We start from the raw sequence: 56,274 nt of genomic DNA, 5'->3' as shown, positions 1-56,274 counted from the left end.
CCTCAGGAGGAAAAGAAACCACGTTTGGTTGCCATTACTCCCGGCTCTGCTGAAAACCCCAGCGTGCCTGCCAGCGTTGTGAAGAAGCCCACTCCTGTTCAGCCCGTCGAGTCTCGTCAGGATGTGGTCGTTGCAAGCGGCACGAACACCCTGATTCCGATCAGCAGAGGCCAAATCAACCGTCTGGTTACGCCGTTCGATAACCCTCATATCCAGACGGTAAGTGAGGCTGAAATTTCTACAAGCGGAAACGTCATCTACGTCACGACTCAGGATGAGAAGCCGGTGACCATGTTTGTCACCCCTGAGGACGATGAGTCTGTCGCCATCTCCCTGACGTTGCTGCCTCAAGGCGTGCCTCCCATCCAGGCGAACCTGATCTTGGCAAAAAACGTACAAGGGCTGGCGAGCGGAATGCCAATCACCTCGTCGACGAACTACAGCGGCCAGGCGCGGAAGTGGGAGCGCTCTCAGCCCTATATGGACACTCTTCGCTCCCTGATGCGCGAGATGGCGCTAGGCAAGTTGCCGCGTGGATACAGCTTCGGTGCGCTTACCAGCGGCAACAAGATCCCCGCCTGTGCGCAGCCAAGCCTCAGCTTCGATTTCAGCAAGTCGCAGTTGATCGAGGGCCATGACTTCCGAGTCTTCGTGGCCACCGCCGAGAACGTGTCGGCCAGAACCGTTGAGTTCGATCACGGCTCCTGCACGCACCCTCACCGAGCAGCTGTAAGCGCATGGCCAGATGAGGTGCTTGAACCTGGTCAGAAAACAGAAGTGTTTGTAGTCACGCGGGTTCCGACTGAAGTACCGCAAAGCTCCACTCGTCCAAGCCTGTTGCAGTAAGGGGAACCATCAGTGAAAGCGATTCAGCAATTCCTCGAAAAACTCACGCCCAGAGGCAAGCTGATGCTTGCCATCGGTGGGACGGTTCTGGTCGTGGGTACTATCGTTGGCGTCGCCATGAACGCGGCGAGCCCCGAGCGCAAAGCGCGCGCAGCGGCAAAACCACAGGTAGAGGCCATCCTCACCGATGAAGACCCACGCGCGTTGGGCTTGGACTCCATCGCCAGCCAATTGCGACAGCTACAGGCGCAGCAAAACCGCCTTGAGCGAGTGATGGGACAGAAAGAAAAGGACGTTCAGCTCAAAAATACGCAAGAAAAAGTGAGCGGTCTGGAGCAAGAACTCCAGCTGCTTCAGCAGGAGCTGGCGCGGGTTGGACGCGAAAAGAAAGGCACTGGTGAGGGTAGTGATACCTCGTCGAGTAGTTCGACAGCCACCCAGGCGAGATCCCCTATCCCCCCTCGTGAATCAGCATTCATCAACAAAGCAACGAGCTCGCCAGCAGATCTGACTGACGTTTATTCGAACCTTCCACCTGAGCAACCGGAAGACCCCAAATCACGATCAAGCGAGAAAAAGGAAACGCCTAAGATCCGGGTGATAAAGGGCAAGGAAGACGAGGGGAAGAGCGACAAGCCTGAGGAGCTTTCTGTGACCCTGCCCGCTGGATCGATCCTGTCTGGCGTTTTGGTCACAGGTATGGACGCGCCAACTGGAAAGCAGGCACAGCGCGACCCCTTCCCGAGCCTGATCCGCATCAAGAACGAAGCAATCCTTCCTAACCGCTTCAGGGCTGACTTTCGCGAATGCTTTCTGATCGCCGGCGGCTGGGGTGACCTCAGCTCGGAAAGAGCCTATTTGCGAGCTGAGCGCCTGTCGTGCGTACGCAATGATGGTTCGGTGCTGGAGTCCAGCCTGGAGGCTTACGCAACAGGCGAGGATGGGAAGGCAGGCATCCGCGGCCGTCTAGTCAGCAAGCAGGGCCAAATCCTCGCAAGAAGCCTTATGGCTGGTTTCATGCAGGGGGTCGCAAGCGCGTTCAACGTTCAAAAGGTACCGACAATCAACGTCACTCGCGCTGGCGATAACGGCGACACCGTTGCTCCTGTTTACGAGCAGGCATTCGATAGCAACGCACTTCAGTCGGCCGGTTTCAGTGGAGCGGGCACGGCTCTTGAGCGAATCGCCGATTTCTATCTCGAAATGGCTGAAAGCATTTTCCCTGTTATTGAAATCGACGCAATGCGCGATGTTGACTTTATCGTCAACAAAGGCATGACCGTTAAGTTCAATGCAGCAACTCTAAAAGTCAATGACGTAAACAATTAAGGGAATCATGATGATTAAGCAAATTATCCTTGTATGCGCAATTACTGCATTGACTACCGGCTGCACAAATTTTCTTAACGTAGGCTCAAGTGAGTACGCCTGTAAAGGCATGCCAAATGGCGTTACTTGCATGTCCGCCAAAGATGTTTATTCGGCAACTGAAGGTGACGACTACAAAACCCAACTGAAGCAAGAGCAAGAAGGCGTTGAGGCCGACAGTGGTAAATCAACAGGCACCGGCACGACGCGCGTGCTTATCGCTGAGGGGTCGGACAACGCCCCAATGCCGATGAGAGCAAGAAATCCCCTTCCGATCCGTTCGCAGGCTGTAGTTATGCGTATTGCAGTTGATCCGTGGGAGGATGAGAAAGGCGATTTGTATGTTCCAGGCTTCATTTATACCGAGGTAGAAGCGCGTCGTTGGGAGATCGGTGCACGAACCCCCCAGGCAACACCAACCTTGCGTCCCCTCACAATCGTTCAACCGCCACAGGCTAATTCTGCCAAGTAGAACATTAAACGAAGTGCCGGCGGTTGAGCAGAAATGCGCCTTGCGAAAGCAGGCGCATTTGGTCGTTTCAAGACCTAACAAAACATACTCTAAGGTTTCGCTTGCCAACGCGAGTTAAAGGAGTTCCACGATGGGTACGACAAAGACCCGAGGGCCATCGTTCCTCAATAAAGTGAGTGGTGCGCTTCTGGGCGCTATCGCTTTGGCCATTGTCCCAGTCAATGGTGCGTATGCCGATCTTGTTAAATACGGCTATACGAACAGTGCAGGGATTAAAACCAATACAGAGCCAGGCACAGGGTTTATCAACCCCTCCACTGGCATATCGTTCATGGTAAGCGGTGGTATTGACCGAAAACTGCGCATAGCGGTGACTGCTAACGGTGCTGCCACACCTGTCTTCGCAAAGGAAAGCACCAAGGTGCTTGGGGCTAGCGACGTTATTTCTTACAACGGTGAGAACTACTATGCCGAGGAGTTTGTCAGTCCGAAGCTACCGGATGGACGCTACACCGTAAAAACAGAAATTCTGTCCAGCGCTGGGGCTGTTGTTCAAACTGAAAACGTTCCCCTCGTTATTGATACCGCTGGCCCAATAGCTGGGACATTTGCCCCGCGCCCATATACATGGGGCGATCCCGTTCTCACTGGCGAAGTTTGGAAGCTCGGCCTTGCAGCAATCGATGCTTTGACATATTCGAGCTTCGTCTTGGACGGTTTCTCTGACCCGTCGGGAATTAGCAAGGTTACCGCTAAAGTCTATAGGGAGTCTGGTGCTCTGTATAAAGAGCATAATGTTCTGTTTTCTGAGGAAAGCAAAACAGCCTCGATTCAGTACAGGACAGACTTCTTCCCTGACTCTGACTTGGATGAGGTTTTCGGGCTTGAGTTTGTTGTCACCGACAAGGCTGGCAACTCTACGGTAACCAAGCGTCAGAAGGTAATGTTTGACAACATTGCCAACGCACCAACTGAGCCGTTTGGTGTGTATGACCCAAGTGTGTCAACCACTCTCGCGCCCGGCCTAAAGGGGTTTGTTCCCTATGTCGCCGGATCTTATGTCAAAACTAACCCAATACGGCTTGCATGGAGAATCCCAAAGAGCAACTGGCACACCTACCGGCAGGGCGGTATACGCTTCACAAACAGTTTTGGAGAGAACCAGATTGTTGGCGAGGATTCGGTCTATGTTTACCTTGTCGGGTCGTTGCCATATCGAGCAGAGGACAATAACTACATCAAGTTCTCTAACTTTGGCGAGTGGGGCTCACAAGGAACTATCCGTTATGATTTAGTATTGCACCCCTCTGCACCGAAAACTCCCGTCATCAGCCGTATCGAATATTACTTTAGCGACAAAGGATGGCTGAGCTATTCGAGCAGGGTAGTCTCTCCTGAGGAATTGCCTGTCACGATCACGAAAGTTCGGTACACCGTCGAGGCACGCCCTTTTGATCAAGTGGCTACTCACATGGGCACATGTACTATTCCTGCCGGGCAGACCCAATGCGTAATCGCAGTCACCCGCCAGTTGAGCAAAGGCACCTCTGGATATCTTCATGATCAAGGCGTGCTGAAAAGTGCAGACGGCACGTTGAACGCAACGGGCCAGTGGGCTAACGTCTGGTGGAACGATCTTTATCTTCCAGTTCTGACTTATACCTATAACGCTTCGGAGATGATACTGACCCTCAACGTCAGGCAGCCGCAGCAAGGCGCGTATCAAAACTATCTTCGTCACAACACGTCATGGCTGGAAAATACTAGCGGGTCGGCACTGAGCGTTACCAAAAAACTTACATCGTCATCTGGTGAGTATTTTGAATACGAGTTCGATCTGAAAACCCTACCGGAAGGCTCCCATGATCTTGTTGGTGTTGCTAGCGAAAATCTAGGCGCAATAACGAAGCTACCTCTTTTCAAGTTCCAGAGCGATCGGACAAAACCAGTTGTTACGGTAAGCAAGGGTGCGAGTGATTCTATCGATACACTCGACAAAATCACCTTCACGGTAACTGACAATAAAGACCCTGCACCAAAGATTACATCGATTAGCTTGACTGGGGGGCCGGCTAACGAATCGATTGCACTTTCGTTTCGCAAGCTCAATGCGACTACCTACGGTCTTGAGTACCCGATCCTATTCCCATCCTTAACGGCTGGAGAAAGTTATACGCTCAGAGTCAATGCGCAGGACTCACAACAGAACAAGGGTGTTGGCTCAACCACGTTCCTCTACAGCCCTAAGATGGCTGGGATCGTTGGTCATGTAAACGGTCTCGTTAATATCCCTGCGGTGCCAAAAGAGTTCAATCGTAACGATGGCTCTGTGGTGATAAACAGCGAACAGCTAAAGCTTGCAGACGGTACGCCAGTTTCTGGTGTTTATGATCTGCTGGCAACGCTCAGGTCTGACGCAGCAACACCTCTAAAGATTGGCGGTGTTCTCGTCAATCCGGGAGCAACGGTAACAATTAGCCAACTCAACTTCACCAGTACCGGCGGTAAGATATCGCTACCTGTTGTTCCGGTAACTCAGGGAGCTACCGGAAGTAATGGTGTGATCATTTCTACCTCCGCGCCGAATGCTCCTGTGGTGTATGCCGATATCAATACCTGGATGCCCAAGGTCACGCTTGGCATCAACAATAAGAATCCTGTACAGGCAATGACTGACACCACGGTAAAGCTGTCCGCTTCAGCTAGCAGCATTTGCCCTCTAACGACATCTTCCGCGGTGGCAAGGTCTGCCGATCCCATCAAGTCGCCCATCTGCTTGCTTGAGTGGACGAGCATTCCCCGAGGCCTTCAGCAAGTAGAGGTTTCCGGTGCACCGCACCCGGTCACTCAGCTGACAGGGCGAGTCCTCGACGCAGGCCAGCAGAAGGTTGCTTATTCCCTCTATGTATTCAACAAGGGTACGGAAAAGGTACTGCTGAGCAGCGGTGAGGAAATACTGAGCGTCAAAGCTGCGACCGGCTCAACAACCTTCATCCAATCGCTGCATGAGAAAAGTGTTACTCGTGCGATTGAGACTGCATCCGTCACCATGACGCAGCGCTCGGGCCCAACGTGTTCGATCACTGGTGATGACGCAGCGGCAAAGAGTGCTGGCATGAGCGGCGGTGCCTTGAAGTGCTTGATTGAGTTCTCGGTCATCCCGAAAGACCTGAGCATCAAAGCGCTCGATCCTCTTGAGTTGACCGGCGTTTTCACCCGTTCCGGGCAGCACCCGATCCGCTGGACGGCTAGCGTCTACGACACCACCGGGAAAAAGATCACCCTCGAAGAGGGGCAATCGGTCATTCAGGTAATAGAGCCGCCTGTAACAACGAAACTGACGGTCAGCGTCAACGAAAGCTCATCGGTGGACGCAACTCCCATAGAGGACTTCCCGGTAGCGTGGGAGAAGAAAACCTATTCAGTTCTGTCGAGCCCGTCCCAGGGCTCTGTAGTCGCGACCCCTACCGGGTTCACCTACACCCCGAACACTGGATACGTTGGCCCCGATGAGTTCAGGTACCGCGTGCAAGACGTGTCTGGGATGAAGGCTGAAGCCACCGCGGTTGTGAATGTCGCGAAGTTCAATTACGCCCCTACCTGGACGGGAGTAACCATTCAGGCCCGTGAAGGGCAAGTGAGTGACCAGGTTGATCCTGAGGTGCATGACATCAATCTCTGGGACAGCCATACGTTCAAGATCCTCACGAACCCGACGCACGGGACTGTCCGTGTGTTCTATGGCCGTATGGAGTACACCCCTAATCCGGGTTTCTATGGGGAAGATTCGTTCACTTTCAGCGCCACGGATCAGGAAGGGCTCAGTGTAGAAGGAGAGGGGAAGGTCACTGTTACTCAGTTCAATTTTGCACCAACGGGTATCACCCCTTCGACAGTGAAGATGTATGCAGGAATCGGTGGAACGGCCGATCTGAAAGTGATCGATCCGAACAACTGGGGCTCGCACACCTTGCAAGTCGTCAAACAGCCAGCACATGGCCACGTGACGGTGGAGGGAATGAGCATCACCTATAAGACCGATGGCCAGGCTGAAACCTCAGTACAGATTCGTGCCATTGACCAGGATGGCCTCTATGTCGATCAAGATGTTGTCCTGAAGCTTTCGCCGGCCTGGGAGATGTTCAAAGACCGCGAAGTTCAGCCTACCTCGGTGGCCCCGAGCATCCCGGCCGTGAAGCACCAAATGACGACCCGTTTGGGTGCCTATGCGCTCCGAATTCCCGACCAGGAAGTGATTCAGGCTCTCGGCGGCGAGATCATCGCCATCGTCACGCCTGACTCGAAAGTTGGGGTGACACTGGAGCATCGTGAGCTTTCTCAAGGCACTGGTATGCGTCTGGTACCTACGAAAATGACTGCCGATCTGCTGGAGGCCCGTTTAGGTGGCCTGGATGTTGGGGTCGATGGCCAGGCGCTGGTCTATCTCAGTCGCGCCGATATGACCGGCCCTGTCTATTCCGTGCCGGTAACCGTATGGGCTCCGGAGGGCGTACTGACGGCTGATGCATGGGAGATTCTGCAAGCGTCCGGCCGTGCTCAAATCAGCTTCAGCCCGAGCAATGGGGCATGCAGCATCTTGACCAGCGAAGCTGTCGCGAAGCCGAAAAATGCACTTCAGGATCGTGCTTGCTACGTCACTTGGACGAAAACCCCCGATGAATGGCGCAACGCTAGTACCTTGGCCAACCTGATGATGGATGCCGGCGGGAGTTCTTTGGGAAACCAGACTATCGAGGCTACCGCCTATGTGTTTGACCCTAGCGGCGTGAAGCACAAGGTTGCGAGCTTCACTCGTGACCTGAAGATCCTTCCGGTTGCAGGTCAGATCCGCTTTGGCCTGAAGCCAGCACCGGCAGAGGCCTATCAGAAGGTGCAGCAACTTTCCTTGTTGCTCCGTCACACGGATGGCCCTGTGTGTGATGCAACGGCGAACGAAGGCGTTGCGAAAAAGACGGCTCAGCAATGGTCGAGCCGCCCATCGTGCCTTATCCGTTGGATGCAGATGCCAGAAGGCATGGCCCAGCAACGCAACACAGTCACGCCACTCGCGGAAGGAACAATGACCCTGCTTGGAGCGAACAACATCTCCTGGAAGGCATCCATGTTTACGCCGAGTGGTCAGGAAATCGATATTGGCTACGGAGAGCACACCGTAAACGTGATCGAGCCGCCGGCAATCGAAATCGATATGCCGGCAAGCAACCTGGTGAAAGAAGGGCTGTATTCGGTCTCACAACTCGGCGGCTATGTTGGTAGCGCATCAGTGACTGCAATCGCAGCTTCCTTGGACGTGGCGATCAATCGGGCGGATGCAGTGATCGAACGGTCTACGATTCCGAGTTACGGTCGTGCCCAGCGGTTTACGCGCTACATCGAGGGGGCCGAGGCTCCCCTGTGGAGCGTAACGCCATACTCCGTTGACGTTGGATACACCGCGTTGCCAGAGATGAGGTCGACCAAAACCGCGTCACTCCTGGCGGTCCCTCACGACAAAATTCTCCCTGTCATTCTCAACGACGAGAGAACTGTCCTGGATACGGTCAGCCTTCCAATCCGCGTGGCCATCAAAGACACCCGCTACATGGAGGATGCATATCGGCTGAGCAGCATGGGCGACTGGGATATTCGCCTGCTTTCGACAACTGCCGGAGTGAATTATGAGCCGATGACAAACTGGGAGCCCATCGACGAGAACGGGGAGGTTGAGTTTGAGATCGATCTACAATCGTTGACGAACAAAGCGGTTCGCATCATTGCTGAAGCGCGTGTTCGCTCCCCTGTGCCGGAATACGAGCTGACTCGGGAGTCGGGTTCGCCAATGGTGCTCTCCGTTCTCAACGGCGAATCTCTCGATGGTTCAATCCAGGCATTGCGGGTTATCGGCCCAGCTCCTCTTCGCAGCAGCTTCTACGCCGTCACCAACGATCGCTACCAGTCAGGAGACCTTGGTGACGTGCGCTGGGAAATGAGCAAGGACGGCGGCGTGACGTGGGAGGACGTTGAGGCCAATGCCAAGCTGCCGCAACGGCTCAGCATGGTCTTTCAGCGGGGTACATATCTGCTGAGGGCAGAGTTGACGAACCGCCATAGCGGCGCGAAATCCATGACCCCTACCGTTGAAGTTATTGCCTATGTCGTGCCCGTTGCCCGCCTTAAAGGCCCAGCAAACGTGTTTATTGGTGATAGCGGTACGTTCACGCTCACTGACCTCAAAGGTAATGCGCTCGATACGACCGGAATGGTTGTGGAATGGTCGGAGGATCGCGGTAAAACCTGGGCCGCTGGGGAGGGCTCCTACCGGCTGAGTCGCAACTCTGCTGATCGTGTGTACCTCACGGCCAGGCTGAAATACTCAGACTCACCAGAGGATAAGCGCGTCTACAAAACCCTCCGCGCAGGCGTTGCGTTTAGACCTGTCCGGCCGCCTCGTGTCCAGATCATCGGGCCGCGCCGTCCTGAGGTAGGAAAGGAAGCTACCTGGGTCGCCAACTTGATGATGCCGTACCCGAAAATGGATATGACAATGGATGGTGAGTTCATCCTGCCTGATGGCACAGTCGTCGACTCCACTGAGGTGAAGTACACCCCAACTCGGGAGGACATGGAGAAAGAAGAGAGTTACATCAGCGTCCGATCTTGGATCAATGGGTATGAGGATCGAGGCGGTTTGGGCCTAACTCAGCACCGTCTTATTTTCTGGTCGTACGACTGGCCTGAGTGGAAGATCAACACCAAATACTCAGCCAAGTATGCGCCGGCAGACTTGACCATGACGGCTCGCTCTCTTGGCTTGTTCCGAGAGTTCGAGGGCTTGACCATCGAGTGGGATATCCCACCCTACGCCGGCCTCGAAATGATCAAGGACTCCAGCCAGACCAGTCGCATCGTTCGACTGACTGAGCCGGGGATCTACACATTCGGTGCTCATATCACCGACTCGCGGGGCAACTACAGCTATGCCGAAACAGAGATGGAGTTTTTGGAGCCAATTCCGTGGGATGTGAAATTGTCCTGGAGTGGGGATAACGACGCGAATCGTGCCCCGCTGGGCGTTCTGATCCGACCATCAATCACCGGCGGGCATCCCAAGGATCAGATACTCAGCAAAACGTTCAGTCTCAACGGGGAGACGCTATCAAGCTCAGGGGATTATGGGCGAGCGACCCTTGAAGAGGAGGGCGTGTATACGGTGAAACTGGATGTCGCCAGCGCAATGGGGCACACAGCAACAGGCCAGGTTGACATCTCGGTGGCAAGGAATAAGCCCCCGGTCTGCAAGCTGGAGCTTGTGGTCGGTCGAACCTCCTGGCTGGCAAAAGCCGTTTGTACTGATGAAGATGGCCGCATGGCCAAAAACCTTTGGTTCATCAATGGTGAGCAGCAGGCTCTCAGCTCAAACAGCATCTCTGTGCCAATGTGGCGTTATCCAGATGGCGAGCCGGTAATTACGCTGGTAGGTATCGATAACTCCGGCGCGGAATCGCCTCCAGTCTCCAACAAGTAAAAGAGAAGGGCCGCATAAAGCGGCCCTTTTTAATTTCCGTCGACAAATGCGCCTGAAAGCGAAACACAGGCTTACGGAAAGCACGAAAAATGTCTCCTGAGCGCAGCCCCTGCGCATGTCAACCTCTAGGAGCAAGACCAATGCACGTCAACAAAGCAACCCTCCAAACGATGGCCATCGCAGCGGCAATGGTGGTCGCCGGTACCGCGCTCGCGGGTACCGGCGGCGATACGTTCGATAGCGTGTGGATTACCTTGACAGAGTGGATGCAAGGTACCCTCGGCCGCATTCTGATCGGTCTGATGATCCTCACCGGCATCGGCGCGGGCGTTCTCCGCCAATCGCTTATGCCGTTCGTTACTGGCGTTGGCGGCGGTGTTGGCCTCTATGCTGCGCCGGATGTTATCGAGTCGGTAATGTCGGCAACTATCCCAGCAGCAGCTGTAGTCACCAACGCTCTCCAAGCCCTGCCTGTAGGCTTCTGATCTCAGTCAGAACGCCTCTCTGAAAGGCCTCTTTTTCCGACGCTAAAACGTCCTGAAAAAGAGGCCTTTTCTTTTCCGGGCCAAATACTCTGGGTGAATCGACTCAGGAGGTAAGCCCATGTTCAAACCAACCCGAACCATTCTTGCTATGACGCTGCTTGCATTGGCTGGCACCGCAGTAGCAGCGAGCCCTGCGGACAAGAACGCAGACAAGGTAGTGATGCTTCCTGCGTCTGCAATGCTGGCGATCGAGAAGAACGGCAAATTCGCCATCATCAGCGATACCGGCCGATTCATCATCCAGGGAACGGTTTATGACGTGTGGGCGAAGAAAGAGTTAAAAACCATCGAGGATGCTCGGATCGCCGCCCACTACATCCCAGTGGATAAGACCAACCTCGGTTTCAAGGATCTCGCCCCCCTCACAGTCGGCAACGGTGAGAAAGCAATCACCATGTTCTCCGACCCTGCTTGTGGTTTCTGCAAAGAGATCATTCAACAAGCCCGCTCATCCCTTCCCGAGGGGTATCGACTCGACGTGCTGATGTTGCCGCTGCTCAGCCAAGAGAGCGCGGTGCGCACCAAAGAACTCCTCTGCGCGAAAGACAAGGTTGCTGCGTGGAAAGCTGGCGCTTCCGGCGACATGAAAACTCCTCTCGAACAGCTCCCAACCGCGCAGTGTGATCTCGATGTGATCTCGAAGCGCCGGATGACAGCTCAGTTTCTTGGAGCTCGAAATGTCCCTTTCCTCATTCGTGATGACGGTTTGACCCGAGAAGGCAAGCCTGAAGAAGGCCTGCGCGCCTGGATTGAATCGAATCGCACCCTCTAAGGAATTCAGAAATGCTCAAAGCGCTTATCCGCTCAACACCTCGGCTCTCGAAGCTGATCAACGGCCTCGCCTACGAGCCGAATCTTTACCTGTTCCAGCTGGAAGGGAACCGCCTAGGATTCGCATTCCTGTGTTCCCCGCTCTCAGGCTCAAACGGGGATGAAGGCGACCGCCTGAAAGCTGGTTTGACGGTCGACTGGCCTGAGAAGACAACGATTCAGTTCAGCCTGATTTGCACTGAAAATATCAATGAGATGAAGACGGGATTCCTTCGTCTGCGTCGGGCCTTCCGTGAATCCGGCCGCACTGACCTTCCCGTGGAAACCCAAGCCTTGCTGGAGAAAGTGACGAACGCGCGGGCCGAGTATTTCAGTGACCGAACCATGCGCCCAGTTGATTCAATCTCAGGTGTACGCATTCGTGAACAGAGCCTGGTCGTATCCGTAACAATTCCGATCGCCAATGCGTTGCCTACCCAGACAGAAGCGAACGCGGCGAAGGAGCTTTTCGACGGACTGCGAACCTCGCTGGACAGCTGCAACCTGGCAGCCGTGCCGCTCACCAACGACTCCTACCGGGAAATTTTCTCCTCCATCCTGAACCAAGGGCCATCGGCGTCGTGGCGCGAAGATCCGGACATGAAGGCGGACACAGACAAGCCCCTGAATGAGCAGATCCTCGACTACAACCGCAGCCTCGACGTGAAGAAAGACCACCTTCAGATCGGAGATGACTGCTTTGTAAAAACGCTGTCGGCCAAGCGCTTCCCTGATGTCATGTGGCAGGGCGATGCCTCTCAGTACCTCGCTGACATTCTGTCCCAGCGCGGCGGAATCCGGGGTAACTGCATCATCAACATGACCCTGTATTTCCCTCCCCAGCTGGAAACAAAGGACAAGCTGTCGAAGCGCCGCCAATGGGCCATCAACCAGAGCTTCGGCCCGATGGTGCATTTCGTACCCGTTCTACGGAAGACGAAGGAAGCCTATGACACGCTGTTTGAAGATCTCGACAAAGGGCTTCCCAACGTACAGGCGACAATGACCCTCGTGGTATTCGGCCGGAACCGGGAAGACCTCATTCAGGCAGCGTCGAATGCGAAGAGCCATTTTGCCACGCAGGGCTTCAGCCTCATGGAGGACAAGTTCTGTGTGCTGCCCGTGTTCGTGAACTCCCTGCCTATGTGTGCCGACCCGGATGCGATGAGGGAGCTGTTCCGGTTCAAGACATTGAGCCTCACCCAGGCATTACCTTTGCTGCCGATCTATGGCGATTGGAAGGGCACTGGAACCCAGGTGGCCCCGTTCATTTCCCGAAACGGTCAGCCGGTTAGCTTCAACCTCTTTGACTCTGACACCAATTACAACGCGATGATCGCGGCCCAGTCGGGCTCCGGTAAGTCGTTTGCGACCAACTATCTCATCACGTCGTATCTGAGCATTGGAGCGAAGGTGTGGGTCATCGACGTGGGCCTGTCCTACCTAAAGCTGTCTGAGGCGTACAAGGGCGACTTTGCACGCTTTGACCAGGAGTCGAATCTCTGTCTCAACCCCTTCGAGCTGATTGAAGACTACAGCGAGGAAGAGGATGTCCTGGTTGGGCTGCTCTCTGCTATGGCTGCCCCAACCGTGCCCCTGATCGACTTCCAAACCGCCGGGCTAAAAAGGCACCTCACGCAATGCTGGGAAGAGTTGGGCAAGACGATGATCGTCGACAACATCGCTGATTCTCTGCTTGGCGACCCAGACCCGCGTATTCAAGACATTGGCCATCAGCTCTTCGCATTCACCTCGAAGGGGCAGTACGGCCGTTTCTTTAACGGTAAGAACAATCTCAACTTCAAGAATCCCTTCACCGTACTCGAGCTTGAGGAACTGAAGGGTCGCCAACACCTTCAGCAAGTTGTGCTCCTTCAGCTGATCTACCAAATCCAGCAGGACATGTACCTTGGTGAGCGTGACCGCCCGAAAATTGTAATCATTGATGAAGCCTGGTCGCTGCTCTCCCAGGGCAACGTTGGTGAATTCATTGAGCACGGTTACCGGCGATTCCGGAAATATGGCGGTAGTGCCATTGTCATTACCCAGGGGGTCAACGACCTCTATCAGAACAAAGTCGGACAGGCCATTGCTGAAAACTCCGCGTTCACCCTCCTACTCGGTCAAAAGGCCGAAGCTATTGATGCTATCCAGGAAAACAAGCGTCTGCCGCTGGGAGAGGGTGGCTATCGAATCCTGAAGACTGTTAAGTCGTACAAGGGGCATTACTCCGAGATCTTCATGCTCACCCCCCGCGGGGCCGGTATCGTGCGCCTCACGGTGGACCCATATTCGATCCTCCTCTACTCGACCGCACCTGAAGATGTGCAGGCGATCCGAAACTACACGCTCACCGGCGTTCCGCAGGATGAGGCAATTCTGCGCGTGCTCCGTGACCGAGGTGTCGAGTACAGCTCTAATCCGGCGGAAGTCGCGTAATGGCGTTGTCGAACCCCTTCAGCATTGAGGCCAAGGTGCGAAGGGCAATGGCGAAGGTTGAGCGAGATCGAGCTCCAAAGCGACTCTCGGCAGCCTTTCTCGGCAAAGGCCTACTCTTTTCCGCAGTGGTTGCCGGCAGCGTTGTGCTGCTGGCATCCCGTTATTCGATCGCTATCGCTAGCCAGGACTCCCTATGCCTGCCCCCTTACAGGCTATGGATCATCGATAAAAAGCAGGATGACCTGGTGCGAGGGGAAATCTATGCCTTTCACTCCAAAGGTCTGAGTCCGATCTTTGCTGACGGCACGATCATCGTGAAGGTGCTTGAGGGAATGCCTGGCGATCGCGCCAAGGTCACGCTTGATGAAACAACCATCAATGGCGTGTCCGTAGGCAAAGGGCTTCAGGTAGCCAGCCAGCACGGGATTGATCCCCAGAAATACGTTCGGGAAGGGGAAATAGGCGCGGGCCGTTACTGGTTCTTCGGCCGCACGCCAGACTCTTTCGACTCCCGCTACTGGGGCTCAGCGTCGACAGACCAAATCATCGGGAAGGCGTATCCAATATGGTGAAAAAGCAACTAGCCATGTGCATTGGGCTGGCCTTCAGCTGCACGATGGCCATCGCCGGCGATGACCTTGGCATTCGCAAGTACGACATCAATGAATTCGATCCTGCGCTCCTCGATCAGGTCAGGGAAATCAGCCGAAATGCGAAAGCCGCGCGCGAAGAAATAAGCGGCCGAGATGACATGAGCTGGGTAAGTGAGATGGCCGAAAAGGCCATCGTTCAAGGCAGTGATGAAGAAGCCCAGCAGAACGATTCAGGGCTCGCTAGCGCAGATGGCTCAGATCGCGAGAAAAAACATCCCCTGGGCGATGGAAACCGCACTCTAATTTTCGTGTCGTGGTCGATGGGGGCTACTGCCCTAAAAGACATACTGCTGTCCTTTGACGGACTGCCTGGTGTTGGCATCGTTTTTCGAGGCATTCCTGATGGTATGTCGATGGGCGATGCTGTGACCAAAATGCACCTCCTCACGCAAGAGACGCAAAGCACTGTGAGTGTTCTGCTCGATCCTCTCGCATTCCAGCGTCATAGCGTTTCAGCCGTCCCCACCGTCGCTCTCGAAGCACCGAATGATGCTTTGATCGCTAAAGCTGCTGGGTCGTCCTCCGTTAGCTATATCGAGGGGGCGGTTAAGGATGGTAAGCGTGGGGATCTAGGCACTATTGGCTCTACACAGGAAATCATCGAGCCAGACCTCATGGAGGTTGCGAAACAGCGCATCGCAGAGCTGGACACCGACGCCATGAAGAAGCGAGCAATCGCTCGGTTTTGGGATAACCACAAAGGGCACCCATTGCCTCCGGTAACGGAGAGTGCGACACGCCTCGTCGACGCATCTGTCATCGTTCCCAATGACATTCTCGATAGCCAAGGAAGGGTTGTTCAGAAGGCGGGGAGGATCAATCCACTCGACATGATGCCTTTTGACCAGAAACTGGTCGTGATTGATCCGACGCAACCTTGGCAGGTTGCCCTGGCGAAGCGTGAATATGCAGACCATGGGGCAAATCTGACCGTCACTGTGATGGCGACTCAGATTCCCACTGCCTCTGGTTGGGATCTGTTCAACAGCGTTCAGGACAGCCTGGATGCGCCCTTGTACCTGCTGCCGCCTGACATGGCGGAGCGCTTCCAAATCTTTCGAGCCCCATCTGTCGTAACAGCCGACACCAAAAACTTTATCGTCCGCGAGGTTGCTCAAACAGCCTTCGAGGAGGCCAATCATGAGCATCAATAAGGTAATAACCGCCGCAATTCTGGTGATTGCAGGCATGTTTTCCCTGCCAGGGATAGCGGCTGAGGCGTCCTCTTCCGGAGAGGTGATGTGTGAGGACTCTGGCCTTTTTGGTCCGAAGTTGTTCACCGACATCTGCTGGGCGTGCCTCTTCCCAATTCGTGTTTCTGGTGTGCAAATAACCCCCGGCACAGCCCCCGCGAAGGCTACAAAAATGGTCTTCTGCATCTGCCAGGAAGGCTCATCCTCGATCTACAAGCCCGGAATCATCACTGCAATGTGGGAGCCGGCACGGATGGTTGAAACTGTCCGTAAGCCAGGCTGCTCGCCAACCCTAGGTGGTGTAACGCTGCCGCTTGGCAACAAGCGCAGCTATGGCCGACTTCGGCAGGACAACAGCACCCAGACAGGTCAGGCTGCCGGGTCGTTCTACCACGCGCATCTGTATGCATTCCCGCTACTTCAGATCCTCGATCTCTATACGCCTACCAAATGCAACCCGGACGGTTATCTCGACCTCGATATCATCTCTTTCACTGAGATCGACCCGACCTGGAACAACGGTACGTTGGCTTTCTTCCAGCACCCCGAGTCCGCGGCCGTGGCAAACCCAATCGCTATTGCGGCCTGTGCTGCCGAATCCGCGCTGGTTACCGCTCGAAAGGAACCTCTTGAGTCGCTTTGGTGGTGTACCGGTACATGGGGGAGCATCTACCCATTTGCCGGCGTAACCGTGGCGCAAGATGCAAACCGGACGACAGCATTGCTGGCTGCGCGAGTGATCGCTCAGCAACACCGCAGGGGCCTCGCTCGACGCACTATGGGTGATGAAAACGTGTGCAAGGCGGGTATCTACCCGACGATTCCGAAAAGCCAGTACAAAGTGACCCAGTTCTGGCCAAAGTCGCAGAACAGCAGAGCAATGTGGCTCGGAGAACCGCCGCAGACTTGGGAGGGTGGGCCTAGTCGGCATGTTCCAGGTACTGGGAACGATGCCATGTACATGTTCTGGCGATGGACAGATTGCTGCTCGAAGCTCTAATGGAGAATCCGCCCGTAAGGGCGGATTTGCGATGGTATGAATGACTTTCTAATGCTGTACCTGCCCCCGGTTTTGATTCTGGGGGTTCTCGCGGGCATCGCCCACGTTCGTTTACTTGAATTCCCTGCCTACCGAGGGTGGTGGGGGGAGTACAAGGTGAACTTCATGCTCCGCCTATGCCTCAGTGGCGAATACAAGGTGTTCGCCAACGCGATCTATCGTGGCAAGACAAGGGGAGAGTCAACACAGGTTGACCACATCATCGTGTCGCGCTACGGGATCTTTGTCCTGGAAACGAAGTGTTTCAAGGGGAAGATCATTACCTACCCAGAAGCCCCCGAGAGCTGGTTGCAGATCGTCGGCCGAAGGAAATATCGCGTGCAAAACCCGCTGATGCAGAACTACGCGCACGTGAAGGCAGTTCAGAAGGTCACCGGAGTCCACTCTCAGAAAATCCACAGCTACGCAGTGATGGCAGGGCAGGCCAGCTTCACCTATGGAATGCCTGAGCGGGTCTACAGCATTTGGGGCGTGATTCGTAAAATCCAGTCCTACAAAGCCCCGGTTTTTACTCGGGGCCATGTGGTGTCAATTTGCCGGGCGCTGAGCGAGCGCAGAATCAAGGGGGGGTATTGGGCTGCAAGGCGGCATGTCGAAAAGCTGAAGCGCCGAGGCGATGATGGATCTACAACGTGCCATGAAGATAGACCCCGAGAGGAACACCTATCGCCACCCCAACAAGAACAGCAGCAGTGACAGAGATGATCGCGACCGTATCCCAAAATACTGCCTCTGGCGGCGCTTCAAGTGATTCGTCGGTGGCCAGCTCTTCTGTCCACAGTGGGGTGGCTTCGCGTGGAGGAGGCTGATCCGTCGCTTGTCTGCGTCTTCTACTGGTTCTTGCCGGTGTTGACGTAAGATCATCAAGCATAATGACTCTCCTAAGCAAAACGCCCCGCAATGCGGGGCGTTTTCATTACTGGCGCTATCAAGCAACCGCTTCTTCGGGAAGCGAATCGAGAGGGTCTGCATTGCCATCAGGCTCAATGTGACCCGCAGCCTCGCGCTCCTCCTTCTCGGCGCTCACTTTGGCTTCTGCCTTTTCGATATCTTCTTTGAGCTCTGCAACCTTGCTGGCGTATGCCTTTGCTCGCGCGCTCTGACCGAGGCCAACGAGTGAGCGGATCAGCCGGGCCATTTGGTTGCTCTTGTTTGCACGAAATTCCTCAGCTTCCGAGCTATCGATTTTCTCATGCAGCCAGGCGGTATCGACCTGGATAATCAGATGGTCAAATGCCTGAAGCAGGCTGCTCATCCTCTTGATTTCTGGGCTGGTGATTTCGAATTCACGAGTCAGTGGGGAGCTGTACCCTGCAAGCTCTTTGATTCCCAAGCTCTTCAAAAGCGTGTCCATCCGCTCAGACTCGTCACGCACGGCTACTTCCATGCGCTCGATTTTCTTCGAGACCGCATCAACCACCGCTTTGTGATCAAAGGTCTTGAGGTTTTTCGCCAGCTTGCGGGACGTAACGTCGATGATAAAAAGGGCCGTCATGAGGCTATCGAAACGGTTGCCGGCGAAGAACTTGGCCTGCTCCGTGTTCAGTACCATTTTTCCTTTGAGGGATGGCTTGGAGTATTGGTATTTCGTAGGTTGTGGTTGAGCGGTCGCCATTAGCGGTTTCTCCGGATGTTGGTGGCCAGCCTATTGCACCAGCTTGCGGAGCCTCTGGATTTCGATTTCACGCACGAATAGCGTCGGAATTTGAGGTGCGTTTTTCTGGTTGACGACAGAGTGAAATGGCGGCGAGAATTGCGGCACTCATCGGCCAAGGTCGATTAAGAATTTGCCTCCTGGAGGCCATTGACCCTAAGTGACAGCATGCTGCTGCCACTGGTACCCAAGACGTGTATGCGTCTGGGAGCAAGCCAAGCTGAGCTTATCAGCTTAAAAACCAAGCCTACGTTCGCGTAGCGCCGATCAAAAAAGGAAGCCATTTGGCTTCCTTTTTTTGTGTCAAAAAAACCCTGACGGGGAACTCCCGTTAGGGCGTTCTCCGTTCTAAAAAAATGGAGAACTGAAAATGGCATCTACAACCCTCAAAGTTAAAGTGCTGACCGCGTTTGGCTTCCTCGTTGCTATGTTGGGAGCTGTATACGCACCGCAGTTTGCAAAGCATGTTTTGCCTTTGACACTCTGCGTGTTCCTCGCTGTGGTGATCCTGAATGCTGAGCAGATCCTGCGTGGTGTTCTGAGCTACCTACGCGGTTGTCTGAAGGCTTCGGCTCCTCAAGCAACCAAGACCTTACCCAACGCCCGTTGGTGTAGCAGCGTCGATTATGACAACTACTACATTCCCTCCTACCTGCGTCGCCAGGGAGAAGAGAAATGATCCGTGTTGACTTCGATGTTCCAAGCTATCTCCGACTGCCACAAGGGCTATGCATTGTTTCAGAGCGCCTGGCCCATAAGCTTCCCGAGCCAGAAACCAATGAAACGATGCACCAGGCGCTTGAACCGGTGGTGATCAACAAACTGTACCGGCCGGAAGGCCGCAACCAGGTTGCATCGATCGAGAACCAAGAGCAGGGCGAGATCAAAGGGGAGTTCATCCCTCGCGAATCCCAGCCCGCGCATCAAGAAACAGCTCAAGAGATCCAAGTCGCCCAAAGCGATGAAGATCAAGATGAGCGCGCACCTGAACTCAATTTCCAAGGCGTTGCTGGCAGGTCTGTTACCGGCGAATACCGCGGTTCAGGTTTCGCCCACTATCGGTTTCTCAAGAAGAACGGAAAGTCGTTCTTCTTGCGTATCGGTGAACACCTGGTTTGGGGAATCGAGCTCAACGCTCAGCTACGCAAATCTGGAGCGCAACAAGGTGACAATATCTCGCTGACATTCCTTGGCAAAACCGCCGTGAGTGTGCTCAAAGAGGTCGTTGTCGACGGTAAGAAAGAACAGGAGTGGGTTGATACCTATCGCAACTCCTGGGAAATCAAGATCGTGAAATAGCCAGCAATGCGCCCTTCGGGGCGCATCTCAACCAAACGGAGGTACCCATGTCCAAAGACTCAGAAGGCAATTACGCCCCAGAGAAACAAGATGTGCTGGTAGCCGCTGATGGCCGCTGGCATGACATTTACGCAAGCCTCGCATCTTCATTGGTGCCGGCACACAAAAAAGCAGGACGTGGGGTTCCATGTCCGGTGCATGGTGGGGAAGACGGGTTTAAGATTTTCCGCAAGACGGCTGGATCGTCGAGCGGTGGTATCTGCCGTACCTGCGGAGTCAAGGCTGATGGCATAGCCTTGCTGATGTGGGTCAACCGCTGGAGCTTTCACCATGCTTTACAGGAGGTTGGAGCATTGCTCCGGGTCAAAGACCCGTATGGACGCACCGCTGATGGATTTATCCCAAGCGTTGTAATCCGAAAGGAGCGAGCCCCAGCAAAACCAGAGGCTTCAGACGATTGGCTGCGTGAAGCTATGCGCAACCTGTGGAAGGGAACCGTTCCTCTCACAGACCCATCAGCGGAACCAGCAAGGCTCTATCTTCGCTCCCGAGGCATTCTTGCTTGGGATCGACCAGAGCTGAGCCGCTACGTTCGCTTTCACCCGGAATTGACCTACAAGGACAAAGCCGGCAAGCGTTCTAAGCATCCAGGGATAGTGTGTACGCTCATCGATCCTGAAGGCCAGGCTGTGACCATCAACCGTCACTACCTGACGATGAAGGGTGAGAAAGCCGATCTCGCGGAGCCGAAAAAAATGTTTCCAATTCCCAGCAACCGCAAGCTTCCCGGTTGTGCGGTGCCAACATCGCATCCAGGAGAAGTCTTGGATGTATCCGAAGGATTGGAAACAGCTCTGTCGGTAGAAACAGCCATGGGTATACCAGTATGGCCCTTGGTGAATTCCTACTTGTTGGAGAACTTCGTACCACCAGCCTGCACCAAAGCAGTCCGAATCTGGGCTGACAAGGACCGCAAGGAGGGTGGCCAGAAAGCGGCATTGACCTTGAAAAAACGTCTGTGGGAAATGGGGATCAAGGCACAGATAATGTTGCCCGACATGCCCATCCCTGACGGCTCCAAAGGTGTCGACTGGAATGACGTTCTTCGTGAACGTGGTTCCCTCGGCTTCCTAGGCCACGAGGTCTATCGCGCACAGCGATAGGCCTCTGGCCTTCTCAACTTCCCCCTCTTTTTCCGACCGTAAAAGCGCCTGAAAACGCGCCCCCTCCTGTTGGCCAACGCTCACAATTCGAGCATCCCCATCTTGGCCAGACGGACTCATGACGCCCCTAAAATTTCCCATCTTGTTGCTTGCTGCCGCTATAAGCAGCACTTCCCTTGCGGGAGAGACCAAGCCCGCCGAGTCAAAAACGCCCCAGGTTGCTGGTTCTTCGTTCTACCAGGACAAAGAGCGCGGCTGGTTCTGGTACGAAGATCCGCCTCCTGAACAGGAACCCGAAAAACTCGAGCCCGCGCCGGTTCCAGCGCCCCCACCTCAAGCCGAAACGGAAGTCTCCGAGCCAGCCGCGCCCGAGCTGCCACCGACCGGCAGCGTGGCGTGGATTCGCGAAATGCTTCCGAAACTGCGTGATGCAGCCATGGATAACCCCACCAAGGAGAATGTGAGTGCGTACTTCTGGGCTCAGCGAATCATGCTCGACAAGGCCGAGCGATTCTCACGTCACTCCGTCGACGTAATCCGTAATGACCCATTCCTCGACGAGGATATGCGTTATCCCGCCTCCAACGCCGCTTCTGACGCTCTAGCAACTGCGGCCGGCAAGCAGAAAGAAACCCTGTTGAAGCTCATCGCTGGCAGCTCTGCGCTGATGTTCTTCTACAACGGTAATGACTGCATTTTGTGCGAACAGGCCCTGGCAGCGGTCTCTGCTCTCGAGTTCAGGTACGGGTTTACTGTCATGCCCGTCTCGATGGATGGGGCCCCCCTTCCTGGCGGCAAATACCCAAACACACAGTACGACACTGGGCTCGCAGAGCAGCTGGGCATCATCACCTCGCCGGCGCTGGCCCTAGTCATCCCTCCGAATGACGTGAAGATCGTCAGCTTCAGCACCGTTTCAATGGAGACGGCAACCACTCGGATTCTAATGGCGGCGAATGAAGCGGGGCTGATTTCCGATCAGGAATACAACGCCACATCCCGCCTTAACACCATGGGTTTGATCGACGCCACGAAACTGGCTGACGCACCGCCCGACGCAACAAAAAACCCTAACGAATTCGTGAATCGGATGCGCGATGAAGCTCGTCGCGCCTTTCAAAAAGACAACGGAGGTGCCCAGTGAAAATCAAACCGATCGCCCTTGCTGTAGCGCTGATGGTGCCCTTCGGGGCTCACGCGAACATTCAACAGCAGGTCAATGAAATGTTCAGCGGCATGATCAACGTCACCAGTCCAGGGGCATATAAAACAGCTACACGCGGCGTTATTACCGGCGGCTCCGTTGTCCTTCGGAATCGGATATCCACTGCCAACCTCATCAGCATTACCCCGCCAAGCGCTAAGGGTGGATGCGGGGGGATCAACCTTTACAGTGGCTCGTTCTCCTTTATCAACGGCGAAGAGTTCGTAGCGCTCATGAGGAATGTGGCGTCGAACGCTGCTGGCATTGTTTCGGGCTTTGCCTTTGAGTTGGCCCTCGATGCGATGGACGCTCAGACAGGTGGCGTGATCCGCAACCTGGCCAACAAGATCCAGGCGCTCAATCAAATGTTTTCCAACAGCTGCCAGCTGGCGAGTGGGTTGGTTACGAATGCCAAAAAGGCATACGAAGAAAGCACCGACTTCAAATCCGCGATGACGGCCTTCGGGTCGAACGTCTCATCTGACTTCTTTACCGCGAAATCCACCAAAGAAGACTCGCCAGCGAACCGGATTGCTGCCTCTGGTAAGGCCGTTCAATGCGAGAACACAGGGAACGTTCTGTGGTGCGCCATGAAGAAGTCAGGCCTTCAGTCGCAAATTCTGTTCGGTAGCGATGAGAACGCGGAATTCATCATGTCCATGGTTGGCAGCTACAACGTGTCGCTCGCAAACGACGCCAGCGGGGGGAAAAACTTCGCTGCGCATCCTATGCCGAAGCTCATCACCGGCGAAGGTTTGAAGATTCTTGTTGAGGGCTCGGCCAACCTTGATGTCAAGGTCTACCAGTGCGACCAGGATGACCCGGACTGCTCAGACCCGAACATCCGAACTCTCACCAGCTTCAAGGGCCTCGAGACTCGAATCCTAGAGGATCTTCAAAACAACGGAATCCTTGAGCGTTTTGCGAACGGCACTGCAACCGCTGCTGACGGAAACCGGATTGCATACCTCGCATCAAGCCGAGTAGGGGTGAATTTGATGAAGATCACCCAGAAGGCAGGGGCTCAATCCGGTTATGACTATCTGAACCAGTTCGCCAAGAAAATTGCTGCTGATGCTTCGATGAGCCTGATTTATCAGCTGCTTGGGCATACAGAGAAAGGCCTGACCAGCCTGAATATGGCGGATGCAGGGAAGGTGATTGAGGACCTGCGGGCTACCAAGGGTGAGCTCATGGATGAATACCGCTCGTACATCGAGGAAGCAATGCAAGGCAAAGATGCCGATGGCCAAGCCGAGAAAATGCTCCAGATGGCCCCTGTGTTTGATAATGGAACCCTGCCACAGGGAACCATCAACGATAACGCAGGCGCGTAACGGAGATATCCATGGACTTCACTATCTACACGACAGGCAGCGCCGAGTTCCTTGAGATCATGCTCAATGCCTGCGCAATGATCACAGGCAGCGGTGACGCAGAAGACCTTGCCCGTATTGGCGCGCTGATAGGCCTATTTCTGTTGGCGTTCCAAGCTGTTTTCAATAACCAGGCCATTACCTTCGGAAAGGCGGGCCTTGTGCTCGTCCTTTACATGATGTTCTACGGCCCTACAGCCACCACTGTTATCGAGGATACGGTGTCGTCGCAGGTGCGGGTGGTGGACAACGTGCCTCTTGGCCCTGCCTTTGTCGGCTCAGTCATCTCAACGGTGGCCTACGGCATTACAAAAACCGCGGAGCAGGCATTTTCTACTCCAAGCATGACCGACTACGGGCTGTTCTCGAGTCTGAGCACATTGTCGAAAGTGCGCGACGCTCTTCGGAACCCGATGGCACTGGACGGCTTCCAAAACTACCGAAAAGCGGACGGGTGGGATCTGCCCCGATCGGTGAACGAGTACATGACATTCTGTTCACTGAACCCCGTGGCGCTGAGAACGGATAAGACCTTGACCGACCTGTACCGATCGCCTGGCTGGGCGGAGGTGCTGTCAAACCAGAACTCATCGATGTTCATCTACGTCTATGACGGTACCGCCGGCACCATGAAAAGCTGTGCAGAGGCGCGGTCGTTTCTCAACGCCCATTTGCAGAACGTCTATACAGACGTGCTAGAGGACATTCTCCAGAAAGGGTTCAGCGAAGAGGCCAAGACCAACCGCATGACCAGCGGTATCCAGGTTCAAGCCGCTACTGACCAAGCTATTCAGAGCCTCGCACTGAGTAGCAAGTCGGCTCAGGACTACGTTTTGACTTCGCTAATTGCGCCGATTTTCAACGATTCCCGTGTCGATGCCATGAACCATTGGCAAGAGCAAAGAGCCGCAATGGCTCTTCGCGAATCGCTCAACCAGCAAGAAATTCAATGGGCGGGGAAGGGCGACAGCTTCAAACACTACATGAGACCGATGATCGCCTTCTTCGAGGGCATGCTCTATGCGATGACGCCGTTCATGGCCTTTGCTTTGCTCCTGGGTGGGCCAGGCCTTTCTATCCTCGGCAAGTATCTCGTGTTGCCGCTGGCGGTGGGTTTGTGGATGCCGCTGTTGAGTATCGTGAATGCTTTTACCCTCTGGTATGCAGGCTCCCAGATGGAAGCCGTATTCAACGGCTACGACCCCACAGGTTCTGGTTTCGCAATGCTCCAACTCATGGACATAGACAAAGCCATCGGCAAGGCACTGGGTATTGGCGGTCTGCTTGCGGCGTCCGTGCCTCCATTGGCACTGTTCATCGTTTCCGGCTCTGCCATGGTTGCCAACAGCGTCATGAGCCAAATGACGGCAGGCGACAAATTCAAGTCCGAAGACGTGAATCCTCGGGCCCAGGATAGCGCACCTGTTCTCAGTCAAAATGCCTCGTTTACTTCCGACCAGGTAAGCTCCGGGGTGAGCAGAACGGGATCGCCGCAGCTTGCTGAGACGATAACCGGCGACCAAGCTGCGAGTGCAGTCCTTCAGAGCGCCCAAACCGCCTCGCAAACGGCCACGAGCCAGTACCAGAGCAACCTCTCAGCGGCAGGCCAGCAACTAGCCTCGACGAGTACGGGGCGCGAAGCGATGACGCAAATGGGCGAAAGCATCAAAGCTAGCGATGCTCTCAAGCAAAGCTCTTCCTATAACCAGGCAGTTGAGAATCTTCGAAGCAGTGGTTTCTCTGAGTCGTCGATAAACATGGCAACCGCAGCCTCAGCGCTTGGTGGGCAAGCCGGCCTGAAAGGCATCATGGCCAACCTCAAAACCAGTGATGGCAAGTCGCTTTCCGAAATGAGCGGCACAGAGCGTCGAACTGCCGAAAAATCTCTCTCGCAGTTAAGTTCTTCCGTGGAGAGCGCTAACACCCGTGACCTGACATTTGCCACCGGTGATGCCTTCCGTGACTCGTCGATGGCCCAAAGTAGTGTTAGCAACACTGATCAGATAAATCAAAGCCGCACTGAAGCTCTACAGGCACAGAATACGTACAGCCAAGCGGCTTCTCAGCAAGACACCATCAGGGCAAGTCAAGGCCTCAATCTTCGCGATGCAGCGATCAAGTCGCTATCGAGAGGCGGGGTATCTCGAGCAGAGTCTGGCTTAGAACTTCAGCGCATGGCTGGTGCAACTGATGAAGGGAAAAAGCTCTTCGCTGAAGCATTTAATAGCCAAAGCATCAAAGATATGTCGTCGAATACGGACGAGCAGAGGGCGATGGCGGCAATCCGGGCGATTAACCAGCAAGGCAGGCTCGGCGAATTGGTCATGAGCCAATTCAATCCATTCGACTTCAACGTAGCTCAGGGTAATGCGGGAGAGTTTGCAAACATAGCAGACAAAGCCGGCGCAGCAACGGCCGGGAACTCAGGTTTGCAAGGCGAGTTCAATTCAAGATGGCAGGGTAACAGTGACGCATATGCAGGTGCTCAGGACATGAACATTTCTGCTAAGGAAGCGGCTGAAGACCAAGGTGCTGAGCTTGTCGGAAACCGTCATGCGGAGAACAGCCTAGCCCCACAACTCGCGCATGCTCGCAACAGTGAGGATGTTAGAGGGGCGGCAGATTCAGAGGCCGCGCAGCAACTATCGACCTTCGGTAAGAACTACGATGATAAGGGCTTGATGATCAAGGCCGCATCGGCGGTTCAGAGCATCCAGTCGGGCGGCAAAACGCTTACGAACTTCCTGGCTGGCAACGAGAACACACAATTCAGCAATGACGTTTCTGAAGGGCAGCAACTGGGGCTGACAGATAGCCAAGCCGCACTTCGAGCAGCTAGCCGGGCAGGCATGCCAACGGACTCTGATATTTATCAGTGGTCCTCCTACCACACCTACTCGGAAGCCATGATCGCGTCTGGCGGGGATGAAGACTATGCGAAGGGCGTCCATGCTTCATTGACGTACCAGGCAGCAGGAAGTGATGGAACATCTGCTGACCGGCCGGTTGTGGAAACTGTCGCTGCGGGCAATCGTCACAATCCCCTGCCCAAAAACTTTAGACCTGCGGCAATTGAAAATGCTGAACAACCCAAACAGGCCAGCGGACCGAGGAGACCGTCAATCGAATGAGTAAAAAAGGGGCTTTATAGCCCCTTTTTAGTTGAAGCCGACAAAGACAAATCGGTAGATCGCCATGACAGCGAAAAAGAGGGCGATTCCACCAATGATAGTCAGCTCCAAAGAAATCGCTCGAAGCCCAAGAATGGCATCACGACGCAAGCGAGCAAGCCCGCTTTTCCGAGGCATCCCATTCCACTCCTCGCTTAAACAGAAGGGGCAGATGCTTTTGAGAGGCTTCTCACCCCCGACCTGCACACCATCGACATAAATCGATCGCTCCATAACCACACGTGGAACCATCATTTTCTTGCAGCATTGGCACTCAGCCTTGTCGTTTCGCATCTCGTTCACCCCTCGAAAGTTCTTACCCTAAGAATCTCACAGCGCGCTGTAAACCCAAGCGAATCTACGTAATGGCAGGAACTGGCTAGGGCAGGCCTCTCCCTGGATGGGTAGACACCTCACCTTCGCGACTGCGGGCGAGCCTGGCGCACAACGAAACCTTTCTCTCTATCGACTGCCCAATTCATCCCTTGAAGAGTTCGGCCAGCCAACCCTTCACCGCGATGGCAATTCGCTCCCGCAACAGGAACATCAAAACAGACAGGCCAAGGCTCACGCCCAACGCCTCGGCACCCAAGCGGGCGAACACGACGATGTTGATCAGAAGCAACACCATGATGCCAAAAAACTCAGCATTCGCTTTTGCTCCAGTGAGAACCTGCTGCTCAGTCAGCATCCACTTGGGCGACAGGCAAAACGGACAAACCGAAGACTCCGGGTCCCGGCCACCAACGGGGACGCCGCTGATGTAGAAGGGGGCGCTAGTGACCACCTTCGGGACCATCATTTTCTTGCAGCACTGGCACTCAACTTTGTCGTTTCGCATCTCGTTCACCAATGAACTCTTCCGCCACTAAACCGCATGTGCGGTTGTCGTCGGAATTTCGCGGGTCGTTGACTTGGGCTTGACCGCTTGCGCGGACAGCGGCTTGAGTCTCGCCGTCACGCCCGTCCCAGGCGTGTCTTGCAGTATCCAGGCGTCGAGCAGTACGACCCTGGCGCTGTTCTGATCCCTCGGCAGCACGCAGCCACAGGCACAGCGGTGCATGCGCTCACTGAGCAGTTTGGGCACGATGGCCCAGCAGGCTGAACAGCGCTGCGAGGGTTTTAATCGGCGCGTATCGGACAGATGCAAAACGGAACCAGCTTCGTGCGCTTTGTAGGTGAGCATCTGATGCGCCATGCTGAAGCCGGCCGAGAGAATTTCCCGGTTCAGTCCAGCCTTTTGCCGCACGCGACGGCCCGGTTTCTCAACCGTGCCCTTAGCGCTGCGGCTCATGTTCTGGGGTTGCAGTTCTTCCGTGGCGATCAGGGCGCAGCGCTGCACCAGGGAAGTCGTTTGTTTATGCAGGAAGTCGCGCCGTCCATCTGCAATGCGCTGGTGCAGACGGATGATTTCCTGGCTTAGCAGCCGATAGCGGTGCGAACCCCGCTTCCTTCTGGCGCGTTGTCGTTGCAGGTTGGCCAACTGGGGCAGCGCCTCGCGCAGCCAGCGGGGGTTTTCGATCTGGCTGCCATCATCAAAGTTGGCCCAGTGACTGACGCCCAGGTCGATACCAATTGCATCGTCGCCTGTTCGCTCACGCCGACAGGCGGACTCGGGCACCCGTAGGGTGATCGAGGCATACCACTGATCTTGGCCGGTGGCGTGATTGCGGCGGCGGCTGAGGGTCAGGTCATTCGGCGTGAAATCGGCGAAACGGTGGCGGCCCCGCAGACGAATCATCATCGCGCCCTTGCCGCTGCCCAGCCGCAACGTGCCGCCGCGCTGGCCGAGCTGCTGGAGCTTCCAGCCGGCTGGATCGGGGTAGGAGAAGCCCGAGTAGCGGGCGCTGGATTTGAAGCGGGGAAATCCCGGTGACTGGCCAGCTTTGACCCGGCGAAAGAACGCCTGAAAGGCTCGATCCAGTCGGCGCAGGGTCTCTTGCAGGGCATGACTACCCAGCTCGACCAGCTCCGGCCGAAACTGTTTTATGACGGGTAACGTGTTCTGTTGGTCGTAGTAGCTGATACTGATACCAGCTTTGCGGTACGCCTCGATGCGCTCCTGAAGCGCAGCGTTGTACAGTTCGGCGTGCAGGCGCACCCAGCCGTCCAGCCGTTCTTGCTGGCTGACATTGGGGTAAAGCCTAAAGGTCACTTTTCGCCTTTGCATGCTTCCGACCCTACAGCATCTCACCCATAACCCAAGTCGTCCGCTTGGCATGCCGCCTGGCTACGGCCTGGCAGAGGATGTTCAGTGGTTGCACCAGATGCATCGGCCGGGCTTGAGCGCGTAACGAGCATTGATCTCCTTGCACTTGCTGCACGGGGTGAGAGTGATGTCTCCGGTCTTCATTGCGTTGCTGAGCTGGTAGCCATTGGAAGGGGAGATCATATCGCTGGCCTCGACGCCAACCGCTTTACACAGCTCCACATACTCACGATGAGCCGCAACCACCGCGCGAGCATTCGTCCGCCGAAGAGGATTGTCGGCGAGCAGCCTGTACACAGTGAGGTAGAGCAGGCTGTGAAGAGGGCTTTCAGCCAGTGTCTTATTCGGTGCCTGTATTCGCCCGCTTTGGGACTGGACAAGGGGGGTATCCCGTAGCAAAGAGCGCTTCATCCGTACTACCTCGTCTGCATTCAATCCTGTCCATTGCGCGACCAGCTTTGGCTGTAGCTTCTGCTGAAGCAACTCGGTCGCAACCACATCGAGGGGCATCGTAGACGGATAGTCTTTAACCCGGCCTATGCCACTCACGCCAGGCTTCAGGAAGTACCGAAGGTCGCCAAGCAATACGGTGGTCACGTCTCTCAGTTGATCATCTGGCGATGATAGGTTCATCCTCAGCTTCCTGAGGTTGCACCTGGTGCCAATCGAGAACCCGCCGCGGCTCACCAGCATCATGCGAGAGTCGAAAGATCCTGCCTCGAACACCCGATACCCAACATCGTCGAGGCCTACAGCCAGAATAGGGCTTGTTTCGTTGACGCGGGAGAAATGACAAAACTCCATGAACATGACCATCTTGTTGCCAATCTCCCTGAATTCCTCATCGTCCAGGTAGCCCCTGCCGACTTTCAGGGTGTTGTAGTGAACACGGTAGAGAGAAACGGGAAGGGCATCTACAGCGTTCAACTGACGCTGGTTCGCGCTCAAAGACGAAAGCCAAACCATATCGCTTTGAGTCAAGCGCTGCTCGGCGAGAATGACATTGAAATCCCGCAAGCCAGATGTCAGCCAGCGCAGACCCATTTGTATCATCGATGCGTTGATCTTAACTCGCATGTCCCTGCCCTTACTTTAAACGCTGTAGTGAACGCCAAATGCTGAGCACATTACTCGCATACTCGCGTGCGTCAAGTTCACGCTTTGGGTTTCGTGTATGGTACCCACCAATAGCAAGTTGCATATCGACAGGATATTGAGCAATCGACTCGCAAAGTATCTCAGCACCAACGCGGATGTTCACCTCGGGGTCAAGAAGAAACTCCGGGCGCGCTACTCTATTTCCGTTCCAACGATAGTTTATTTGCATAATCCCTATGTCGGTGAGGATGTCTTCGGCAATATATTTGCCGAGTACAGCCTTGGCATCCATGTAGGTATTAGGGTACAGAGCGCCACTAGGTTCATTGCGAAGCGCAAACGGGTGAGGTGCAATCATGCCTTTTCCGGCAGATGTTTTAGATTCCTTTAGAGCTAGTGAATATAGAAGCAGAGGGTCCGGCTTGCATACGGAGGCCATTGACGCTCGCTCCCACATCGTTCCTTTTAATGAAAAACCATTAGCTTTAGCGCTCACTGAAGTACCTATGGCAATGCATGCAGATACTGCAATAAAAGAGCTGATACGGATATTAAACATTTGCCCCCCTTATCCAGCTGGCAACTGGACGAGAGACTGGCTCATTACTGATTTGTTCTTTTTTGTCATCAGCAACAATATTGTCTTGCTGAATATCTGCTTGCTTACTTTTAGCATCTTCGGTCGCACTAATCATGCTTAGATATAGCGCTGCCATTGCAACAAGTCTTTTGCCACGATAATCGGGGTCAATAGTTTCAAGATGCGCGTGCAATTCTTGTGTCGCTGGCGTGACTCGGCATTGTAGTCTCATCGTTTTATCCACATTCCCTCCTCAGCGCGTCCTTGCGCACCCGTTTACATTAAGAGCGTGCGATATGCCAGAAACCTTCGGCATTGCTTTTTACGCTGTTCACGGGCTTGACTACCAATGCATCGGGAAATTCTTTTCTGGCAAATGGCTCATACAATGAGGCTCCCCCACCGCCGAGGATCACACAGTCGATAGCACGGCCCTTCAGGAATCGAAGTCCTTGTTTAATCTCAGTGAAAACTGATGGGATAACACGTTCGGCAGCACGCTCTAGATATTCTGCAAGTTCAACCTTGCGGCCATAAATCAGGATGTATGACTTACCCGACTGGAGCGCATGTTCAATTTTTTCTACGCCAGGAATACCGCCATGATCCTTCGCAATTTCTTCATTGCACGCTTCAAGTACAACAGACATAGCCTTGAGGCTGCTGCTGCTGGAATTGACTACCAGTTCGCGATGGTCAAATACGACCCAATCAACACTGAAAAATCCCGGATCGATAATGATCGAAACTGACTCCTCAATAACTTCCGATGCATCTGAGTTGCAGTAGATCTCTGTCAGAGTCCCGATCGGCTGAGCAACAACCTCTACTCGCTTAACGGTAACCTCTCGCTTTGGCGTAATGCGATGTGTCCCAGTCATACGCTTTACTAGGGCTTCCACATAGGCCTTATCGCGAGCCTGCGAGACAGGAAGACCAGTTACTAAGCAGTCAATTACGTCTTTATCACCCGCTGCATGCAGCAGAGCACCCTTAAACAGGGCCTCATAGGCGTGCGAAGACGTGTAGTCCTCGTGCAGTTCTCGTCCATCCTGAACACGGCCGGGCGCGGCAAATGCCACCCAGGGCGCTCCATCAACCTCCACGATTACTTCACCAGCGCGTAACCCAGAATCCCCAGGCAGAACGCTCAAGGGAGCGGCCTGCGAGGGGCGAATAATCGACTCCGGATGCCCATCCCCACTGCCAAAAACGCCAATCACGTTGCTGTAACCAATATCCAGACCTAAGGCGTTACCCATTCGAATGCCGCTCCCAGCAAAAAATGACAAAAGAAGTGCGTCAGATGACGACGCGAATGACCCCGCAGCACATGAAACCCCACATCCAAAGAATCCCAAGCGCTATATCTGCATCACCCGGTCACAAGATGACGACGCACCGTAATAATCAGCCTTCCTGAAAGCTTTGGGCTTCGTTTTCAGGACGTTTTAGCGTCTGAAAACGATCCACGCCTTCTCTGTCGACCCGCAAAATGCTCCCATCCACAAAGGAGCAACATATGAACTCACCCTCTGAAGCCCCCAAACACCCAGCAGTAGCGGAGCTTGATCGCGTCTATTCCAGCCTTGTCGGCCGAGCGGAGGAGCTGCGCGACTCTTTCTTCCAGACAGCCCTTTCACTGCACGCAGGTAAGCCAGGGCACATACCGATCGTGATCCGTATCCGGCAATCCAGCCCGAATGCCGTCACCATCGAATGGGCGAAAGTCATTTTGCCGAGGCTCAAGGAAGGCGAAGCCAAGAAACCGCGGGTCATCCGGACAATCAACAAGGGTCAGGGAAGCAAGTACCCGGTCTCGTCGTTCTCATTCGTCAAGGAGCCCTTGAAGAACATCGTTCGGGCCTACGAAATCCAGCTCGCCGAGATCCGGGAAACGTGCTCGGTCATTCAGCGAGTCCGCCGTCAGCTTGTCCCTGCGGTGAAGAAAGCTGGCGTGGTTGACGGCTCGATTTCTGCGTTCATCACTCATGATTACCCCGCAACGTCCGATTAAGCGAGTCGCCTGGGAACTGTGCCGAAAAATGGTGGAGCCCAACAAAATCAAGGGCTCCGACCTACAACACCTCTTCACGACACCCCTTCACGACACCCTTCGACGATGATGACACCTCTTCACAGTACCGTTTGCTGCAAACTGACCCGGCTGAATAGCCGCGACGCCTTAGCGGGCGGGCGTTTCAGGCCCGCAACACCCCCTCACGACACCCCTTCACGACACCCCTTCGGCGATGACGACACCCCTTCACGGCAACCATCTGACGTGGATATCGCTACACGCCCCGTTGCGCGGGCCTTTCAGAGCGGCGCGCATGAAACTAGCCCCAATGCGATTTTCTCTCTATGTGAGGTGAACCGTCAGACTCCCATAAGCAAGCGAGGTGGTGTGAGGGTGGTTTTCCTGAACCTGTGTCGCGAAGCGGGTGAAGGGGGTGTAACGGAAGTGAGCAAGCACCTGCGGGCAGGGAGAGGGCGGGCAGCGGATTCGGAGCGCACTAAATCCTTGGGATTGATTGCGATGGTGGGAGCATTGGCACAGCGCAAATTTGCGGGCTGGAGTAAGCAGCCAGGATTGAGAGGGAGTAAATCTCATGCTCGGGAGCGAACAACTGGAACTACTGCTTGGATCAATCGGCGCATTGAGTGCCGGGTTAGCAACCGCCTGGCTGACCTACTACGGATCGAGGTATGTACTCAGCGATGCGAAAACCGACTGCGCGAAACTGCGGGCGGCGATGAAAGCCTTGGCTGGCAAATCTGCGAGCGTAAGGGGAGGGCCTAGCGAATGATCTTCGCGAACCTGCCATACCTCGGAGCATGGACATCAGCAATCCACGGGATGATTTTCACTGGCATGTGCATTACCGGCATCGCTTGCTGCGTAAGCTTGTCGATCAAGTCAGCATTGGTTGTCACCAGCGTGATATCGAACATAAAGAGCCGGCGAAACACGGCAATGAACAGGCGGTGACATTTGGAGTTTAGAAAAAGAGATGGCGGCAGGTTATTCCCGCCGGTGCTACCAAACGGCGATTTCATAGGCGTTGCCCATGGGAGCCAACTCCGGCAGGTTCTTTTTTCAGTGCGGGATGACGGCCTGTACGGGGAGGGTGTATTTCTCCTATGGCACGAAATATCCGGCGTATCCATCACTGACGCCAGAGGATTTCAGATTCGGAGCGGAAAATATGCCAGCGGCGGAATTGGATTTTACGCAGGGGCATCTGCTCTGCTCGATTTGACTGGGGAAATCGTTACCCGGATAGATGGATACACTGTCGACTACTGCTTGATGAACAGAATCAGTTACGAATCGAAAAGGAAGAGCTAGCTCGATGCTGCGGTCGTGCGCTTTTAAACGTGTCGCGAAGCGGATGAATACATTCTGGCAAGGCGAACCACAATCTAGGGATAAGGAGATTTTATGTACGGCATTAATGAGTTGATCGGGGCCAGCGGTAGTTTTTCTCTAGATGGATACAGCCTACCTGGGGACAAGGAATGGTCTGAGGAAATGTTAGAGGTTCTGCATGCAGACATTCCAGGGAGTCATGATCTCCTAATTGCAATCGTGCTGACTCAAGAGTGTGCAGAATTGCGCGAGCGAAGCTCTATGGCAATGACTGTAGTGCTTAGTGACTACGAGTCAACGCTCGGGCAGACCGATGCGTTGCGAGCAAGAACATTTTTCGCCGCAGCCATCACAGAGCTGAAGATGGTTCTGGATGAGCTTAAAGAACAGCCGCAAGCAGAGCAGGAAAAAGTGTTGTCGCGTTTGAGTGACTATTTCGGGGCAGGCGTCCAAAAGTTGGACACCTCGTTTGAAGGGATGGAGCAAGTATATTTGCTGAGCAACCCGAATACAGGGCGATATTGGTTGTCGCTGAAGCGTCATGCTTAATCACGTGTCGCGAAGCGGAGGATTGGCTGGTGAGTGAGTGCGCAATTGCAGACATGGATAAGCGCGCTCGCGCACTAGGCAGAATCAAGAAATGTTTTGCGCTCGCCAAATCCAGCAATCCGCATGAGGCCGAAGCAGCAATGCGGCAAGCGCGCAAACTTATGGACAAGTTCAAGCTGGAGGTAGGCGATGTGCATGCTACCCAGGCGGAAGAATTCGCCCTGCGGATCGGTAAAGCCAAAAGCGTTCCGCCACAATGGATTCGCATGTTGTCGATGACGGTTTCTAAGGCGTTTGGCTGTGTGAGTTTCTACAGCTATGGTGCTGATGGTCAGTCGCTGATTTTTATTGGAGAAATCGGTAGCGCTGAAATGTCGGCCTATGCGTATGAGGTGCTTATCCGGCAACTGAAAGACTCCAAGAGAAAATACCTCTCAGGAGTCAGCACTCAGGGCGCAGTGCAAAGGCGCAGAGCCGGAGTGCTGTATGCAGAAGCGTGGATCATCGGCGTACACAAACGAGTAGAGGAATTCGCCGGCGTTACGGAAGAAGGGGAGCGAGCAATCCGCGCTTATACCCAAAGACATTATCCTGGTGTTCCGATCACAAAGATGAAACGCCGAAAACTGGATATGGATGCGTACCGAGCGTACATTCAGGGTAAAAGGGATGGTGAAAGCGTCTCTCTGCACAAACCTATGGGCCGTGACGAGCACATGCTGTTGGAATGAGGTCCCGCCCAGGAATAAGTCCCGCTCGAGCGGGATTTTTTTCGTCCGAGGTTTGTCCCCTGAAAGTGGGGGTAAGCCTGTGGATAAAGTCCTGACGTGGCGGACTGGGAACGCTCCCCCGGCGATGCTCAAATTTCAACCAGTAGTGCGAAATCCGACATCACACTTGACGTTCGCAATCGAGACAGAGATATTTCCCTCGGCACACGGGTAGGTGCCTGCCGTCCACACTGGCAAAGCGAAAGCACTACCGACAAACCAACGGAACCCTTACGGGTGCTCCGAAGTGGACACAGAGCATCAGCCTTTGGAGGCTGCCGTATGCAAAACCCAATCACACTCCGCGATATCGAAAACCTCAAAAAGCTCGCCAAGCAGGCAAAGGTCCGTCACCCAGGACTGAGCCATACGCAGCGTCTCAACCTGATGGCGCAGCATCATCTTCAGGCACGTAGCTACCACGAAGTTCGCAGGTGGGTCGCCCGCTCGCTGGAGCAGCACTACGAGCGGAAGGACGGTGGCGTGGTCTACTGCAAGCTCTGCCGCTTTTCTTTCGTCCCCGGTATAGCCGAGGACTCGACTACTCACGAGAAGCGTCACCTCAATTTTGAGGAAGCTCTTTTCTCCCTCGGTGCGTTACCAGCTGCACATGCCACCCGAGAGCAAAGGAAACGCGAGGCGCATAACCTCATCCATTCCGCGCCGTCCCCCGGCGAGGAACTGGCTGGAGTCGAGCAACTGGTCAACGCCTGGTATGACCGTTCGCTGGAATCCGCGATCGGCAATGGCGACTGGAAGAAACACCCTAGCCTTGCCGAGTATGCCGCGATGATCGTTCCAACCGTTGAGGCCTGGTTGCGGCAGAGCAGGGCGTTGTACCTGTCCAAATACGGCTGCAATCGAGGCGTGATTCCAGAGGGTCAGACAACGTGGGTTCAGCCTGAGAGCTGATAGGGTTGGGTCTTTTGGGGAAGCTGCGACAATCGGCACGTTGATTGATCCCATCTTCCCCAGGACTTCCCACATGAGCCGAGATACCTACGAAGCCAACATCGCCTTCATCGACCAGACGGTAAAGCGCCTGGAGCGCAATGAAGTCAGCATCGACGAGTTGGAAACCCTTGCTCGCGAATTTGCGGATGCCCGTAAGTTCTGCGCCGACCGGCTTACCCGTATCGAGGGCGTTGTTCAAGCAACCTTGGGCGCTGAAGAAGGACAGGCCGGTGAGCGCACCTGATCCGATTGAGCAGCACCTCACTCTCAGCGCATACCTTACCCAGATCCAGAAGGCCATCCGTGCTGCGGTGCCAGACAGCTGCTGGGTTGTTGCGGAACTCAGCGACTTCAAGCGCCGCCCGAACGGCCACTGCTACATGGACATCTTGGAGTCGCGTGAGGGAGCCGAGGTCGCGAAGGCGCGGTGCACCATGTTTGCGAACGTCGCCGGCAAGGTACTTGGTGAGTGGCAGCAGGCAACCGGAGGCCTGCCCCAAGCAGGAATGAACGTCCTGCTGAAAGTGAGGGCGGATTTTTCCCCTCAGTTTGGCTTCTCCCTGATGGTCACCGGCATCGACCCGAGCTACACGCTGGGTGACATGCAGGCCAAGATGCAGAAGATCATTGCCTCCCTGAAGGAGCGGCAGTGGTTCGACCTACAGCGGGGGCTTCCCTCTCCAGGGGGCTTCTGGCGCGTTGCGGTTGTGGCTCCGCACGAGGCCGCTGGACTGGCCGATTTTCGGCGTGATGCAGAGCAGTTGGCTGCGGCCGAGGTATGCGGCTTCGAGTATTTCTCAGCGACGTTCCAGGGTCGTGATGCATCAGATAGCATCCGCTCTGCGTTGCGGACTGTTCATGAACAACATCAACAGCAGCCATTCGACGCCGTATGCATCATCCGCGGGGGGGGAGCGAAAAGCGATCTGGCCTGGCTCAACGACGCGAACCTTGCGGCTTGGGTCTGCCGGTTGCCTGTCCCGGTATTCACCGGCATTGGGCACGAGGTCGACGAGTGCGTGCTTGACCTCGTGGCGCACCGCCGGTTCGACACACCATCGAAGGTCATCGGGTTCATCAAGACAGCGCTCATGTCTGAGGCCTCAACTGCTCGGGCTCAGGTCGAGCGGGCCAACGGCATGATCTTGCGCCTGGTGTCTGGCCAAGCCCCGCATCTGGATCGCGCTTGGGGCACCTTCAGCCGGCGGGTGACGGAAATGCTCCATGGGGAGCACCGGCAACTGTTGCAACAGCAAAGCAGCCTCGACAAAGGCCGGGACCGCCTCATCAGCCAACAGCGCATGGCCCTCCAGCTCGCGCAGGATCGATTTTCAAGGCTCGGGGCTGGTCTGTGTGTAGCTGAGCGCCAAAGGGGGCTGTTTGCCGCCTCGAGGGTGGCTTCCCTGAGTAGGGCGCTGATCACCAAGGAGTTTTCGCGCCTGGAGCTTGCATGCACGGTCTACGACAAGACAAACCTGCTTGCACTGCTCGGGAGAGGCTTTGCCTTAGTCCGTGGCCCTGGTGGGGAGATTATCAGCAGTGCCCAGCAGGCTCGCGATGTCAGCAAGCTCGATCTGGCCTTCGCCGATGGCCATGTCATTGCGGTAGTGGCAAAAGCGCAATGACGCAGCAGAAATATTCCATCTGAATTGCCGAAGAAGGCTGCGAGTGGCGAACCGCAGAGCACTACCCCGAAAGGTCGAGGAAAACAGACTTGAAAAACCCCACGGCGGTCCAAACGAACAAGCTGGTGCGAAGCAAGCTCAGCCCAAAAACTCCCAGTCAGGCCCAAGTCGATGCTATGGCTGAGAGCATTCTCAGTTACGGAATCATGGAGCCCCTTTTGGTTACCCGTCTTGGTGACCGCTATGAGATTACCCCTGGCGGTGGCCAGGTTCGCTGGCTGGCAGCTAAGCAACTGGGTATGGATATAGTCCCTATCCGTGTCGTGGAGCTCGATGATCATTCCAAGGCCGCGGCAGCCCTTATTTGCAACACTGTCCGAGAGAATATTGCGCCAGAAGAGGTCATCAACAGCCTTGAAAGGTTGGTTTCCGAGTTCGGGATAAATGCGGCCGATATTGTGACTGAGCGACTACCTGAGCTTCAGGAGATATCTGCTGAGCACCCAGAGTTTCAAGACCGGATCAAATCCTTACTTGATAGCTGTGAAATCGAAAACTGATCAAGGAAAGCGGATATGGCCAGCCGACGCCAGCCCTTCACCCCATGCAAGCTGTACATCGATGGCGCTGACGACCTAAGCGCTGGCGACTACATCCTCACTTCCGGTGGGTCGGCCTACCTAGTGCAGGCTACTCGGCCCAGCCCGAGCAAACCTGAGCGTCTGTATCTGGACTGCCTGCGCTGGCCGTCCGACCAGATTCCCGAGGACGCCAGGTGCTACCGGCTCAACTGGTACCGGCGTTGAGACAGTGTGACGTTCGGCCGGCCTGGCATACACTGGGTAGCTGAGCCCCGCCGCCGGCGCTAGCGCTGGTGGTGGTCGACGATGTGCATTCCATCGAGAAGAAAGCGTGACCGACCCGGTTCTTTACATCCCACTGCTGGCTTCACAGGCCGATTCCTTGGTTGATCCGAGTGGTTCTGCTCGTGTCCTACTTGGGCAGTGGGACGTGGCCCAAGTGGCTTCGGTGGCTGTCATCCAGAATTTACCGGCCCTGGACGGAAAGCCGAAAAGCGAAACACTCGTTGAGAAGGCCTTGGCCGAGTTGATTTCAGTCGGAACAGAACTGAGCCAAACGCATCCACCTGGTACGTTTTCCAGCCTGATTGCCGGCCGATTTAAGCGTGAGTTGTTTGAGAGAGGGCTGGCGCTCATGCCTCGGCTGCGGCTTCGCTTTCTGGATGAAGAGGCGCTGGATGCCAAGCAGTTCCTGATCGGTGGGCATTGGGACTTCAATTTCTGCGCTGCGCACACCCAGAAGCTCAATCCGCTCAAGCATTCGTTCGAGACCCCATCGGGGAAGATAATTTCTCTGTCAAACCAGCAGAGCCGGACGTTTCGCGTTATCCACGCCGAACCAGACGAAAGCATTCATATCCAGGGCCTGGCTGGTACCGGCAAAACCCACATGATCGAACGCTTGGTGGACTCGCTTTCATCATGTCGACCACTCGTGCTGGCGTTCACCGCGGTGCAGCTCCAGGCCTTGATGCAGCGAATCGGAGCCGCGAACGTGAGAGGAATGACGTTCGGAGATCTCGCCAACTATGTGCTTGAGCGAAGTGTCGGCTATTACAGGCCGGGCAAGCGGGCATCCGCTCGGCACCAGGTTGCCCCGGAAGACATCGCGTCCCGGTTAGGCTTCGGGTCGATCAGTAGGCTCAGCCCAGCCCAAGTGGCCACGGCCTGCGCAAGAATGGTTGCCTCTTTCTGCAACAGCACTGACCTTGCTTTATCAGAGCAGCACATCCCCAAAGGGCTTACCCTCGATACCGTAGATCGCTTGGTGCTGGTGGGGTATGCGCAAAGGCTGTGGGATCAGACCATAGAACCAACCGATCAGCGCCTTCAGCTCCCGCTTCGCGGGTATCACCGAATCAAGCACATGACCCTTCTTCATGAGGCGGTCATAGGCCTGGAGTTCACCCACATCATTGTCGACGAAGCGCACGACCTGAGCTGGCCACTCTCGGTATTTCTGGACCGCTGTACCCAACCCGTGATTACCCTGGGTGACGCATGCCAGCGCCTGGATGGGAGCTACTACCAACGGGCCAGCACACTACGCAAGCACGAGATCACCCACTCAATCCGCGCCGGCCGGCAGATCGAGGGAGTCATAAACCCCCTCATCGACAAACACCCGATACTGAAATTGGCGTCGCTCGAGGGCAACAACGGCATCGAGACAAAGGTTGTCTACTACGACAAGCCAGAGGTTCCCGCCGGGGCCGTGACGATACTGGTTGATTCCGAGTGGGGATTATTCGAGTGGTTTCAGCGCTTGGGGAGCGCTGGCGCGAGCTTCAGCTTGCTACCTGGAGCAATCAACACTTTCCGCCGGTTCATTCTCGATTGCATTGGCCTGTTCCATGATCAGGTACGGCCAACCCACAGCGCGCTCTTCAGGTACACCAACTGGGATGATCTTCGGGCTGATATGGGCAGCAAAAATAGTAGCTTTCAGCGCATCGATCGGATGCTCAGCAAGGGCTATAGCTCATCAGAGTTCGAGGCATCGTTGCTCAACCTCGATACATCTGGGACAGCCGCGCTCCAGCTCGGACGGGTCATGGATGCCCGCAATTCCGAGATCGACGCCGTGATGCTTGCGCCAGACTTGCTCAGTCAAGTTGGGCCTGGTGATCGCGTTGCCGCGAGCAAGGCTTTTGCAGCCCTTTACACCGGGGGATCGAGAGCTCGTCACAAGCTCATCGTTCCTGGTTATCTCCGGGACTGGGCGTCTGATATGTCCACGGCAGCGAAAGCTCAGCCAACGCCCTCTGCCTGAAGGTCTCGCCGGCGGACCAGTGTGCAGATTGGCCAGGGGCGTACATGCGCGCACGTCGCCCAAAACCGAGGGAAACGTTTTCTGACCGCTTTACGACCTGAATACAGCCTTGCTGGCGCTGACGGCGTGGAATAATCGGTCGAAATCACCGATCAAGGTTCCCCTCCAATGAATGATCTGTCGAAAGCCCTACTGGGGATGGCGATACTGCCACTCCCGTTGCTGGGCTCACTTGCTTTGTTACCTGGTGTAGACGCGCCCAGCCAGGGAGCATGGATAGTCACCGGCACCCTCGCTGCTGCTGGCGCTCTCGGGGCTTGGCTTCTTGAGTGGACCGAGCGAAAAGTGGTGGCGAATCGCGTCGTTATCGACCTGAAGCCGAATCAAGTGATCGTCGATGGGGTGTCGATCGACTGCGCGTTTTCCTCCATGACTCATTTCTTCAGGAGCCGCGATGCCCTTGCCGAGGCTGTTCGTCTCGCGGTCAACGAGGCCATGCTCAAACAGGAGAAATTCCTTGTCGCCCGAAAATCGGCCCTCATCAGGATCTGGCCGGGGAGCTTTCAGGTGACCGACTTCGAGCTGGAGGCTCTTTCCGCGGCCGTGACAGCGGAGTTCATTTCACCGGCGTTTGAGCTGATGGGGCAACCGATGGCTGCCCAGGATCACAGCAATCTTTCGAGTGCTTCGACAGCGAATCGCTGAGCACACAACGCCTTCCGGACAGAGGAATCGAACAATGGCCATCAATGAAGAAATTCAAGCGGTACTCAGCAACCCCGGAACCAGTGACTGGCTGAAGTGCAGTTTGGAGAAGGCGATCCACCGCGATTGCGTGGATGCGGCCAATGATGCCGAGCTGCTGCATGACCTGCTGAATCGACGGTGCGATGCAGTTCTAAACGCATCAGCCGGCCAGGCCATCCCTCGCTGAGAGGGATGGTCAACTACAACAGAATGCCGGGTACTCGCTGGCGATCCATCGAGCCGGCTTTCGAGGCGGGTACCAACTCCTGGCAGTGCCATCCATCAGCGAGCTGGATACAACCCGGCGCGATCCTCGCTGCCGACCTCGCCTCGGCAGGCACGGCCTGGTATTGGATGGGCGCGCTCGTGCAAGCGCTGGTGAGAATTGCGAGCAGTGCGAGTGGCAGAGCCTGGCGCGGCATGGGATGTGTCCTCTGGGTTGAGTTCGAGCCGAATCATGCCGCTCGGCACGAAAATCCCAAGCCGACCAATGCGTAGCCGAGCGGAACGATCAGAACAGATCGATCTGGCCCAATGAGTTACCGCCCAGGCGGGTTATCAGCGCAGCGCGGTCATGCAGGATGGGCTGAAGATCGCTTCTGAAAATCTGGTTGGACATCCGCATCATCCGATCCCAGTCGCCATGGTCGCCCTTGTAGATCGCGATGGTTCCCAACCCCATCAGGTAATGCAGCCCCGCAGTCGGAGACTGGTCGAAGGTCACGCGGGACAGGGCGTTATCCAGCTCGAAGTTCACGAACAACTCTGCACCTTCGCGATCGATCTCGAATCCGCTGCTGGTCACCACGTCCATCACCACCATGCCACTGCGTGTTGTGGTCAGGAACTCAGCATCGGCAGCAGCATGGGAAATACTGCGCAGGCCGTTGAACATTCCCTGGTACTGATCATCACAGAACGGCACCTCGACCTCGGGGTATCGCAAATCTGCCTCGGTGTACTTTGGCAGCGCCGCGATATCTGGGATCTCGTAGCGAACACCTTGCTCGTAGACCTCCAGGAACACTCTCATTGCAGTAAACGGCTTCTGGTACCCATACCGGCCCCAAAGCGCCTCAACCGCCAGCAGTTGCTGGATATCCAAGAGCGTGAAGCGCGGCTTGATACCGGCTTGCTGGGCGGCGTCAAATTCGTCGAGCTGGATCGTGAGCATGATTCCCAGCAGCTCTTTAGTGAATGCCGGCGAGTAGGAATTCGGAGCGATTTTTATCGTCCCCGTTTCCTTATCAATCGTGCGTGCCAGCCAGCATCGAGCGCTCGGATCGAAGTGGCGGGCCTTGATGTAGTTCCGCAAGTCGTTCAGAGGCTTGAGCCAGTCGTACTCGCCGCCTTCCTTGGCGATCATGCTCTCGGCCGACGAGTCTCGAGAGACGCGGGTACATGACCAGCAGCCTGTCCGATGGCCACACGCAGGGCGCTCGGATTGTTTCCCAGCCAGGTAGACGTTCACCATGCAGTCCCCGCCATTCATGTCGCGGTAGACCTCAACCAGCTGATGAAAGCTGTCGTAGCACTCAATCCGGCCGGCGATCACCTGGCCGATGTAGCTGAACACGTCCATGGTGGTCATTTCAGCGATAGGGCTGAGTACCCAGTCGTGCCCGCCGGCGGCGGCGGCGAGATTCACCGCCTCAAATGCGCTCTCGCCACGCTCGGACATTTTCCGCTCGCGCTGCACCGATTCATCGAACCGGGTACCGATCAGCGAAACGATATCGTCGTCAGTACACTTGCGGCCGAGGCGAGCCGCGACATCCCGGAGAATTGCCTTCTTCACTCGTTTCAGGGGATCTGCTTTGGTCATTTGCTGGCATTTGGCGTTGGAGCCAACGCTGGCGATGATGCGCCCGCCGACCAAGCTCACCAGGTAGTCATTGCTCAAGCCCGGCTTCGCTACCCACACCTTCATCTCGATACCGGCGGCCTTCGCGTAGGCCTGCATCTGCTGCATCTGGCTCTGGTTGTAGCAATGGATCACCGGGTTTTCCATCCGGGTGTCGGAGTGCATGACGTTCAAGGTTGGCACCGCAAAACCTTCGGTGGCCAACTCGCGAATTGCAGTGAGCGCGATGTTCAGCGTAACGCTTGAGTACTTGCCGCCACTCCACGCCACAACAGGCTGCTTGCCGGCCCGCACGACGCGCTTCACAGCGTCGACCGCACCGGCAATCTTCTCGGTCAGGGTCTTCTCAGGCCCACGAACAACATTGGCAGGCATCTCCTGGACGCCAGCGGAAGAGAACAGATCGACATCGAACAGCTGCATGACAAGCTCCGTGCTTGAATCCGGCTCCTCACTGGAGCTGATGGATTCAAGGTACGGCAGGCATCGGAAATCCCAAGGAACTGAGGCCGGGCTCGGTTCAGGAGAAATCCGCGGAGGAGTTTTTTAAATCGATCCGCAGCCTTCGGTTACGAATGCTCCAGCTGGCAACTGCCAAGCCTTGCCCTCTGGCGTGAAGATCGGCAGTACGTACTCGCGCTGGCGCGCCTGGGCAAGTGCGTCCAGATCAGTGATATCGAATGCTTCCGCTGTGGCCGACAGATCCACCACGTTGATTTTCTGCCGGCTGATAGTGCAGCCGAACTCGTCCTCGTAACCGGCTATCGGGGTGACCCGCTCAGGGAAGTATTTTCTGATGGTGGCCCATACCTTCGGGGAGTTGTAGATGCACGTCATGCAGCTGAAGCGACCCCAGCCCAAGCGGTAGGGGACAGGTGCCTCCACTCGGTGGCGAGCAAGCAGCTCCCACACCTGTTCTTCGCTGTAGTGCAGCACCGGTCGCCAAGCATCTACGTGCCGGCCGAGGCGACCCTTGCGCCGGTCGACGGCGTGAGGTTCCAGCTGATTGTATTTGCTGCGGTTGCTCGACTCAGCACGGCGCTCACCAGTGACGAACAAGGTCTTGGTACCGAGAAAGCGCTCCTGGTTGGTGATGGCCCGGCGGCCCACGTCGATCTTGGCCGCGGAACTACACCAGCGCGTTGTCAGGCTGGCGCTTTGCTGAGGAAACCGGCGGCGGGTCGCCGGTGAAGTCCGACTGGTATCCCGATCCAAGCAAATAATTCCGCCTGGAGTTTCGACCATGTGAGGTTTGGAGTAGGCGTCCATCTTGAGCATTTCGCCCTCAATGCCGCCCTGCAACCAGGAGAAATAGACCGGCAAATTGAATGCCTCGGCGAATTTCTCAATGAAACTGTCATTAAAAGCCCAGTCCATGAGGGTGCTCCCCTCTGCACCATCCACCCGGTGGTGCCAGAGCTCGACACGACGCAGATCCACCCCCTGCTCGATCAGGGCCAGCAGGCAAGCGATGCTGTCCTTGCCTGATACACAGACTACAACGTGGTCGTAGCTGTCCAGATCCACTGTCGGCGCATCGAAATAGGTGCCATCGGCCAGTACCGTAGGCTCAGGCTCGAACCCAAGCAGGGTGAGCTGCTGGCCCAGTGCCGGGATAACTACCTGGTCGTCGAACTGGTGTGCGCGGGAGATTGACGGGTGCATTGGCTGTCCTCTGAGCACCTACCTGGTGCCTACAGACTCAGCCTACGGCGGCAACCGAGAATCCCAAGTGATGGGTGGCGGAGGTGGGCGGCTCCTCCTTGCGACAGGAGGAAGCCGAGGAGAAATCATCTACAGGAAACAGAGCACGATCGGCTGCTACTTGTCAGCGCTTCTCCTGGATGGGATGGCTCTTTCGTGGCCGGGCTCACCAATCCGACCGACTCAGACGGTACGTGCCTGGAAGGCAGTTCTCGGCATGGCTCAACTTCGCTTCGGCTTCGGCCTGATCGTCCGCGCGGTCGATGGCGATCCAGTCGCCGTTCAGCTGGCGCTCCTCCACGAACCACACAGGGTCATCTTGTTGCTGCATCAAATCGCTGGGTACGTTCGCCATCGTGGTCTCCATTCCGTCTTATTCGTCGATCCAGCCCTTTTCTTTCATCCGCTCAGTCTGGCGCTCCAACCAATCCAGCTGCTCGTAATAGTCGCGCTCTGAGCCTTCGGCATACTGCTTCGGATTGATCGCGCGGTGCTCGGCAACCCGAGCCAGGTGTTGACGGCCGCGCTCGCGGCGATCGCTCCACATGGCCGCACCGACCTCGAGCAGATGCGGATCGTTCTCGCGGTGCTGATGGTAGTAGGTGGCCATCTCGACAAAAATCGCGAAATGCTGTTGGTCGAAGTTGGCCAGGGCGTCGCCCCGGAACTGCCCGAGCTGGCCGTTGTAGCAGCTCAGGGCAAAATCTTGGAGCGCGCCGGCGGCGCTATAGGATTGGTGGAGCAGGATTTCTCGGTGTTTCAGAAAAGGGGACTCACTGGCCATATTGGCACTCCTCCGTGTCGGTACCGCAAAAGCCCGCTGGAAGCGGGCTGGCAATGGATGGCTCGACTGCCGGTTATATCGCGCCAGTCTGCTTCACGAGAAAGTAGGCCTTGGTACCACTTTTCAAATCTCTGAGGTCTAGGCCAAGAGCGCCACTTTCGTCCACCAGATCGCCGCCGAGAACGATGTCGCTGATCGAGCCGTCACCCTCTGTGCAGGAAAGAGAACCTTCCCCGTTACCGAAGTTACGATAAATCCTGCTTTCATCGAGCTTCCGTATCACCTGGATCGTAATTCGGCATTCGCGCTTGACCAAGTTGTCGATGAGCTTCTTGTTGGCCTGTTGGAAGGTGCCTGCGGCATGGTTCAGCCCATCGAAGTCCTGGACGTTAGCCGTGGTGAGCAACCCCGGAGAAACGACGATGACAGGGATCACTGACATGGAAGGGATTAACGTCAGCTGCTTATCCGAGGCCTGGGCAAAGGAAAAGGTTGAACCGAGCACAGCGGCGAGTACGAACGCAAAATTTTTCACAGTACAGTTTTCCTTAGAGATGCTGATCAGGCGGGCGATTCATTGACTCTACTCGTCTTCTGAATACCAGAGGCGGACGCCAACGGCGTTCGTAGATACCGCGCCTCCTAGGCCGGCCCAACCCATGCTGGACGAAGTATCTACCAGCGTTTCGACGTTAAAGGGCTTAACAGATCGTTCCTTGAGCCACGCATTCATTTCCAGCATGGATTGGGCCAGGGCTGAATCCCCTGAACCACCAGCACGGAAATCCTTCCGTTTAATTTGCATACTGGTCCCCGTGCTGGTGGTCTGCTGGCTCACTGTTTTCGTCCGATTCCCACTCGATTACGTCCCAGTCATAGCTCAATTCGCAAAGGTCGCCGGCAGTTCGCCAGCTGCAATCGTCCTCGACCACACGAACCAGACGATGCTGCTGGATGTCTCCACTGCTGCAATGCCTGAGTTTGCACTGCACAGGCACACCTGGCGTAGGCATGAGGTCTTTCGTCTTGATCCAGGCCAATGTTTTCGCCTCCGTATTTTCGTCACACAGATCAGTCGTCAGCCTGATTGTCGGCAGTGAGAGCGTTCAGCACGGTATCGTCGTCGTCGAAGTAGCCGTCTTCCGCCAGCCCCAGATTTCCATCGAGGATGACGCATACGGCCAGAGCTGCTTCCGCAGGATCTGCGCCGTATTCACGAATCACGCGCTCAATCTGTTTGCGCAGAAGGGAAGCGGACTCGACGTGGCCAACGCCACGCTCAGCTGCTGGATCTGCAAGCTCTAGGGGGTACGGTGCCTCAGCCATAGGGTCGGCAGTGACAGTGGCACCGGACTGGGTGCGAAATTTCATTTCCATGGATGTGCTCCCTATTTCTGGAACTTGATATAGCCGGCGGCGGGCAGACGATCACGCCTGAGCGCCCGTGCTAGATGGCTACCAATTCGTAGTAATTCAGCTTGTGCATACGCAGAGCTTCCTCTGCTGCCTTCTGGGCTTCTCGCGCCTCGAGCTTGTCGGCAAGCATTGTCACCTTCTTCACTTTCGATTTTGCGCGAGTTGCTGCGCCTTGCAGTCGAGCTGCTTCTTTCTTCCACTCAGCATCGGTCATTGCGGGCATCCTGGGGTATCCGAGGTCTTATTGCTAAGCATCTCAAGGATCGCCTGAATCCCAAGGCTATGACTGATACCGAGCACGTGGCTGCCTACTTTGAGTTGTCGTCGGTTTGAACAGCGTGCGCAGCGGCGGCTGGGTCTACGAGCTGGATCTGCACCTGGCAGTTGGAAAGAATCGCATCTGCTGCCTCAGCGGACAGTCCCAGCAAATCCTGGGTGTCGGTCGTCACTACGACTTCTTGGTTTGCCATGATCTTTTTCTCCTCGTTTTAGCCAGGGACTAGCCCTGTTCTGCTACTCCGCCGACAACTGGTCGCCAGCAGTCCTGATTCAGATTGCTAGACCGCAACGCCCTGGTAGGGCTGATTTGACGTAATCCGCCGTTATGCGCAGTCGCCGGGGTCTTGCTCGGTCACGGCGACCCACTCCAGGCCCCCGCCCGTGATCCGCGCCGCAGCCATCTTCGCGCCGCGCTCGGTCTTGTAGGCGCGCGGCAGCTCCATATAGGACGGGCTGCCGTTGCGCAGCCGGTTGCAGTCCAGGGTAAACGGCAGGTCGCGGCGGCCGTTGCGCTCGATGCGCAGCACGGCGCTGCCGGCCTGGGCGGTGTACAGGGTTTCGGTCGCGGTCATAGTGGGGCGGACTCCTTAGCAGTCTGTACACAGAAACAGCCGCTCTTCCCTACTGCGCGGGTCGCGGGCGTGCTGGCCGCAATTCATATTGCAGACCTTCGACGCCGGGTCGAAGGTCGCCAGCTCGGCCGGGTCGGCACGCGGCCACTCAATAGGCATTTCAGACGGTGCCTGCACTGGCTTTGGCTTGCGGGCTTTCGTACTCATAACCGGGCGGGCTCCTCTGCAAAGTCTTCCGCCACTTTAGCTTCGCTTTTGATTTTCAGGATGACATCTGCGAGCTGCTGACTTGAGCCTGTATCGTTGTGTGGCCATGGGCCAAAAGGCTGCGATGAAAGCCGGTTGAAAACGATCAAACCAGGGCAGCGGTATTCAAATGGGCCAGTGGATTGGAACCGGACAAAGGCAACCGGGCTTGTGCATCCCGGCATATCGGTTATCTCCCCGATTTCCTTCATGAGCGCAACATCCGCCCATCCTGCTTGATCGGTGTTGAAAAACGTTAGATGGTCGTATGCAGATTTGCCCCCTACGAAACATGCCAGGGCGACCAGCGTGAGCTGACCCATCGGCCAAAAGCCTTTGGAGTTAGCAGCTCTTTTCCACAGTGAGGGGATGTAGAAGAGTAGCGCCACTGAGGCGGCGAAAAGTAGGTATACGGTTAGCCGCGCACTATCGATGCCGAGAGTTTCCCCTGGAGCGCCATCTGGGCCAAAGAATAGGTAAAGCAATGGTGCGCAGTAGGCCATGCCCACCGCATAGGAAACCAGCACGAGAGCCATTTGCTGTAGCCGCTGACTTGGGCCGGAGGAAACCAAGGCCTGCGTAGCGCGAGCGACGTTACCAATGACCACGATCAGCAGAACAACGGAGCATAGGAGGATGTAAAGCATTATGACTGGTGCCTTTTGCGGGGTTCGGTGGATCTACCGCCGCAATGTGTCGGACCTGCGTCAATGATCGTGATTGGTTGTTTGGTCATGTGGATTTCCTTGAGATTAACGATCTTGAATCAGTGGACGCCGTGCAACCCATCCCGAAGGCTCATCGTTGAAGGAGGTCAGCTTGCTGTATTCATGCAGGCACACAGGAGTGTCCTCAAAGCAGAACCGTTTTTGGTAAGCAGCCTCGTAGGTCACTCCAAGACAGATGGCATACGTGAACATTAACGGCAGGACGCCGGCATAGGTGCCGTCAGGTAGACGTTTTGCCCCGACGAAACGTGCATTAGGGCCACGCATCCATTCGGTGAACTCGTCCTGCTGGCCGGGGCCTTGCGGGTTCAGCGTTTCGTGTACCGACTCCACAGTATCTTCCTCGACGTTCGGTTGGGCTTAGTGCGCGACGTGGATCGCGCAGTGGCCTACGGCAAAACCTGGTCGATGAGATCCCAGGCGTCGCAGCAGGAACTTTTGCCGCGAATATGCTCAAGAACATCTTCCAGTTCGGATTCGCGAGCTGTCTTACTGGATTTTGTTGCAGCCAACTCATCAAGCAGATCGTTCACACCTGAACCGCCGAACGGCCCAAGCACGCTAGTGGCATCACACCAGGTACCAGGTTCATGACCAGCTCCCTGGCTGAGGTACTGCCAACCTTCCTCTGTCTTGCGGAGTTCCAGAGGGCCGAACAGCATCGTTACTTGATCGGTCATGATCGCATTCCTCCTATTCGCTTTCGACCAGGATAAACGCTATCGGAAAAACCCCAAGTCAGTGATGGCTTTTCCCACACCGATTGAAGAGGAGTTAATTGGGGGGAGAGATGCAGATAGGCAGGAGGCATCAAGGAACCTGCGCCAAGGCCCGAGGTGGATCGAACTAGATTGGCGCGGCTTTCAGGACGGCGTTAGGACAGCGAACTTCGGTGCAGTGCCGACAGTTCTGCCAAAACCCACTGCCAGTATCCAAGCTGGGTCTGGGTGTTGCGCACCGCTTGGAGCCACTGGTAATTGGTCAGGAAAGGGTGGTTGTGGCCACGCTGTGCATATTTCCCCTCCAGTTGCGTCGGAGTGAGATCGAGGTCGGGACAGTAGACTTCCGGCAAATGAGTCGGCACCAAGGCAAAGTCGTTTATCGCTCGCTCAATCGAGACTGATATTTCCTGTCCGGTTTCGTCACAGCGGAGAGTCCTGACTTCTCCATTGCGACCGATTACACGCCACGCATATCCAGCCGGGGTCACAGTCGCAGCGTTGTCCGTGGAGGAAGCATCGTCTTCGCCGTAAACGACGGACTCCAGTGGAAAAAATATCTCTGCAATCATGCGGTCAAGCTGATCCAGTGTCCGGCGATGGATGCCAGAACCCTCTGCCTCGATCAGTGCCAGAAGGGTCGCTCTCGATGCGTTCAGCTCTTGGTAAAGCTCTGCCAAGTGCTGAGGTACGGAGGGGTCAACGTGAGTCATATCTTCGGTTCCTAACCAGGGAGTGTGCATACAAAACCGCTCCGCTGGCCGAACGGGCATAGCGTAAATAGCGAAACGGGTATTCTTAAACGTGGTTTTAATTGTTCCTGCCGATAACGCTCCTGTCTATGGAGAAGCGACCACCCGCACGCGGGCGACCGGCTGGAACATCGAGCTTTGACCCTCAGGTGGCAGGAGCTTTCGGCAATGTCGTACGTGAACAGCGCATCAAATCAGGCCTGGCTCAGGAGAAACTTGCTCTCCTGGCTGGGATTGAGCGGGCGCACCTGGGAAAAATCGAGAGGGGGGAAAGTTTACCGACTCTCCCACTGATCTTGCGGCTCTCAAATATCCTCGAAGTCAAAGCCGCAGACCTCATAGCGCAAATGGAGCAACGCCTCGATCAGCTCGGACGCGATAGCCCTTGACCTAACCGCATCGCGCAACGGTGGGGAAGGGGAAAGTGTTCTGGCAACCGGACGCTAGATCCACGGTGATCCAGTGCTTGTCGGTTTCACCAGTCCGCAGCAACTCCCACACAATGCTCATTCCGGCAGTCGTGACCGCACGGTTGACCAAACAGTCCTGTGACCGTATGGCTTCCGCGACCGAGCAGGACTTTTTGGTGTCATCCTCGAGCGTTTCGATTTCGGGGTAAGCATCCATCACATTGGGGTAGAGGCCGCGCCTGTCTTTATGCGCAGCCCCGAACACAACCTGCCCATGTCTGGCCTCGTTGCCGAGGTCAAGCCACATGCAGTGCTTGGAAAGCACCGAGCTGCTGGCAATTGCACGCCGTGCCGAAGAAAGGTCAACAGCGGAAATGATCAAGTCGGCGGCGCGCATCACCTCTGTCGTCTCGCTGCTTGGGAATCGGAAGGGTAGGGCCTCCCAGGACGTACCCAGCATGAGGTTGTAGCGATTCACCAAGCTGATTGCTTTGAATTGGCCCAAGTCACACGGCCAGAAACGCTGACGTACGAGATTCGGCTCGCGCACGATTGCATCGTCAATGACCGTGACCTCCAGACCCTCTGGATGGCCGAGGGAGCGAAGCGCATGGTGGAAGCTGGCCAGCGCATCAACCACCTCGCTGCCATTGCCACCGGCCCCGATAACCACAATGCGTGGTGCGCGTTCAACCCACGAAGCTGGCGTCTTGTAGATCGGGGATTGCTGAGCCGTGATCGGATGAACGCTCATCGCGCACCCCCTTTGATAGCTTGTGCCAGCGTTAGCGGGCCACTGTACGACCCAGCTGAAACCAGTTTCGAGGCTGGGAACCGCTTCGATCCTTTCTCACTCAGTGCTCGATAGAACTCCTTCAAGGCTTCAAACGAGCGGCAGCCCGCCACCGGCTCAACCGTGCCGCTGTGGGTATTGTCGCTTTCCAGCACGAAGTTTTCCCAGGCCGGGATATTCTCACGTCGAACATCGCGAGGAACGTGGCCGCTGCCAGTGCAGAAGGTTCCACCTTGGTAAACATTCCCCAACGGGGCATAGAAGAGTTCCGTTTCCGGCGTCGGGCGCTGATTACCCTTGAACGCAAAGCAACGGAAGGATTGGTTGGCCGCAGCGATGAAGACCAAGCCTGGCAGCGGGGCGCGTAGGCGCTCGCCAAGGATGGGGATATCGTGCAGACCGGGGCGACGGTACCAGGCCAAGACGGTGCGTGAGCTGAACAGGTAATGCTCAGGGAGATATTCCGCCCCTGCATCCTCATTCAGCAGCAGAGCCGCCAGCTCGGATTTGTCGTAGGCGCTGAATGCCCTCCCAGCGCCCAGCGTGAAGCCGGCCTTACCATCTTCCAGCGCGATGACGCCGTGACTGGTGACCGTGACCACGCCGGTCTGGCTGTGGTGGTGTATCAGCATGGCCTTGCTCGAAACTTTTTCACTCAGCATTACCGCATTCCTCTAAAGCGTCGGCGATTCGCTGCAACAGACCTAGCGTCAGCGAAAGCGCATCTAGAACTGGCAGGGTGACGGTGCGCAGTTGATCAGGACTCAGCGGTAACCCAATTGCAGGGAAGCCAGAGCCGCTGACAATGCCGTCAAAACCGTCATAGCTACTCTGCTCTAGATTTGGAAAATCCCTAGTCAGGCACACCAGAATGCTCTCGAAAAGAGAAACCCCATCACCGGCTGTGCCTGGGAAATCGTGGGGGTTGAACTCTTTGAGCGATCCACTGGCCTCATGCTCCAGGCAGTGCTGCAAGGCTTCCGCCAGCACTTGAACCAACGGGGCGTGTGCATCATCACGCTCACAGATTTGCCGCGCTTGATCGAACAGCTCCTCGATCTCACACCGATCTCCCTGGCCAAGCGTGGCTCCAGCTATCTGTTTCAGCTCATCCATCTCGTAGATGGCGTCAAGCAGGCTGTTTACAGAGTCCTCGTCTTGGCCATGGCAGTAGAGATATTCGGCGATGTAATCATCATGCTCGACCGAATCATCCAGCAGGAAGGCGCACAGTTCCTCTCTAGAGTGGGTTGCCAAGCGCGGAGACAGCTCCTCGAAAGCCTCCGATAGACCGTGGTTGAGGTAGCTATGCGGCCCCAGGAAGGTCATTGGCGTGTGGAACGGCAGCAGATGGCGCGTCATCGCGTCGAGTGTTTTGAAAAGAAGCACTCGCAGTTCCAAGCTTGCTGGCGCTTGAACCGTGAAGGAAGCGAAGCAGCTCGACTCCAGAATGAAATGGCCGTCCTGGATTCCGAAGGTGTAGGCGTCCTCGACGGCTGTGGGCACCTTGACTCGACTGATCAACGAGCGCTCTAGCTCCGCCATTATCCTGCCAGCCCCATCAGGGCCTGCCTCGACATGAGGGGCGAGCGCATCAAGACCGATCAACCCTGCCTCTACAGCGCCTATTGCGTAGGATGCCGTCGCAACTGGATCGACGTACGGGGTGTTCAGCCGGTTCAGCAGGCTGGCGCGTTGCGGGAAGAGGCCTTCATCGTTGATGGCAAATGACGCACCAAGGCGCTGTACAACCTCGCCCGTGAGGCGGTGCAGCCCATAGCTGTTTGGGTACTGCCGAAGCCATTCGATTGAACTTTCAGCTACCAGACCAGCTTCCAGGGCCTCTCGGCACAGCATGCTATGAGCCTGGTGGTCGACCACCCCTGCATAGTCCCGGCTGAACAGTTTGGCCTGTGCGTCACGCATCACAGGCCCAACATTCGGCAGGCTAAGAGGTGTCAGCGCGGCAGGTGGAAGTCGATAGTGCCGGGGTTGGCGGGGGAGGAGAGCAACTTCCATAGCCTTTGTCTCTGCTGGTGGTCTAAACAATCAGGTTCGGTACCGGACGGGAGGTGGCGATCCAGTTCGCCACGCTCCCACGCTTTCAGGACTTCAAGCGGGTCAACCTTTTGCGCCGAATCCGCCGTCTCGGAACTCGTAGACATAGCTGTCATTCTCCACAATGGGGTCGATGATTTTCGCTCCGTTGAGCTTTGGGAACTGACGGGCATAGTGTTTCAGCACATCAGCCACGGACATTTCGGGCTGCGGGTCGGGGAGATCGCGACCGGCGTAACGAAAAACGCGGGCAAGAGAGATTTCAACAAGTGCCATGAATGCAATTCCTAGAAAGAGGCCGCAAGGTTCAGATTGGGTTCATCCGAACCACCATTTGCCTGCGCAGCGTCACCATCCTCGGCATCGGCATCGGCATCGGCATCGGCATCGGCATCGGCATCGGCATCGGCATCAAGGGCAGGCGTTGCAGACTGCTCAGTAGCTGGCGTGGCGGCTTTCGCCTGCACCGTCGCACCAATCGAGCGGATTTCATCCAGCAGGCTCATCCCCTCATTCAGCGCCTGGACATGCTGTGTCAGGCGCTTCATCAGCGCCTCCTCAATCTCAACAGCACTCCCTACCAGGATCAGCGGGCGGCACATGGCGGCGCGAAGCTGCACTTCGTGTTCGGATGCCTTCTCAGGTGTCGGGCCGAGGTCAGCGGTAACCATCACCTTCAGCGCATCAGCGGAGGCGGTTTCGATTGCCACATTGACGCGGTGCTGAGTGCCCGCCAGTGCAGCGGCCATTACGGAAAAACTGTTTGCCCTGGCCGCCCTCGTGGCAGCCCTCGGATCGACCGCCGGCACGGCCAGCGCGCAAGACGTGCTGACCGGCGACACGCGCCTGGCCTGCGAGGCGATCCTGTGCCTGTCGTCGGGCACGCGCCCGAGCGAATGCACGCCGTCGCTGTCGCGGTACTTCAACATCACGAAGCGCAAGCTGTCGGACACGATCCGCGCCCGCCTGAACTTCCTCCAGCTTTGCCCGGTGGCGAGCCAGACGCCGGAAATGCAGTCGCTCGTGTCGGCGATCTCGCGCGGCGCTGGCCGTTGCGACGCGCAGTCGCTGAACTCGACGTTGGTGATGTGGACGGGCGGCTACGACGATGGGCGCACGTACATCAGCAACCAGGGGATGTAAGCCGGAACCCCAGAAATTTCCGTCACCCTAGTTGGGTGGGCTCAACACTCGTGTCACCAGCTACCTTCTGGAGAATCGAGCTCGGCCATCCCTCCCTGGACGGGCATCGCTCGACGATGTTCAACGGCTCCCTCACGGGGCCGTCGTTTTGTGGGGGCTATTCCATCCACAAGTCGTCGAGGTTCTTGAAGTTCCAGAGCGTCGGGTCTTCGGGGCCAGTGATACTGTCCTTGCAACTCGTGGCCGCCAGGTCGATGGTCTGCATCGGGATCGGCTCTCTCGAGCGTAGCGAGAAGAACACGCGAACCTTGGGAGTCAGCAGTGATTCCATTCCCGGCTCAACGACAACGGCCAGACGCTGAGAGGACAGGCGAACCAAGGAGCCGACGGGGTAGATGCCCACGGCCTTGACGAAGGCGTGGAAGATGCGTTTGTCGAAATGGCCCTCCCACTTGGCCATCTGCCGCATCGCCGCGGACGGGTCCCACGGCTTTTTGTAGGCTCGCTCCGACGTCACGGCATCATAGACGTCGCAGATTGCGCCCATGCGGGCCAGGAGTGAAATGGCGTCACCGGCCAAGCGATCCGGGTAGCCGGTTCCGTCGATCTTCTCGTGATGGTGCAGGGCAATGTCCACCACCCCGGGCTCGGCCCCGCCTGCGCGCAGCATCTTTGCGCCCTCCACAGGGTGGCGCTTCATGATGGCGAACTCGGCATCGGTGAGCTTGCCTGGTTTGTTAAGCACTTCCAGCGGCATCGCGGCCTTGCCTAGGTCGTGCATCAGTCCGCCGATGCCAGCCAGGCGCGTTTGCTCCTCGTCTAGATCGAGATGCCGGGCCAGCGATAGCATCAGGGCGCAGACGGCAACCGAGTGCAGGTAGGTGTAATCGTCGTGCGTTTTGATGCGTGCGACGCTGATGAGGGCATGAGGTTGGCGCAGCACCGAGGCAGCGATTTCTCCGACCAGCGGCAACGTCGTGCTTGGGTCGACGGCCTTGCCAAGCCGGGCTTCCTGGAACATGTCCATGACTTGGGACTTGGCCGCAAGACAGAGTTTCCGTGCATAACGCATTTCGCTCTCCATTGAGGTTGCGCCGTCACTTTTCTTGCTTAGTGGACTAGACGGCAGAGATTGCTCCTCCGACAATTCTCTGGGCTCTGGGCTCTGGGCTCTGGGCTCTGGGCTCTGGGCTCTGGGCTCTCTGGGCTCTCTGGGCTCTCTGGGCTCTCTGGGTCGGCATGGCGTTTGTGCCACTGCCCCCACCCCTCCC

Annotated in this window: 59 protein-coding genes (1 of these 59 only partly in view); 30 read left to right on the top strand and 29 right to left on the bottom strand. The window is 56.0% G+C overall.

Annotation, left to right across the window (positions count from 1 at the left end; all coding sequences use genetic code 11):
• The 11 genes from QMX98_RS04900 to QMX98_RS04850 form a co-directional block, all read left to right on the top strand.
• A protein-coding gene (locus QMX98_RS04900) for a type-F conjugative transfer system secretin TraK (protein WP_147811270.1) crosses the window boundary here: on the top strand, positions 1-846 show its 3' portion. The gene continues 195 nt to the left of window position 1, outside the view; 846 of the gene's 1,041 nt are visible here — the last part of the coding sequence; the start codon falls outside the window, past its left edge; its stop codon occupies positions 844-846.
• A gap of 12 nt (positions 847-858) precedes the next feature.
• The gene (locus tag QMX98_RS04895) at positions 859-2,175 is read left to right on the top strand and encodes a TraB/VirB10 family protein (RefSeq protein ID WP_147811271.1); all 1,317 of its coding nucleotides are present in this window, start codon (positions 859-861) and stop codon (positions 2,173-2,175) included.
• A gap of 10 nt (positions 2,176-2,185) precedes the next feature.
• A complete protein-coding gene (traV, locus tag QMX98_RS04890) occupies positions 2,186-2,686 on the top strand; it encodes a type IV conjugative transfer system lipoprotein TraV (RefSeq protein WP_147811280.1) in 501 nt (166 codons plus the stop codon).
• Between the two features lie 130 nt (positions 2,687-2,816).
• The gene (locus QMX98_RS04885; RefSeq protein WP_282410355.1) at positions 2,817-10,211 is read left to right on the top strand and encodes a DUF4165 domain-containing protein; all 7,395 of its coding nucleotides are present in this window, start codon (positions 2,817-2,819) and stop codon (positions 10,209-10,211) included.
• Between the two features lie 140 nt (positions 10,212-10,351).
• Positions 10,352-10,696 (top strand): TraA family conjugative transfer protein, encoded by a 345-nt coding sequence (gene traA / locus QMX98_RS04880; RefSeq protein ID WP_013100908.1) that lies wholly within the window; start codon positions 10,352-10,354, stop codon positions 10,694-10,696.
• 118 nt (positions 10,697-10,814) lie between these two features.
• Positions 10,815-11,528, top strand: a complete 714-nt coding sequence (locus tag QMX98_RS04875) for a DsbC family protein (RefSeq protein ID WP_013100909.1) — start codon at positions 10,815-10,817, stop codon at positions 11,526-11,528.
• A gap of 11 nt (positions 11,529-11,539) precedes the next feature.
• Entirely contained in the window at positions 11,540-14,005 is a 2,466-nt protein-coding gene (gene traC / locus QMX98_RS04870) for a type IV secretion system protein TraC (RefSeq protein ID WP_013100910.1), read from the top strand.
• Positions 14,005-14,577, top strand: a complete 573-nt coding sequence (locus QMX98_RS04865) for a S26 family signal peptidase (protein ID WP_028621626.1) — start codon at positions 14,005-14,007, stop codon at positions 14,575-14,577. Before traC ends, QMX98_RS04865 begins: the two co-directional genes overlap by 1 nt.
• The gene (locus tag QMX98_RS04860; protein WP_028621625.1) at positions 14,571-15,812 is read left to right on the top strand and encodes a TrbC family F-type conjugative pilus assembly protein; all 1,242 of its coding nucleotides are present in this window, start codon (positions 14,571-14,573) and stop codon (positions 15,810-15,812) included. Before QMX98_RS04865 ends, QMX98_RS04860 begins: the two co-directional genes overlap by 7 nt.
• Positions 15,799-16,851, top strand: coding sequence for a TraU family protein (locus QMX98_RS04855; RefSeq protein WP_050483099.1), 1,053 nt, complete (start codon positions 15,799-15,801; stop codon positions 16,849-16,851). The genes QMX98_RS04860 and QMX98_RS04855 overlap by 14 nt, the downstream gene beginning before the upstream one ends.
• A gap of 36 nt (positions 16,852-16,887) precedes the next feature.
• Positions 16,888-17,607: a nuclease-related domain-containing protein gene (locus tag QMX98_RS04850; RefSeq protein ID WP_223817793.1), complete on the top strand. Its 720-nt coding sequence runs from the start codon at positions 16,888-16,890 to the stop codon at positions 17,605-17,607.
• 232 nt (positions 17,608-17,839) lie between these two features.
• Here QMX98_RS04850 and QMX98_RS04845 read toward each other — a convergent pair whose 3' ends face one another.
• Positions 17,840-18,526, bottom strand: coding sequence for a DUF1845 domain-containing protein (locus QMX98_RS04845; protein ID WP_028621621.1), 687 nt, complete (start codon positions 18,524-18,526; stop codon positions 17,840-17,842).
• A gap of 409 nt (positions 18,527-18,935) precedes the next feature.
• On the opposite strand from QMX98_RS04845, the gene QMX98_RS04840 reads away from it, so the two are divergent.
• The 6 genes from QMX98_RS04840 to QMX98_RS04815 all read left to right on the top strand — a co-directional run bounded on the left by QMX98_RS04840 (position 18,936) and on the right by QMX98_RS04815 (position 26,738).
• Entirely contained in the window at positions 18,936-19,244 is a 309-nt protein-coding gene (locus QMX98_RS04840) for a hypothetical protein (protein WP_033050417.1), read from the top strand.
• Entirely contained in the window at positions 19,241-19,864 is a 624-nt protein-coding gene (locus tag QMX98_RS04835) for a hypothetical protein (protein WP_028621620.1), read from the top strand. Before QMX98_RS04840 ends, QMX98_RS04835 begins: the two co-directional genes overlap by 4 nt.
• A gap of 47 nt (positions 19,865-19,911) precedes the next feature.
• The gene (locus QMX98_RS04830; protein WP_047297007.1) at positions 19,912-21,027 is read left to right on the top strand and encodes a toprim domain-containing protein; all 1,116 of its coding nucleotides are present in this window, start codon (positions 19,912-19,914) and stop codon (positions 21,025-21,027) included.
• A 118-nt stretch (positions 21,028-21,145) separates the two neighbouring features.
• Complete coding sequence (traF, locus tag QMX98_RS04825) at positions 21,146-22,171, top strand: conjugal transfer protein TraF (protein WP_028621618.1); 1,026 nt, start codon at positions 21,146-21,148, stop codon at positions 22,169-22,171.
• Positions 22,168-23,568, top strand: a complete 1,401-nt coding sequence (locus QMX98_RS04820) for a conjugal transfer protein TraH (RefSeq protein WP_028621617.1) — start codon at positions 22,168-22,170, stop codon at positions 23,566-23,568. Before traF ends, QMX98_RS04820 begins: the two co-directional genes overlap by 4 nt.
• Before the next feature lie 11 nt (positions 23,569-23,579).
• On the top strand, positions 23,580-26,738 hold the full coding sequence (locus QMX98_RS04815) for a conjugal transfer protein TraG N-terminal domain-containing protein (protein WP_047297001.1): 3,159 nt from the start codon (positions 23,580-23,582) through the stop codon (positions 26,736-26,738).
• A gap of 27 nt (positions 26,739-26,765) precedes the next feature.
• Here QMX98_RS04815 and QMX98_RS04810 read toward each other — a convergent pair whose 3' ends face one another.
• From QMX98_RS04810 to QMX98_RS04780, 7 genes are all read right to left on the bottom strand, one after another.
• Positions 26,766-27,071 (bottom strand): hypothetical protein, encoded by a 306-nt coding sequence (locus QMX98_RS04810; protein ID WP_043859881.1) that lies wholly within the window; start codon positions 27,069-27,071, stop codon positions 26,766-26,768.
• Between the two features lie 184 nt (positions 27,072-27,255).
• Positions 27,256-27,627, bottom strand: a complete 372-nt coding sequence (locus QMX98_RS04805; protein ID WP_169715582.1) for a hypothetical protein — start codon at positions 27,625-27,627, stop codon at positions 27,256-27,258.
• Between the two features lie 18 nt (positions 27,628-27,645).
• Entirely contained in the window at positions 27,646-28,947 is a 1,302-nt protein-coding gene (locus tag QMX98_RS04800) for an RNA-guided endonuclease TnpB family protein (RefSeq protein WP_028621615.1), read from the bottom strand.
• Positions 28,948-29,028: 81 nt separating this feature from the next.
• Positions 29,029-30,063 (bottom strand): hypothetical protein, encoded by a 1,035-nt coding sequence (locus QMX98_RS04795; protein ID WP_013100922.1) that lies wholly within the window; start codon positions 30,061-30,063, stop codon positions 29,029-29,031.
• Positions 30,064-30,073: 10 nt separating this feature from the next.
• Positions 30,074-30,643: a transglycosylase SLT domain-containing protein gene (locus QMX98_RS04790; RefSeq protein ID WP_147811515.1), complete on the bottom strand. Its 570-nt coding sequence runs from the start codon at positions 30,641-30,643 to the stop codon at positions 30,074-30,076.
• Entirely contained in the window at positions 30,636-30,908 is a 273-nt protein-coding gene (locus QMX98_RS04785) for a hypothetical protein (RefSeq protein ID WP_081832467.1), read from the bottom strand. The genes QMX98_RS04790 and QMX98_RS04785 overlap by 8 nt, the downstream gene beginning before the upstream one ends.
• Before the next feature lie 37 nt (positions 30,909-30,945).
• Positions 30,946-31,926 (bottom strand): ParM/StbA family protein, encoded by a 981-nt coding sequence (locus QMX98_RS04780; protein ID WP_028621613.1) that lies wholly within the window; start codon positions 31,924-31,926, stop codon positions 30,946-30,948.
• 260 nt (positions 31,927-32,186) lie between these two features.
• On the opposite strand from QMX98_RS04780, the gene mobI reads away from it, so the two are divergent.
• On the top strand, positions 32,187-32,681 hold the full coding sequence (gene mobI / locus QMX98_RS04775; protein ID WP_013100926.1) for a conjugative transfer protein MobI(A/C): 495 nt from the start codon (positions 32,187-32,189) through the stop codon (positions 32,679-32,681).
• Between the two features lie 782 nt (positions 32,682-33,463).
• Here mobI and QMX98_RS04770 read toward each other — a convergent pair.
• Positions 33,464-33,724: a hypothetical protein gene (locus tag QMX98_RS04770; protein ID WP_169870527.1), complete on the bottom strand. Its 261-nt coding sequence runs from the start codon at positions 33,722-33,724 to the stop codon at positions 33,464-33,466.
• Positions 33,725-34,109: 385 nt separating this feature from the next.
• Between QMX98_RS04770 and QMX98_RS04765 the strand changes: the two genes are divergently transcribed.
• The 10 genes from QMX98_RS04765 to QMX98_RS04720 all read left to right on the top strand — a co-directional run bounded on the left by QMX98_RS04765 (position 34,110) and on the right by QMX98_RS04720 (position 41,722).
• Positions 34,110-34,586: a hypothetical protein gene (locus QMX98_RS04765; protein WP_147811512.1), complete on the top strand. Its 477-nt coding sequence runs from the start codon at positions 34,110-34,112 to the stop codon at positions 34,584-34,586.
• Positions 34,587-34,615: 29 nt separating this feature from the next.
• On the top strand, positions 34,616-35,317 hold the full coding sequence (locus QMX98_RS04760; protein WP_261985397.1) for a DUF2786 domain-containing protein: 702 nt from the start codon (positions 34,616-34,618) through the stop codon (positions 35,315-35,317).
• Positions 35,318-35,638: 321 nt separating this feature from the next.
• Positions 35,639-36,268, top strand: coding sequence for a hypothetical protein (locus tag QMX98_RS04755; protein WP_103406875.1), 630 nt, complete (start codon positions 35,639-35,641; stop codon positions 36,266-36,268).
• A gap of 73 nt (positions 36,269-36,341) precedes the next feature.
• Positions 36,342-36,554, top strand: coding sequence for an exodeoxyribonuclease VII small subunit (locus QMX98_RS04750; RefSeq protein WP_013100931.1), 213 nt, complete (start codon positions 36,342-36,344; stop codon positions 36,552-36,554).
• On the top strand, positions 36,541-37,935 hold the full coding sequence (gene xseA / locus QMX98_RS04745) for an exodeoxyribonuclease VII large subunit (protein WP_282410354.1): 1,395 nt from the start codon (positions 36,541-36,543) through the stop codon (positions 37,933-37,935). Before QMX98_RS04750 ends, xseA begins: the two co-directional genes overlap by 14 nt.
• 89 nt (positions 37,936-38,024) lie before the next feature.
• Positions 38,025-38,495 (top strand): ParB/RepB/Spo0J family partition protein, encoded by a 471-nt coding sequence (locus QMX98_RS04740; protein WP_147811510.1) that lies wholly within the window; start codon positions 38,025-38,027, stop codon positions 38,493-38,495.
• Positions 38,496-38,510: 15 nt separating this feature from the next.
• Complete coding sequence (locus QMX98_RS04735) at positions 38,511-38,741, top strand: hypothetical protein (protein WP_147811509.1); 231 nt, start codon at positions 38,511-38,513, stop codon at positions 38,739-38,741.
• Positions 38,742-38,847: 106 nt separating this feature from the next.
• Positions 38,848-40,788, top strand: a complete 1,941-nt coding sequence (locus tag QMX98_RS04730) for an AAA family ATPase (RefSeq protein ID WP_282410353.1) — start codon at positions 38,848-38,850, stop codon at positions 40,786-40,788.
• 168 nt (positions 40,789-40,956) lie between these two features.
• On the top strand, positions 40,957-41,493 hold the full coding sequence (locus tag QMX98_RS04725) for a hypothetical protein (protein ID WP_282410352.1): 537 nt from the start codon (positions 40,957-40,959) through the stop codon (positions 41,491-41,493).
• A 34-nt stretch (positions 41,494-41,527) separates the two neighbouring features.
• Positions 41,528-41,722: a hypothetical protein gene (locus QMX98_RS04720; RefSeq protein WP_282410351.1), complete on the top strand. Its 195-nt coding sequence runs from the start codon at positions 41,528-41,530 to the stop codon at positions 41,720-41,722.
• A gap of 324 nt (positions 41,723-42,046) precedes the next feature.
• Here QMX98_RS04720 and QMX98_RS04715 read toward each other — a convergent pair whose 3' ends face one another.
• The 14 genes from QMX98_RS04715 to QMX98_RS04650 all read right to left on the bottom strand — a co-directional run bounded on the left by QMX98_RS04715 (position 42,047) and on the right by QMX98_RS04650 (position 50,560).
• Positions 42,047-43,822: a phosphoadenosine phosphosulfate reductase family protein gene (locus QMX98_RS04715; RefSeq protein ID WP_282410350.1), complete on the bottom strand. Its 1,776-nt coding sequence runs from the start codon at positions 43,820-43,822 to the stop codon at positions 42,047-42,049.
• A 123-nt stretch (positions 43,823-43,945) separates the two neighbouring features.
• Positions 43,946-45,064 (bottom strand): phosphoadenosine phosphosulfate reductase family protein, encoded by a 1,119-nt coding sequence (locus tag QMX98_RS04710; RefSeq protein WP_128655751.1) that lies wholly within the window; start codon positions 45,062-45,064, stop codon positions 43,946-43,948.
• 205 nt (positions 45,065-45,269) lie between these two features.
• On the bottom strand, positions 45,270-45,458 hold the full coding sequence (locus tag QMX98_RS04705; RefSeq protein WP_084341291.1) for a hypothetical protein: 189 nt from the start codon (positions 45,456-45,458) through the stop codon (positions 45,270-45,272).
• A gap of 18 nt (positions 45,459-45,476) precedes the next feature.
• Complete coding sequence (locus tag QMX98_RS04700; RefSeq protein WP_084341292.1) at positions 45,477-45,887, bottom strand: hypothetical protein; 411 nt, start codon at positions 45,885-45,887, stop codon at positions 45,477-45,479.
• 73 nt (positions 45,888-45,960) lie between these two features.
• A complete protein-coding gene (locus QMX98_RS04695; RefSeq protein ID WP_128655753.1) occupies positions 45,961-46,422 on the bottom strand; it encodes a hypothetical protein in 462 nt (153 codons plus the stop codon).
• Positions 46,423-46,958: 536 nt separating this feature from the next.
• Entirely contained in the window at positions 46,959-47,264 is a 306-nt protein-coding gene (locus tag QMX98_RS04690) for a hypothetical protein (RefSeq protein ID WP_128655755.1), read from the bottom strand.
• Between the two features lie 70 nt (positions 47,265-47,334).
• On the bottom strand, positions 47,335-47,517 hold the full coding sequence (locus QMX98_RS04685) for a hypothetical protein (protein WP_128655757.1): 183 nt from the start codon (positions 47,515-47,517) through the stop codon (positions 47,335-47,337).
• A gap of 94 nt (positions 47,518-47,611) precedes the next feature.
• Positions 47,612-47,773: a hypothetical protein gene (locus QMX98_RS04680; protein WP_161565789.1), complete on the bottom strand. Its 162-nt coding sequence runs from the start codon at positions 47,771-47,773 to the stop codon at positions 47,612-47,614.
• 132 nt (positions 47,774-47,905) lie between these two features.
• Entirely contained in the window at positions 47,906-48,154 is a 249-nt protein-coding gene (locus tag QMX98_RS04675; protein WP_124097854.1) for a hypothetical protein, read from the bottom strand.
• A gap of 15 nt (positions 48,155-48,169) precedes the next feature.
• Entirely contained in the window at positions 48,170-48,361 is a 192-nt protein-coding gene (locus QMX98_RS04670; RefSeq protein ID WP_274149961.1) for a hypothetical protein, read from the bottom strand.
• The gene (locus QMX98_RS04665; RefSeq protein WP_124097855.1) at positions 48,358-49,047 is read right to left on the bottom strand and encodes a hypothetical protein; all 690 of its coding nucleotides are present in this window, start codon (positions 49,045-49,047) and stop codon (positions 48,358-48,360) included. The genes QMX98_RS04670 and QMX98_RS04665 overlap by 4 nt, the downstream gene beginning before the upstream one ends.
• 105 nt (positions 49,048-49,152) lie before the next feature.
• Complete coding sequence (locus tag QMX98_RS04660) at positions 49,153-49,461, bottom strand: hypothetical protein (protein ID WP_124097856.1); 309 nt, start codon at positions 49,459-49,461, stop codon at positions 49,153-49,155.
• Positions 49,462-49,517: 56 nt separating this feature from the next.
• Complete coding sequence (locus QMX98_RS04655; RefSeq protein WP_124097857.1) at positions 49,518-49,808, bottom strand: hypothetical protein; 291 nt, start codon at positions 49,806-49,808, stop codon at positions 49,518-49,520.
• 194 nt (positions 49,809-50,002) lie between these two features.
• Positions 50,003-50,560, bottom strand: coding sequence for a hypothetical protein (locus QMX98_RS04650; RefSeq protein ID WP_124097858.1), 558 nt, complete (start codon positions 50,558-50,560; stop codon positions 50,003-50,005).
• Positions 50,561-50,688: 128 nt separating this feature from the next.
• On the opposite strand from QMX98_RS04650, the gene QMX98_RS04645 reads away from it, so the two are divergent.
• A complete protein-coding gene (locus tag QMX98_RS04645) occupies positions 50,689-50,988 on the top strand; it encodes a helix-turn-helix transcriptional regulator (protein ID WP_124097874.1) in 300 nt (99 codons plus the stop codon).
• Between the two features lies 1 nt (position 50,989).
• Here the strand turns inward: QMX98_RS04645 and QMX98_RS04640 are convergent, their stop codons facing one another.
• From QMX98_RS04640 to QMX98_RS04620, 5 genes are all read right to left on the bottom strand, one after another.
• Positions 50,990-51,763 carry a PRTRC system ThiF family protein gene (locus QMX98_RS04640; protein ID WP_124097859.1) on the bottom strand — a complete coding sequence of 258 codons (774 nt, stop codon included), beginning with the start codon at positions 51,761-51,763 and terminating at the stop codon, positions 50,990-50,992.
• Positions 51,760-52,464 carry a PRTRC system protein B gene (locus tag QMX98_RS04635; protein WP_124097860.1) on the bottom strand — a complete coding sequence of 235 codons (705 nt, stop codon included), beginning with the start codon at positions 52,462-52,464 and terminating at the stop codon, positions 51,760-51,762. Before QMX98_RS04635 ends, QMX98_RS04640 begins: the two co-directional genes overlap by 4 nt.
• The gene (locus QMX98_RS04630; protein ID WP_181086667.1) at positions 52,454-53,728 is read right to left on the bottom strand and encodes a hypothetical protein; all 1,275 of its coding nucleotides are present in this window, start codon (positions 53,726-53,728) and stop codon (positions 52,454-52,456) included. The genes QMX98_RS04635 and QMX98_RS04630 overlap by 11 nt, the downstream gene beginning before the upstream one ends.
• 195 nt (positions 53,729-53,923) lie before the next feature.
• On the bottom strand, positions 53,924-54,136 hold the full coding sequence (locus QMX98_RS04625; protein ID WP_017516400.1) for a PRTRC system protein C: 213 nt from the start codon (positions 54,134-54,136) through the stop codon (positions 53,924-53,926).
• A gap of 11 nt (positions 54,137-54,147) precedes the next feature.
• A complete protein-coding gene (locus QMX98_RS04620) occupies positions 54,148-54,609 on the bottom strand; it encodes a hypothetical protein (RefSeq protein WP_282410349.1) in 462 nt (153 codons plus the stop codon).
• On the opposite strand from QMX98_RS04620, the gene QMX98_RS04615 reads away from it, so the two are divergent.
• Positions 54,587-55,003 (top strand): TrbM/KikA/MpfK family conjugal transfer protein, encoded by a 417-nt coding sequence (locus QMX98_RS04615; protein WP_282410348.1) that lies wholly within the window; start codon positions 54,587-54,589, stop codon positions 55,001-55,003. The genes QMX98_RS04620 and QMX98_RS04615 overlap by 23 nt on opposite strands.
• Positions 55,004-55,160: 157 nt before the next feature.
• Here the strand turns inward: QMX98_RS04615 and QMX98_RS04610 are convergent, their stop codons facing one another.
• Complete coding sequence (locus QMX98_RS04610; RefSeq protein WP_282410357.1) at positions 55,161-56,258, bottom strand: HD-GYP domain-containing protein; 1,098 nt, start codon at positions 56,256-56,258, stop codon at positions 55,161-55,163.
• Positions 56,259-56,274: the final 16 nt, after the last annotated feature.

The sequence above is a fragment of the Pseudomonas sp. PS02303 genome (genome assembly GCF_029959925.1).
Classification (GTDB): Bacteria; Pseudomonadota; Gammaproteobacteria; order Pseudomonadales; family Pseudomonadaceae; genus Aquipseudomonas; species Aquipseudomonas mandelii.
The sequence above is the reverse complement of the archived record's forward strand: the minus strand, read 5'-3'. Positions and strand labels throughout refer to the sequence as shown.

Excerpts from the sequence above, each read along its gene's own strand:
- QMX98_RS04735 (WP_147811509.1), top strand. The coding sequence starts at position 38,511 with ATGGCCAGCCGACGCCAGCCCTTCACCCCATGCAAGCTGTACATCGAT.
- QMX98_RS04790 (WP_147811515.1), bottom strand. The coding sequence starts at position 30,643 with ATGTTTAATATCCGTATCAGCTCTTTTATTGCAGTATCTGCATGCATT.
- mobI (WP_013100926.1), top strand. The coding sequence starts at position 32,187 with ATGAACTCACCCTCTGAAGCCCCCAAACACCCAGCAGTAGCGGAGCTT.
- QMX98_RS04620 (WP_282410349.1), bottom strand. The coding sequence starts at position 54,609 with ATGGCCGCTGCACTGGCGGGCACTCAGCACCGCGTCAATGTGGCAATC.
- QMX98_RS04810 (WP_043859881.1), bottom strand. The coding sequence starts at position 27,071 with ATGCGAAACGACAAGGCTGAGTGCCAATGCTGCAAGAAAATGATGGTT.
- QMX98_RS04795 (WP_013100922.1), bottom strand. The coding sequence starts at position 30,063 with ATGCGAGTTAAGATCAACGCATCGATGATACAAATGGGTCTGCGCTGG.
- QMX98_RS04875 (WP_013100909.1), top strand. The coding sequence starts at position 10,815 with ATGTTCAAACCAACCCGAACCATTCTTGCTATGACGCTGCTTGCATTG.
- QMX98_RS04625 (WP_017516400.1), bottom strand. The coding sequence starts at position 54,136 with ATGGCACTTGTTGAAATCTCTCTTGCCCGCGTTTTTCGTTACGCCGGT.
- QMX98_RS04855 (WP_050483099.1), top strand. The coding sequence starts at position 15,799 with ATGAGCATCAATAAGGTAATAACCGCCGCAATTCTGGTGATTGCAGGC.
- QMX98_RS04830 (WP_047297007.1), top strand. The coding sequence starts at position 19,912 with ATGTCCAAAGACTCAGAAGGCAATTACGCCCCAGAGAAACAAGATGTG.
- QMX98_RS04815 (WP_047297001.1), top strand. The coding sequence starts at position 23,580 with ATGGACTTCACTATCTACACGACAGGCAGCGCCGAGTTCCTTGAGATC.
- QMX98_RS04700 (WP_084341292.1), bottom strand. The coding sequence starts at position 45,887 with ATGGCCAGTGAGTCCCCTTTTCTGAAACACCGAGAAATCCTGCTCCAC.
- QMX98_RS04780 (WP_028621613.1), bottom strand. The coding sequence starts at position 31,926 with ATGGGTAACGCCTTAGGTCTGGATATTGGTTACAGCAACGTGATTGGC.
- traV (WP_147811280.1), top strand. The coding sequence starts at position 2,186 with ATGATTAAGCAAATTATCCTTGTATGCGCAATTACTGCATTGACTACC.
- traA (WP_013100908.1), top strand. The coding sequence starts at position 10,352 with ATGCACGTCAACAAAGCAACCCTCCAAACGATGGCCATCGCAGCGGCA.
- QMX98_RS04645 (WP_124097874.1), top strand. The coding sequence starts at position 50,689 with ATGGAGAAGCGACCACCCGCACGCGGGCGACCGGCTGGAACATCGAGC.
- QMX98_RS04800 (WP_028621615.1), bottom strand. The coding sequence starts at position 28,947 with ATGCAAAGGCGAAAAGTGACCTTTAGGCTTTACCCCAATGTCAGCCAG.
- QMX98_RS04685 (WP_128655757.1), bottom strand. The coding sequence starts at position 47,517 with ATGACCGATGCTGAGTGGAAGAAAGAAGCAGCTCGACTGCAAGGCGCA.
- QMX98_RS04885 (WP_282410355.1), top strand. The coding sequence starts at position 2,817 with ATGGGTACGACAAAGACCCGAGGGCCATCGTTCCTCAATAAAGTGAGT.
- QMX98_RS04840 (WP_033050417.1), top strand. The coding sequence starts at position 18,936 with ATGGCATCTACAACCCTCAAAGTTAAAGTGCTGACCGCGTTTGGCTTC.
- QMX98_RS04635 (WP_124097860.1), bottom strand. The coding sequence starts at position 52,464 with ATGCTGAGTGAAAAAGTTTCGAGCAAGGCCATGCTGATACACCACCAC.
- QMX98_RS04720 (WP_282410351.1), top strand. The coding sequence starts at position 41,528 with ATGGCCATCAATGAAGAAATTCAAGCGGTACTCAGCAACCCCGGAACC.
- QMX98_RS04650 (WP_124097858.1), bottom strand. The coding sequence starts at position 50,560 with ATGACTCACGTTGACCCCTCCGTACCTCAGCACTTGGCAGAGCTTTAC.
- QMX98_RS04705 (WP_084341291.1), bottom strand. The coding sequence starts at position 45,458 with ATGGCGAACGTACCCAGCGATTTGATGCAGCAACAAGATGACCCTGTG.
- QMX98_RS04670 (WP_274149961.1), bottom strand. The coding sequence starts at position 48,361 with ATGAGTACGAAAGCCCGCAAGCCAAAGCCAGTGCAGGCACCGTCTGAA.
- QMX98_RS04640 (WP_124097859.1), bottom strand. The coding sequence starts at position 51,763 with ATGAGCGTTCATCCGATCACGGCTCAGCAATCCCCGATCTACAAGACG.
- QMX98_RS04655 (WP_124097857.1), bottom strand. The coding sequence starts at position 49,808 with ATGACCGATCAAGTAACGATGCTGTTCGGCCCTCTGGAACTCCGCAAG.
- QMX98_RS04770 (WP_169870527.1), bottom strand. The coding sequence starts at position 33,724 with ATGAAATCGCCGTTTGGTAGCACCGGCGGGAATAACCTGCCGCCATCT.
- QMX98_RS04755 (WP_103406875.1), top strand. The coding sequence starts at position 35,639 with ATGCAAAACCCAATCACACTCCGCGATATCGAAAACCTCAAAAAGCTC.
- QMX98_RS04765 (WP_147811512.1), top strand. The coding sequence starts at position 34,110 with ATGTACGGCATTAATGAGTTGATCGGGGCCAGCGGTAGTTTTTCTCTA.
- QMX98_RS04675 (WP_124097854.1), bottom strand. The coding sequence starts at position 48,154 with ATGACCGCGACCGAAACCCTGTACACCGCCCAGGCCGGCAGCGCCGTG.
- QMX98_RS04835 (WP_028621620.1), top strand. The coding sequence starts at position 19,241 with ATGATCCGTGTTGACTTCGATGTTCCAAGCTATCTCCGACTGCCACAA.
- QMX98_RS04630 (WP_181086667.1), bottom strand. The coding sequence starts at position 53,728 with ATGCGTGACGCACAGGCCAAACTGTTCAGCCGGGACTATGCAGGGGTG.
- QMX98_RS04690 (WP_128655755.1), bottom strand. The coding sequence starts at position 47,264 with ATGGAAATGAAATTTCGCACCCAGTCCGGTGCCACTGTCACTGCCGAC.
- QMX98_RS04725 (WP_282410352.1), top strand. The coding sequence starts at position 40,957 with ATGAATGATCTGTCGAAAGCCCTACTGGGGATGGCGATACTGCCACTC.
- traF (WP_028621618.1), top strand. The coding sequence starts at position 21,146 with ATGACGCCCCTAAAATTTCCCATCTTGTTGCTTGCTGCCGCTATAAGC.
- traC (WP_013100910.1), top strand. The coding sequence starts at position 11,540 with ATGCTCAAAGCGCTTATCCGCTCAACACCTCGGCTCTCGAAGCTGATC.
- QMX98_RS04865 (WP_028621626.1), top strand. The coding sequence starts at position 14,005 with ATGGCGTTGTCGAACCCCTTCAGCATTGAGGCCAAGGTGCGAAGGGCA.
- QMX98_RS04860 (WP_028621625.1), top strand. The coding sequence starts at position 14,571 with ATGGTGAAAAAGCAACTAGCCATGTGCATTGGGCTGGCCTTCAGCTGC.
- QMX98_RS04845 (WP_028621621.1), bottom strand. The coding sequence starts at position 18,526 with ATGGCGACCGCTCAACCACAACCTACGAAATACCAATACTCCAAGCCA.
- QMX98_RS04680 (WP_161565789.1), bottom strand. The coding sequence starts at position 47,773 with ATGGCAAACCAAGAAGTCGTAGTGACGACCGACACCCAGGATTTGCTG.
- QMX98_RS04665 (WP_124097855.1), bottom strand. The coding sequence starts at position 49,047 with ATGCTTTACATCCTCCTATGCTCCGTTGTTCTGCTGATCGTGGTCATT.
- QMX98_RS04850 (WP_223817793.1), top strand. The coding sequence starts at position 16,888 with ATGAATGACTTTCTAATGCTGTACCTGCCCCCGGTTTTGATTCTGGGG.
- QMX98_RS04750 (WP_013100931.1), top strand. The coding sequence starts at position 36,342 with ATGAGCCGAGATACCTACGAAGCCAACATCGCCTTCATCGACCAGACG.
- QMX98_RS04715 (WP_282410350.1), bottom strand. The coding sequence starts at position 43,822 with ATGCAGCTGTTCGATGTCGATCTGTTCTCTTCCGCTGGCGTCCAGGAG.
- QMX98_RS04710 (WP_128655751.1), bottom strand. The coding sequence starts at position 45,064 with ATGCACCCGTCAATCTCCCGCGCACACCAGTTCGACGACCAGGTAGTT.